General features: G+C 43.0%; 45 protein-coding genes. 28 read left to right on the top strand and 17 right to left on the bottom strand.

From position 1 onward, the window contains the following. Nucleotides 1-107: 107 nt before the first annotated feature. The 6 genes from FC83_RS04210 to FC83_RS04185 all read right to left on the bottom strand — a co-directional run bounded on the left by FC83_RS04210 (nucleotide 108) and on the right by FC83_RS04185 (nucleotide 5258). On the bottom strand, nucleotides 108-1244 hold the full coding sequence (locus tag FC83_RS04210; RefSeq protein ID WP_268744880.1) for an MFS transporter: 1137 nt from the start codon (nucleotides 1242-1244) through the stop codon (nucleotides 108-110). A 535-nt stretch (nucleotides 1245-1779) separates the two neighbouring features. After that, nucleotides 1780-2637, bottom strand: a complete 858-nt coding sequence (locus FC83_RS04205) for a mannose/fructose/sorbose PTS transporter subunit IID (protein WP_057002433.1) — start codon at nucleotides 2635-2637, stop codon at nucleotides 1780-1782. A gap of 18 nt (nucleotides 2638-2655) precedes the next feature. Further along, complete coding sequence (locus tag FC83_RS04200) at nucleotides 2656-3495, bottom strand: PTS mannose/fructose/sorbose transporter subunit IIC (protein WP_035454604.1); 840 nt, start codon at nucleotides 3493-3495, stop codon at nucleotides 2656-2658. A gap of 12 nt (nucleotides 3496-3507) precedes the next feature. Next, on the bottom strand, nucleotides 3508-4002 hold the full coding sequence (locus tag FC83_RS04195) for a PTS sugar transporter subunit IIB (RefSeq protein WP_035454601.1): 495 nt from the start codon (nucleotides 4000-4002) through the stop codon (nucleotides 3508-3510). Continuing rightward, a complete protein-coding gene (locus FC83_RS04190; protein ID WP_035454598.1) occupies nucleotides 4002-4421 on the bottom strand; it encodes a PTS sugar transporter subunit IIA in 420 nt (139 codons plus the stop codon). The genes FC83_RS04195 and FC83_RS04190 overlap by 1 nt, the downstream gene beginning before the upstream one ends. A gap of 33 nt (nucleotides 4422-4454) precedes the next feature. Continuing rightward, entirely contained in the window at nucleotides 4455-5258 is an 804-nt protein-coding gene (locus FC83_RS04185) for an SDR family oxidoreductase (RefSeq protein WP_035454596.1), read from the bottom strand. A gap of 150 nt (nucleotides 5259-5408) precedes the next feature. Between FC83_RS04185 and FC83_RS04180 the strand changes: the two genes are divergently transcribed. Continuing rightward, nucleotides 5409-6383: a sugar-binding transcriptional regulator gene (locus FC83_RS04180; protein WP_035454593.1), complete on the top strand. Its 975-nt coding sequence runs from the start codon at nucleotides 5409-5411 to the stop codon at nucleotides 6381-6383. A 101-nt stretch (nucleotides 6384-6484) separates the two neighbouring features. Continuing rightward, a complete protein-coding gene (locus FC83_RS04175) occupies nucleotides 6485-7720 on the top strand; it encodes a zinc-binding dehydrogenase (RefSeq protein WP_035454590.1) in 1236 nt (411 codons plus the stop codon). A 207-nt stretch (nucleotides 7721-7927) separates the two neighbouring features. Here the strand turns inward: FC83_RS04175 and FC83_RS04170 are convergent, their stop codons facing one another. Genes FC83_RS04170 through FC83_RS04160 form a run of 3 tightly spaced genes read right to left on the bottom strand, consistent with a single transcriptional unit; the run spans nucleotide 7928 to nucleotide 9723 of the window. Further along, nucleotides 7928-8413, bottom strand: a complete 486-nt coding sequence (locus FC83_RS04170) for a nucleoside deaminase (protein WP_057002432.1) — start codon at nucleotides 8411-8413, stop codon at nucleotides 7928-7930. Between the two features lie 16 nt (nucleotides 8414-8429). After that, on the bottom strand, nucleotides 8430-8795 hold the full coding sequence (locus FC83_RS04165) for a DUF6483 family protein (protein ID WP_035454589.1): 366 nt from the start codon (nucleotides 8793-8795) through the stop codon (nucleotides 8430-8432). A gap of 16 nt (nucleotides 8796-8811) precedes the next feature. After that, the gene (locus FC83_RS04160; protein ID WP_052004875.1) at nucleotides 8812-9723 is read right to left on the bottom strand and encodes a LysR family transcriptional regulator; all 912 of its coding nucleotides are present in this window, start codon (nucleotides 9721-9723) and stop codon (nucleotides 8812-8814) included. A 170-nt stretch (nucleotides 9724-9893) separates the two neighbouring features. On the opposite strand from FC83_RS04160, the gene FC83_RS04155 reads away from it, so the two are divergent. The 13 genes from FC83_RS04155 (at nucleotide 9894) to FC83_RS04095 (ending at nucleotide 27153) form a co-directional block, all read left to right on the top strand. After that, nucleotides 9894-11909 (top strand): FAD-dependent oxidoreductase, encoded by a 2016-nt coding sequence (locus FC83_RS04155; protein ID WP_052004874.1) that lies wholly within the window; start codon nucleotides 9894-9896, stop codon nucleotides 11907-11909. Between the two features lie 713 nt (nucleotides 11910-12622). Next, a complete protein-coding gene (locus FC83_RS04150) occupies nucleotides 12623-13639 on the top strand; it encodes a LacI family DNA-binding transcriptional regulator (RefSeq protein ID WP_057002431.1) in 1017 nt (338 codons plus the stop codon). Then, nucleotides 13639-14592, top strand: a complete 954-nt coding sequence (locus FC83_RS04145) for a LacI family DNA-binding transcriptional regulator (protein WP_035454587.1) — start codon at nucleotides 13639-13641, stop codon at nucleotides 14590-14592. The genes FC83_RS04150 and FC83_RS04145 overlap by 1 nt, the downstream gene beginning before the upstream one ends. Before the next feature lie 103 nt (nucleotides 14593-14695). Further along, a complete protein-coding gene (locus FC83_RS04140; RefSeq protein WP_057002430.1) occupies nucleotides 14696-16354 on the top strand; it encodes an alpha-glucosidase in 1659 nt (552 codons plus the stop codon). Between the two features lie 5 nt (nucleotides 16355-16359). After that, the gene (locus FC83_RS04135) at nucleotides 16360-17661 is read left to right on the top strand and encodes an alpha-amylase family glycosyl hydrolase (protein ID WP_057002434.1); all 1302 of its coding nucleotides are present in this window, start codon (nucleotides 16360-16362) and stop codon (nucleotides 17659-17661) included. Between the two features lie 126 nt (nucleotides 17662-17787). Next, the gene (locus FC83_RS04130) at nucleotides 17788-19089 is read left to right on the top strand and encodes an ABC transporter substrate-binding protein (protein ID WP_035454585.1); all 1302 of its coding nucleotides are present in this window, start codon (nucleotides 17788-17790) and stop codon (nucleotides 19087-19089) included. Nucleotides 19090-19124: 35 nt separating this feature from the next. Continuing rightward, nucleotides 19125-19964 carry a carbohydrate ABC transporter permease gene (locus FC83_RS04125; RefSeq protein ID WP_035454583.1) on the top strand — a complete coding sequence of 280 codons (840 nt, stop codon included), beginning with the start codon at nucleotides 19125-19127 and terminating at the stop codon, nucleotides 19962-19964. Beyond that, nucleotides 19964-20776 (top strand): carbohydrate ABC transporter permease, encoded by an 813-nt coding sequence (locus FC83_RS04120; RefSeq protein WP_035454580.1) that lies wholly within the window; start codon nucleotides 19964-19966, stop codon nucleotides 20774-20776. Before FC83_RS04125 ends, FC83_RS04120 begins: the two co-directional genes overlap by 1 nt. Before the next feature lie 18 nt (nucleotides 20777-20794). After that, the gene (locus tag FC83_RS04115; RefSeq protein WP_035454578.1) at nucleotides 20795-21430 is read left to right on the top strand and encodes a hypothetical protein; all 636 of its coding nucleotides are present in this window, start codon (nucleotides 20795-20797) and stop codon (nucleotides 21428-21430) included. A gap of 28 nt (nucleotides 21431-21458) precedes the next feature. Then, nucleotides 21459-22565, top strand: a complete 1107-nt coding sequence (locus FC83_RS04110; protein ID WP_035454576.1) for an ABC transporter ATP-binding protein — start codon at nucleotides 21459-21461, stop codon at nucleotides 22563-22565. Nucleotides 22566-22585: 20 nt separating this feature from the next. Beyond that, on the top strand, nucleotides 22586-24850 hold the full coding sequence (locus tag FC83_RS04105; RefSeq protein WP_057002429.1) for a glycoside hydrolase family 65 protein: 2265 nt from the start codon (nucleotides 22586-22588) through the stop codon (nucleotides 24848-24850). A 2-nt stretch (nucleotides 24851-24852) separates the two neighbouring features. Then, complete coding sequence (pgmB, locus tag FC83_RS04100) at nucleotides 24853-25530, top strand: beta-phosphoglucomutase (RefSeq protein ID WP_082622559.1); 678 nt, start codon at nucleotides 24853-24855, stop codon at nucleotides 25528-25530. A gap of 237 nt (nucleotides 25531-25767) precedes the next feature. Continuing rightward, a complete protein-coding gene (locus tag FC83_RS04095) occupies nucleotides 25768-27153 on the top strand; it encodes a PTS galactitol transporter subunit IIC (RefSeq protein WP_035454573.1) in 1386 nt (461 codons plus the stop codon). A 115-nt stretch (nucleotides 27154-27268) separates the two neighbouring features. Here the strand turns inward: FC83_RS04095 and FC83_RS04090 are convergent, their stop codons facing one another. From FC83_RS04090 to FC83_RS04075, 4 genes are all read right to left on the bottom strand, one after another. Further along, nucleotides 27269-27478, bottom strand: coding sequence for a helix-turn-helix domain-containing protein (locus FC83_RS04090; RefSeq protein WP_035454570.1), 210 nt, complete (start codon nucleotides 27476-27478; stop codon nucleotides 27269-27271). A gap of 8 nt (nucleotides 27479-27486) precedes the next feature. Next, nucleotides 27487-27966, bottom strand: coding sequence for a DUF2975 domain-containing protein (locus FC83_RS04085; RefSeq protein ID WP_035454568.1), 480 nt, complete (start codon nucleotides 27964-27966; stop codon nucleotides 27487-27489). A gap of 41 nt (nucleotides 27967-28007) precedes the next feature. Next, a complete protein-coding gene (locus FC83_RS04080) occupies nucleotides 28008-28487 on the bottom strand; it encodes a DUF2975 domain-containing protein (protein WP_035454565.1) in 480 nt (159 codons plus the stop codon). A gap of 90 nt (nucleotides 28488-28577) precedes the next feature. Then, nucleotides 28578-29570: a LacI family DNA-binding transcriptional regulator gene (locus FC83_RS04075; protein ID WP_035454564.1), complete on the bottom strand. Its 993-nt coding sequence runs from the start codon at nucleotides 29568-29570 to the stop codon at nucleotides 28578-28580. A gap of 179 nt (nucleotides 29571-29749) precedes the next feature. Between FC83_RS04075 and FC83_RS04070 the strand changes: the two genes are divergently transcribed. From FC83_RS04070 to FC83_RS04025, 10 genes are all read left to right on the top strand, one after another. Continuing rightward, complete coding sequence (locus FC83_RS04070; protein WP_035454563.1) at nucleotides 29750-30763, top strand: zinc-binding dehydrogenase; 1014 nt, start codon at nucleotides 29750-29752, stop codon at nucleotides 30761-30763. Nucleotides 30764-30778: 15 nt separating this feature from the next. Then, entirely contained in the window at nucleotides 30779-31549 is a 771-nt protein-coding gene (locus tag FC83_RS04065; protein ID WP_057002427.1) for an SDR family NAD(P)-dependent oxidoreductase, read from the top strand. Nucleotides 31550-31679: 130 nt separating this feature from the next. Continuing rightward, on the top strand, nucleotides 31680-32339 hold the full coding sequence (locus tag FC83_RS04060) for a Vat family streptogramin A O-acetyltransferase (protein WP_057002426.1): 660 nt from the start codon (nucleotides 31680-31682) through the stop codon (nucleotides 32337-32339). 135 nt (nucleotides 32340-32474) lie between these two features. Next, complete coding sequence (locus FC83_RS04055; protein WP_035454562.1) at nucleotides 32475-33482, top strand: LacI family DNA-binding transcriptional regulator; 1008 nt, start codon at nucleotides 32475-32477, stop codon at nucleotides 33480-33482. Between the two features lie 104 nt (nucleotides 33483-33586). Then, the gene (locus FC83_RS04050) at nucleotides 33587-34048 is read left to right on the top strand and encodes a PTS sugar transporter subunit IIB (protein ID WP_035454560.1); all 462 of its coding nucleotides are present in this window, start codon (nucleotides 33587-33589) and stop codon (nucleotides 34046-34048) included. A 17-nt stretch (nucleotides 34049-34065) separates the two neighbouring features. Further along, nucleotides 34066-34875, top strand: a complete 810-nt coding sequence (locus FC83_RS04045) for a PTS mannose/fructose/sorbose/N-acetylgalactosamine transporter subunit IIC (RefSeq protein WP_035454558.1) — start codon at nucleotides 34066-34068, stop codon at nucleotides 34873-34875. Beyond that, nucleotides 34868-35692, top strand: coding sequence for a PTS system mannose/fructose/sorbose family transporter subunit IID (locus FC83_RS04040; RefSeq protein WP_057002425.1), 825 nt, complete (start codon nucleotides 34868-34870; stop codon nucleotides 35690-35692). Before FC83_RS04045 ends, FC83_RS04040 begins: the two co-directional genes overlap by 8 nt. 10 nt (nucleotides 35693-35702) lie before the next feature. Then, nucleotides 35703-36122 (top strand): PTS sugar transporter subunit IIA, encoded by a 420-nt coding sequence (locus tag FC83_RS04035; RefSeq protein ID WP_035454555.1) that lies wholly within the window; start codon nucleotides 35703-35705, stop codon nucleotides 36120-36122. Next, on the top strand, nucleotides 36115-37809 hold the full coding sequence (locus FC83_RS04030) for a glycoside hydrolase family 13 protein (protein ID WP_035454618.1): 1695 nt from the start codon (nucleotides 36115-36117) through the stop codon (nucleotides 37807-37809). The genes FC83_RS04035 and FC83_RS04030 overlap by 8 nt, the downstream gene beginning before the upstream one ends. 186 nt (nucleotides 37810-37995) lie before the next feature. Next, entirely contained in the window at nucleotides 37996-38517 is a 522-nt protein-coding gene (locus tag FC83_RS04025; protein WP_057002424.1) for a GtrA domain-containing protein, read from the top strand. Nucleotides 38518-38602: 85 nt separating this feature from the next. On the opposite strand, the gene FC83_RS04020 is transcribed toward FC83_RS04025, so the two are convergent. From FC83_RS04020 to FC83_RS04005, 4 genes are all read right to left on the bottom strand, one after another. Further along, entirely contained in the window at nucleotides 38603-39070 is a 468-nt protein-coding gene (locus FC83_RS04020) for an RrF2 family transcriptional regulator (protein ID WP_035454553.1), read from the bottom strand. A 54-nt stretch (nucleotides 39071-39124) separates the two neighbouring features. Then, nucleotides 39125-39697, bottom strand: coding sequence for an NAD-dependent epimerase/dehydratase family protein (locus FC83_RS04015; RefSeq protein ID WP_035454550.1), 573 nt, complete (start codon nucleotides 39695-39697; stop codon nucleotides 39125-39127). A gap of 95 nt (nucleotides 39698-39792) precedes the next feature. Then, on the bottom strand, nucleotides 39793-41097 hold the full coding sequence (locus FC83_RS04010) for a sensor histidine kinase (protein WP_035454548.1): 1305 nt from the start codon (nucleotides 41095-41097) through the stop codon (nucleotides 39793-39795). After that, on the bottom strand, nucleotides 41097-41807 hold the full coding sequence (locus tag FC83_RS04005; RefSeq protein ID WP_035454546.1) for a LytR/AlgR family response regulator transcription factor: 711 nt from the start codon (nucleotides 41805-41807) through the stop codon (nucleotides 41097-41099). Before FC83_RS04005 ends, FC83_RS04010 begins: the two co-directional genes overlap by 1 nt. 147 nt (nucleotides 41808-41954) lie before the next feature. Here FC83_RS04005 and FC83_RS04000 point away from each other — a divergent pair, with 147 nt between their 5' ends. The 3 genes from FC83_RS04000 to FC83_RS03990 all read left to right on the top strand — a co-directional run bounded on the left by FC83_RS04000 (nucleotide 41955) and on the right by FC83_RS03990 (nucleotide 47883). Then, complete coding sequence (locus FC83_RS04000) at nucleotides 41955-44354, top strand: beta-glucosidase family protein (RefSeq protein ID WP_152537768.1); 2400 nt, start codon at nucleotides 41955-41957, stop codon at nucleotides 44352-44354. Then, nucleotides 44354-44878, top strand: a complete 525-nt coding sequence (locus FC83_RS03995) for a GtrA domain-containing protein (RefSeq protein WP_035454544.1) — start codon at nucleotides 44354-44356, stop codon at nucleotides 44876-44878. The genes FC83_RS04000 and FC83_RS03995 overlap by 1 nt, the downstream gene beginning before the upstream one ends. 89 nt (nucleotides 44879-44967) lie before the next feature. Next, entirely contained in the window at nucleotides 44968-47883 is a 2916-nt protein-coding gene (locus tag FC83_RS03990) for a glycoside hydrolase family 3 N-terminal domain-containing protein (protein WP_035454612.1), read from the top strand. Nucleotides 47884-48006: the final 123 nt, after the last annotated feature.

Genomic DNA, 48006 nt, shown 5'->3' with positions numbered 1-48006 from the left:
ATCACACCAGAGAAATTTTTGTTTTTCTCTGGTGCTCTCTAAAGGGATAGTATCAAACGCAACTGTAGGTTGTATTTTTGTGTACTATTATTTTTGGCGGTAGTCATTTAAATGTTCTCGTTTTGAGCTGGTGCACTAGCTTTTTGACGCCAGCTGATCCAAATTGTCACCAGCAGTAGGCCAATTAAAAACAAGGTGCCATTCATGAATATAATGGTTAATTGTTTGTGACCCATGATCAAGAAAGCCGCGATAAATGGGGAAATGAAATTTGCTAGATTGGAACAGATTAACAAAAAGGTTGATACGAAGTTAGACTGGGAAATGTCGGCTGCTTGGCTAGCAGCGCCAAATATGGCCGGCACGAATATGCCGAAACTAGCCCCGATTAAAAAGGCACCAATAGCGGCCAACATAATTTGGCTGGTGAAGCCATATAACCAGTAAGCACCCAGCATCAGCGCCGCAGCTAGGACTAAAACTCCGCTATGAAGGTGGTTGAAGAGCTGACCATAAAGTAAGCCAGCAATGATAGTCCCCACGGACATTAAGCCTACTAATAAGCTACCGGTGTTAGCTGAGCCAATGCCATTAGTGATTAAGTAAGTGGGAATTTTTACCGTAGCAATCATGTAAAAAGTCATTAGGCCAAAGAGGAGAAAGCCATACTTGCTCAGATTGCGCCAATTGATTGGATGTTTGGTAGTTGGTGTCGACTCAGGAGATGGGGCAACTGTCAGCTTGATATCTGGGACATTGCGGTGGTAGAAAATCAAAATGATAATCGCCACGGCATAAATTAGGAAGGTCGCCCGCCAATTGAGGATAATTAGTCCCGCAACTAAAATAGACCCAATGGTGGCGCCAATACCTTGAAAGGCATTTTGCCAACCTAATAATTTGTCGCGCTGCTGGCCATGATAAGAAAAGGTGATCAAACTGACCGCCAAGGAATTATAAATACCTAAACCGGCGCCTAATAAAGCTCGAGCGCCAATCAACAGCCAAATATTTGGCGCCACTAAAGACAGCAGGGTTGATACAATCACCAGGGTCAATCCTAGTTCAACGGTTTTTTTAGTCCCTAAATATTTAACGATCCATGTACTCAATACCACAAAAAGAGCCATAGTCAATGAAGGAACAGTGGATACTTGATCGATCAAAGACGAAGCCACATGTTGATACGTGATGGCAATTGCCGGCAGTGCCGGCGATACAATGCCCGTGGTCATTGTGAGCAGCGATAGGGATAAAATGCCTAAAGCTTGCTTCGTATTATTTTCATGGGAAGTTGTTATTTTTGTTTGAATTATGATCGCATCCTAATTAAATTTAAACGCTGAATCCGCTTTGCTGCTTCATTATAATTGGAATATGAAGCTAATGAAACAACATTTTTTCATTATAACGGTATCATATATACATTTCTAAAAGTTATTATTACGCCTATAAATAGGGATTTAAATATATATTTGCTTATTTTAGTATTTAATTAACATGTTGCTTACAAAGAGTTAGTTTTTAAGTTGCATATTAAAGCCCATTGAAAATGAACCATAAAAGCGGTGCGACTTGAGTAAGTCACACCGCATCAGTATCTAAGAATATTAGACGATCCTCAAACCGATTAGCAGTATCAGAGCACCAAAGAACATGTATAAATAGTTGAATTTTCCGGATTTTCTTTTGATTAAAAAACCCATTGTGAAAAGCAAGATGCCAATGATAATAACTAATATATGTTGATCAGCTTGCATGTTTGAAAGCACCTCGCTATCATTTTAACCAGCCAAGGCCATAGCCTAAGATGCCTAAACCGAATAAGCCAAAGATTAAAATAATCGGATTCACTTTTTTGCGTAATAAGTACATAGATAGCAAGGTTAAGCCCAGTGCTAATAGACCAGGACAAAGTTGATCTAAAATATTTTGGAAGGTAGTGACCGTTGTTTTGCCACCAGTTGTTGTCTTGGAAATAATAATTGGCACATCAATAGTTGTCCATTTCGTAACCAAGACGCCCATAATGAACAGGCCAAGAACTGTTGCGCCTTCAGTGATTTTTTGCAGCAAATTGCCAGACATATCCTGAACAAGGGCCAGCCCTCTAGAGAGGCCTAATTTTAAGCCATACCATTTGAATGCCAATCTGACCGTATTAAATGCCACAAAGAAAACGATGGGCCCTAACCAAGAACCGGTTAATGCCAATGAAGCGCCAAGCGCTGCAAGAATAGGTCGTAAGGTCCCCCACATGATTGGATCCCCCACACCTGCTAATGGGCCCATTAGGCCAACTTTAAAGCTGTTGATAGTACCAGCATCAATATTTTCACCAGAAGCTTTGCCTTCTTCAAGTGCCATAGTAACACCTAAAATTGGACCTACCATAGCAGGGGTGGTATTAAAGAAAGTCAGATGTCTTTTTAAAGCAGCTACTTGATCTGTTTTATTTTTGTAAACACGCTTAATTGTTGGAATCATATCTACGCAAAAAGCTAGTGCGTGAATACGTTCATAGTTAAAGGATGCTTGTTGAAAATTCGAAAAAATAAATGTTTCAATAATATCCTTTTTGGTAAGCTGTGTCTTAAATTGATTTTTTTTTGAAGTATCTTTTGTCGATTCTGTCATAGTTATCGTCTCCTCTCACTAGTCATCCAACTCATCTTCTGGCAGATCATCTGAATTAGAGGTATTAGTTGCAGTAGCGACAGTTGGCGGTGTTGGACCGGAATGGTTATTAGAATTTTTAGAAAATTTAGGATTTAATTGAACATAGATAATTGCCATAATCAAACCAACGGCACCCCAAGATAGTAAACTTAGTTTCAAGTAGCCACCCAGAATAAAGCCTAAATAGAAGAACGGCATTAGATATTTGACACTCATCATATTCAACACCATGGCATAACCAACAACAACGATGAACCCACCAGCGATGGCAAGACCACCAGTGACTACTTTTGGCAATGCATCAAGCATTGCTTTGATCCCTGACGGACTAACAAATATAGCAACAATTGTTGTCGGAATAGATACTCGCAAAGCTTGAATGATTAAGGCACTGAAATGTAACCAAATTATTGTTGTAAAGTGCGCTTTTTCAGCTTGACGATCAGCGGCGTGTTGAAAGGCAACCGTTATCGTACGTGCAAAAACGGTTAGAACTTGTCCAGCAGCTGCAACTGGTAATGCAATCGCAATTCCTTTTTGAATATCTTGGTTACCAACAATGACCAAAATTGTTGAAATTGTACTTGCCAAAGCAGAGTCTGGCGATTGTGCTGCGCCCACATTCATCCAACCTAGGGCAATTAGTTCCAAAGTACCGCCAAGAATGATCCCAGTTTTGGGGTCGCCAAGAATTAGGCCCATGACTGAACAGGCAATTAGTGGTCGGTGAGTCTGAAATTCATCAAGGACACTGCCAGCGCCTGTGATAGACGACCAAATAAAAATCAAAATAATTTGAAAAATACTAATCTGCATTGCGTTCACCGCCTATTCTGGGCCAAAAGTTTCATCAATCTTTGTTAGAATATTTGTCGTGGGGTCAGTTTTAACGACCCGCAGATCTAAATTGACATTAAGTTTTGCAAGTTTACGAAAGGCTGCAACGTCTTTTTCATTCAATGAAACGGCTTTTGTAATTTGTTTTTTGCCATCTTTGAATTGCATACCACCGATATTTAATGTTTTTATTGGGACGCCACCTTCAATGAGCGCTAGTGCTTCAGAGGGATTAGTAAATAAATAAAACACAGTTTCATCGTTATATTTTGGATTATTAAAAACAGCAATCGCTTTTTCTACATCCACAATATTTACTTTCATACCAGGCGGTGAAGCCTGCTTTAGCAATTGCTTGCGAATTGGATCATTGAAAACTTCTTGGCTCACTATAATAATTCTGTTGGCATTGGCTTCTTTAGACCAAACTGTGGTGACTTGGCCGTGGATTAACCGATCGTCAATACGCGCTAATTTAATGATCATTAGAAATCATCCTCTTCCTTTTGACTTTCTTGAACAACTTCGCTCAAACATTTTACATATTCATTTGTATTAGCCATTACATGCTTAACTAATTCTGGGACCGTCATTTGACCAGCGCTTAAAGCAACTTCTAAACAAAGTGGCAGCGACATACCAGCGATGACGTCGGCAGCCTTGTGATGCATTACTAGTCCTGCGGCGGCATTGTAAGGGGTACCAGAGAATAAATCTGTCAAAATTAAGGTATCTTCTGCCTTTTGAGGATTAATAGCTGTTTCAATTTTCTTAGTTAATTCTTCTAAGCCTTCACTTGGAGAAAAACTAAGGGGATGAAAATTTTCAACTTTACCAAAAACCATCTCTACCGCCTCTTTAAAAGCCTGAGCTGTATTGGCGTGACCAACTAAAATAATATCCATATGTTTTACCTCGATTCTTTTCGGGCAATAGCGCTATCCTCTTGATTTACCACCAGCAACATTTGTGGTGAGACCAGTGATGTAACTAGCTCGACTGGATAGGAAATACGTAACCAAATCTGCTACCTCTGCAAGTTTGCCACTACGGCCTAGTGGCGTTGTACTCTTGCTCTTATAACCTGCACGAATATCCGCAACGGTTTTATGTCTGGTGTAAGCTAGTGCTTCCTCGTAGGTGGGTGTTCTCAATCCGGTTGCTTCCATAATGCCAGGTGCAACGCCAACAACTCTGATATTGAATTCACCTAGTTCTTTCGCCCATGAACGTGTAAAACCGTTAATTGCTGCTTTAGTCGCAGAATAGGGGCTCTGACCTTGTGAACCTTCCAGGCCGGCTTCAGAAGACATATTGACAATGACACCAGTGCGTTGTTTAACCATTTGTCTGGCAACTGCCTGAGACATAAGAAAGACACTTTGAACGTTCACAGTAAATATTTTTTGAAATTCAGATTGTTTTAATTCGTATTTGCCTTGGGGTTCTTTAGCGTCGACTAACAATCTTGGTAAATTGATGCCGGCATTGTTGACTAACCCGTCAATTCGGCCATGCTGTTCAATCACTTGTGTAACTAATTTAGTGACATCGTTTTCTGAAGTAACGTCCGTTTTTACAAATGTTAAGTTCGAATTATCAATTTGACTGGGGTTCAAATCAGCATCGTAAACGACTACACCTTGATTTAATAATTCTGCTACGATTGCTGCACCGATTCCTGATGAACCACCGGTAACAATAACTACTTTCCCTTGTAAACCTAACCAATTATTTGACATGTGATAACCCTCCATGATTGAGTTCAATTGCTTTAAAATCACAATTGTTAAAATGGCATTTGTTATATGATTCACTTTTGATTATAATGCTATTGGTAGCCATTTCAACATATACATTAACTATTTCACATTTGTGAAAGGAATGATTTCATGATAAAAGTACCGCAGAGATTTGATCAATCATTGATGGTCAAGATTTCAGATATGTATTACATCCAGGGACTAACTCAAAAAGAAATTTCTGAACGGGCGCATATTCACCGAACAGAAATAAGCCGTATATTGAAGGATGCACGGGCAATGGGAATTGTCAATATCTCGATTAATACGGAAACTGAGACAGCAAAAGAATTAGAGGATTATCTTATCCGGAAATTCGGCTTAAAAAAAGCTGTCGTAGTTCCAAACAGTAAGCGAGATGATAATGATTTAAATGCCTTGAGTATCTATGCGTCGCTTTTTATTTCTAAATTAGTTAAAAGCGGTGAACACATTGGCCTGGGCTGGGGATCAACACTTTTTAGTGTCATCAATGCGATGGACAATGACGACAAAAAAGATGATGTGACAGTATTGCCGATCGTGGGCGGCCCAATGGGAAAACTCATTGCTAATTATCATGTTAATCATTTAGCACATGTTTTGGCTGATAAATTTAATGGCACAGGTCTGACACTTGATACGCCAGCTTTTGTTAGCAATGAAGAATTAAAAAAGGAATTAATTGAAAACCCTAATATTCGCGAAATTATTCAGCTTTGGCGCCAACTTGATATTGCTATTTTTGGCATTGGGAGCGCCCTTATTACGGACGCGCCTGAGTGGCAAGCGTTTTATAAAAATACAAATTTTAAGTCTTATTTTAGCGGTAACATGGTAGGAGATATTTTGTCGCATCCTTATGACATTCATGGTGCTATGGCTCCAGGTATTCAGAACAATTTGATTGCCATGCCGTTGGAGCAATTGAAGACAGTGCCTTATGCCATAGGGATTGCTTATGGCACCGAAAAGGTCGATGCAATCTTAGGTGCTTTACGTGGGGGGTGGTTAAACTGCCTGATTACCACAGAAAACACCGCGCACGAATTAGAAAAAGCTACAGGTAATCATTCACAAATGTGAATTAAAAATGATTATCATTGAAAATTCCCCGTTTATCATTTAATCTGTGGTTGTATTAATCATAAAAATATAAATCACATTAGTGAACGGAGGTTTTTCAAATGAAAAGTACAGGCTTACGTATCCATGGCAAAAAAGATCTGAGAATTGACACATTTGATTTACCAGATCTTAAAGACGATGAAATTTTGGCAACAGTAGTTAGTGATACGATGTGTATGTCATCTTGGAAATTAGCGATGGAAGGTGAAGATCATAAGAAGACACCGGATGATCTCGAAAACAATCCAGCAATGGTTGGGCACGAGTTTTCTGGTAAAATTCTAAAAGTTGGTAAAAAGTGGCAAGATAAGTACCATGCTGGCCAAAATTACGTTATTCAGCCTAATTTAGCTAGAGAGGATTCACCGTTTGTCCCAGGGTATTCATATCCTTACATTGGCGGGGATGCGACTAAAATTATCATCCCAAATGAAGTTATGGCAATGAACTGTTTAATTCCCTTTGAAGGTGAGGCCTATTATGAAGGCTCACTTTGTGAACCTGTTAGTTGTGTGATTGCTGCTTTTCGGGCCCAATATCATGTCAACAAACACACCTATCAGCCAACAATGGGGATTAAGGATGGTGGCAATCTGTTAATCGTGGGTGGCACTGGCCCCATGGGCTTATTAGCAGTTGATTATGCGTTACATGGGCCTAAAAAACCTAAGAAGTTAGTTGTGACCGATATGGATCAAGCCAAACTGGATCGAGCCAAGAAGTTATATCCATCTGATGAGGTTGAAGTAGAGTTTCTTAATGTTAAAGGATTAAGTAATGAGGAACAAAAAAATAAGTTGAAAGAATTAGCTGGCAACACTGGATTTGATGATATTTTCTTGATGATTAGTGTGGCACCATTGGTAACTATGGCTGATTCACTTTTAAATCCTGATGGCTGCTTGAATCAATTTGCGGGACCAATGAAGAAAGATTTTTCAGCAGAGATTAATTTTTATAATGTGCATTATAATTTTACACATATTGTGGGTACTTCTGGTGGAGATGCTGAAAATGAAGCCGAAGCTGCGCAATTGATTGCCGATAAAAAATTGGATGTGTCAAAAGTTATCACACATGTCATGGGCTTAGATGCTGCTGGCGAGACAACGATGGACCAGCCTGAAATTGGTGGCGGCAAGAAGTTAGTTTATTCTAGTAAAAAGTTTGATCGCATTGAACTAGCCAAAGTAGATTCGAAGTCTGAACTTGGACAAATTTTAGAAAAGCATGATGGTTTATGGTCCAAAGAAGCTGAAGATTGGATCCTTCAAAATAAGCCTGATTATGAATAATATGTAGTAGTTTCAATGACAAATAAGGGACTTGTAACTGGACATCTATTAGATGCAGTTGCAGGTCCCTTATATTTTTAATCAGTGATATGGTGATATATAGAAGTGTTTGCGTTAGGCACATCCAGTAATCTGATGAATTATCAATAATAGTGCTGTGGAGATGGATCTTCAAAACATAGTTAAAATTCTTAAGTCAGGCCGCTACTAATCCCAATAGCCCGCATGAACTGCAGCAGCTTCCTTCTCTAGTTTTCCAAAGGGACCAACTACCGTAATATCTTTTTGCCCATGCTGAAAAATCTCGCGACTGGGTAAATCAAAAGTTGGATTGATTTCATTACTGCCGGTTAATTGGAGTAAACGACGTTCAGCCATGGCATAAACCACCCGGCCAATATTGGCCCAGTAAATAGCCCCTGAGCACATGACACAAGGCTCAGCCGTGGTATACAAACTGCAATCCCATAAGAAGGCTTTACTATACACATGAGAAGCGCGTTCAGCCAGCATACATTCCGCATGGCCAGTGCATTTGCGTTCAGTAAGTTCGATGTTTTCTTGAGTCATTAAAATGTTGCCCTGGTTATCAGCTAACAGCGCACCAAAGGGAGTATTGCCGTTTTGCCGGGCGGCTTTTGATATTTCAATACATTTTTTTAACAACTCTAGATCTGTTTCTGGTGTGATCATCACTTGAATGCTCCTTTTATGCTTGGCCTTGATAACGCTTTAGTTTTTGCAGGTCAGCGACCAACGCTTTTCTTGAGTAATCCCCCTGAACCAAAGTCGAATCGTCATACTGGCGCAAGGTATCAAACAACCAAACAGCCAGTTTTATAAATTCAATGCCGGGCAGGGCATATTGCAGAGCCCATAGCCGTTTGGCAGCGGTACCATATTCTTTTGCAGTGACTAAACGTTGTAGTTCAGTTTGCTGGGGCAGTTTTTGAGCCTGGTGTTCTGGGAAAACTATTTCGGTGGTGCCGCCACCTTTACCACTGGCGAGAATATAGCCTAAACCATCGGCAAAGGCATGTATTTGGCGCATGATCCAATCACTTTCGTTTTGCAAGTTGGGACCTCACTTTCTAAACGTCTTCTTTTAAATAAGATAACAACAATTCAATCATTGTTTGAATAGGTGCAGTGACTTCGGTTTTATAAGAAATACCTTTTTCAATTGCTAACATAGTTTCTGGCACTTTGTAGATATTCACGTTTTTGGCTGTCAACAAGTTATTATCAATTAAAGCTTCCATGGTGGTAAATGTCAGGCCTAATTGGTGGCTGACAATCCGAGTGGCTAGATCCATGTCTGGCACTACAGCAATAGTTTTAAGCGTTAATTGCTGAGCTGTGATGAAATGGGTGACTTGCTGTTGAAACTTAGAATCTGAGCGGGTCATAATAATCTCTTGATTGTTTAATAATTGTGGATTTGTTAAGGGTGTTATAACACCGCAAAGTTGAGGGTCATAGCAATCAACTTGTTTAGAAATGATTAAATAAACAGGGCTAGCAGCTAGGGATTGGAAAGTTATACTTTTCTTTTCAATCCCCATCCCATAAAAAATATCCAGCTCATCATTATCCAGTAGATAAGCTGCTTTAGAAGTTGGTGTTTCAATAAACTGTACTTGTAAATCAGGATATAGTTGATGGAACTCAGGCAAAATAGTGGGTAAGAAATATCTGCCTAGGGGATGATTTGTACCTAAGCGGATAATGCCCGTTTTGAACTTGGCGATGTTTGCCATTTCTCTTTCTAAATGGACATAGTTTTTATCCTGTTCAATTAGATATGCCAATAAACGTTGACCAGCGTAGGTTAAAACCGTACTGTCTTTGTTGCGTTGCAACAGCGGCGTACCAAATTTAATTTCATACTTGTGAATGGTTTGGCTAACGTAAGGCTGGGTAACGTATAATTCGTCAGCGGCCCTTGAAATAGAATGAGTTTTATTAATAGAAGTTAGAAAGTCTTTGAGATTCTTATTCATCAATCTATCACGTTCCTTTACATTCACTCTAGCGAACTAGTAATGCGGAAGATATAAGGGAATCCCCCTATAATGATTTGCTTATATAAATCTTTTGAAAGAGTAATTTCCCTTATTTCGTTAATCAATGCACAATGTACTTGTACATTAAAACGAGAAGAGGGGTTCAAATGGTTTTCGTTACGAAAGATATTCAAAAACGCGACGTTTCCAGATTATTTACGCCAACAAGTATTGGCAAACTACAGTTAAAAAATAGAACTGTTATGGCGCCGTTAGGCTTAGTCGGCTATGCGGATGCCCGGGGCGGTTTTAACAAAAATATTCAAGAACTATACATTCGCCGAGCTAAGGGCGGTATGGGTATGATCACAGTTGGTTTAGTGGCAGTGGATTATCAGGATTTCTTTGATTTATCACTACCTTGCCCCATTTATGACCCTATCGATTTCACCAAGACCTCTAAAGAAATGTTGGAACAAATTCATAACTACGGTACTAAAGCAATTTGCATGATCTCAGCGGGTATGGGGCGCTCTGCCTTCCCGGGGGTGTCCAAACAAATGTGGGCGCCTTCGCCACAGGAGAATCGATTTGATCCTAAGGTCATGCATCGGGCCATGACGGTTGCAGAAATTCAAAAGACCATTGAAGACTATGCCAAGGGCGCTAAAATCTGTAAAGATGCTGGGTTTGATGGCGTTGAAATTCATGCGGTGCACGAGGGTTACTTGTTGGATCAGTTCACCATGTCCTTCTTTAATCATCGTGATGATAACTACGGTGGTAGTCTAGAAAATCGGCTACGTTTTCCAATTGAAATTGTTAAGGCCATTAAGGCTGCTTGTGGTGCTGATTTTCCAGTTACCTTACGCTACTCTTTGAAGAGTTTTATTCGGCATCTGCGGGAAGGCGGATTGCCTGGTGAACATTTTGCTGAACAAGGTCGAGATGTAGCGGAAGGCTTAGAAGTTGCCAAATTATTTGAAGCAGCTGGCTATGATATGTTAAATGTTGATGCTGGGACATATGATGCTTGGTTCTGGAATCATCCCCCGATGTATTTTGAAAAAAAGGGTATTTATAACGAATTTGGCGCCAAAGTTAAATCTGCCGTTAGCATTCCGGTGGCTGTTGCTGGACGTATGGATGATCCAGAAGCCATCAATGCGGCTTTTGATCAAGATATCGATCTGGTCGAATTTGGCCGGCCTTTGTTGGCTGATCCTGATTTAGTCAATAAGATTAAAGCGGATGCTTGGGAAGATGTTCGGCCTTGTATTTCTTGCCACGATGGCTGTTTAGACCGCTTGGCCAAGGGTATGCCGTATTCTTGTACCGTTAATCCGGAGACTGGACATGAAGCCGAGTACAAATTAACGGCGCCTTTAGCCAAGAAAAATATTCTAGTGATTGGTGGTGGCCCTGCCGGTTTGGAGTCTGCGTATATTTGTGGGACTAGAGGGCACCAGGTGACGTTACTGGAAGCTCAGGACAAACTAGGTGGTGCCATCTTACCCGGCAGCGTCCCTAGCTTCAAAAAAGATGATTATCAATTATTGGTTTGGTTTGAACGACAATTGGCACATATGTCGAATGTAACTATCCAATTGAATCATGCGGCCACTAAACGTGATTTTAATGACCCCAAGTTTGATACGATCATTGTGGCGACTGGGGCGACGCCAATTATGCCAGATTTTGGCAGCGACCAAATGCTCAAAGCAGAAGATGTGCTGATGGGTAAAGCGAAAGTTGGGGAGAAGGTAACCATCATTGGTGGTGGCCTGGTAGGTTGTGAGACAGCACTTTGGCTGCAACGGCAAGGCAAGCAGACAACTGTTGTGGAGATGTCTGATGATATTTGTGGCGGTCCTGCCCACACGCCATTTGCCAATTATCAAATGATTTCAGAACTGCTACCTTACAATGGTGTTGATGTTCAAACTTCAACCAAAGTTGAGCGGGTTACCGGAACCCAAGTTGTTGCTAGTGATGCACAAGGTAATACAAAAACGATTGCCGGAGATGCGGTAATTTGTGCCATTGGCTATAAACCTAAAGATCCGTTCTTGCAGTTATTGCAAACAACGGATAAAGAGACGTATCTAATTGGGGATGCTAAACGCACCGGTAAGATTATGACAGCAATTTGGGACGCCTATTATATTGCCAAAGATATCTAAATAGAAGATTTGAACGGATTAACTATCCCTTCGGAAAGCACCAGAGAAAAGTGGAAATTTCTCTGGTGTGATCTGGAGGGATTTTTGACATCTAGAAAAAGAGGATATGTTTTACAGACAATGCTGTGAGCATTAGTTGAATTCGAAAAGGGTCGAACCACGATTTTGGTTAAGCCAAAATTAACAGCCCCCTTATCTTGATGATCCGCAGAAAGTTTTAGTATACTAAAACTACGCCGTGGCAAGCGGGGAGCTACCAAACTACCACGGCTAGTGGTTAACGAGATGGCGTGCCACCCTTCAACATTTTGAACAACGGGGGTGGTTACTATGCTCAATTCGGGAAGACTTGGAGGTTTAAACTGATGTTACTTTTTGCATTGGCGGTGTATGCTTTTAGCATAGCTTGCGTTAATTTTGCTAAGGTATACGCAATAAAAAAAGCTAACCACAAAGGTTAGCTTAATCCAATAGTCATTTCGGAACCACGATTGAAGTCGTTAGGGTCTTTAGCCAGGGCCTAACGGCTTCTTTTCAACGGCTTCATTGTACTAAATTCAAAAAGATAATTCAATTGCTGGACTTAGCAAGACAGGCTTAGTCAAATTAAATCAACGAACGGTATATCAATGGCCACTTTTACGAAACCGCTTGCACGACTTTGCGATTTAGCTTATGATAAATTGAATAAGTCAAAAAGAAGGAGGAATTCCATGGCAACCTTAAAGGACGTCGCTAAGCTGGCCCAAGTTTCCCCAGCAACGGTTTCGCGGGTATTGAATAAAAATTCGGTCATTACAGCTAAGACTCGGCATCGGGTGGAAAAAGCGATGAAACAGTTGAATTATGTCCCTAACACCAACGCCCGTAATCTGGCCACCAGCAATGCCCGGACCATTGGGGTGATCCTCCCCGCCAGCCAACAAATGGTGTATTCCAATCCCTTTTTCGTGGAGCTACTCCGGGGCATTAATCATGTCACCAGTGACAACGACTTACTGACCGCCGTGGCCACCGGGGAAAGTGTCACTGATTTGGTGCGGTCTATCACCATGATGACCGCCCAGAATAAAATTGAAAAATTTATTCTATTATATTCTCAAAAGAATGACCCAATTTTGGATTTTCTGGCCCAATCTAATGCTAAATATGTCCTCTTGGGGAAACCAGCTAAGGATAGTTGGAATGTATGCTATGTGGATAACGACAATATTTTAGCCGGTAGTGATGTGACCAGTTATTTGGTTAAAAAAGGCCACCGTCACATCGGTTTTTTGTACGATGATTTTTCCCAAGTGGTCCAAGGTGACCGTTATTTAGGTTATCAGCGAGCCGTGATTCAAGAGGGCCTCAATGAATATCATCTGGGCCTCAGTGAACCTGCTGACGCCATCGGGCCACCTTTACGGACCTTCTTAAAAAAGCATCCCCAAATCACGGCGATGATTGCCACTGACGACTTATTGGCTTTACAAGTCCAACGCCAATTAGCTCAACTGCACTTGCCCCAGGCGATGTCCTTGGTGGGTTTTAACAACTCCATTTTTGCCAAAGTCGCCCAACCTCAATTAACCTCAGTGGAAGTTTTTCCCGTGGCTTTGGGGGAAGCGGTGGCTAAGATGATCGTCAATTTATCCCAACAACAAAACGCACCTAATAATATGATTACACCGCATCAAATCATTGAGCGGGATTCTGTGGTTGATTTAACAATAGGGGAGGCTAATTGATGGCAACATTAGAAGATATTGCCAAGGTTGCCCACGTGTCAAAAATGACCGTATCACGGGCAATCAATCATCCGGAATTGGTTCGCGATGAACTGAAAACTAGTATTTTTAGTGCCATGCATGAATTGAATTATCGGCCCAATGTGGCGGCTAAAGCTTTGGTAAATAATAAAACACAAGTTATTAAGTTTTTTGTGCTGGAAGATATTGATATCACGGAACCCTACTATATGAAACTACTGGTGGGCATTGCGGAATACTTAGCCAAATATCAATATTCCCTGCAGTTGATGACCGATCAGCATCTGGATATTGGGGCCAGTGATGGTTATATTATCACGGGGATGCGGGATGAAGATTATGATTGGATCAAACGGTTGGAGTTACCCGTGGTTTTATTCGGAGAAAATCGCTGGCGCCTTGACTTCGTGGATACCAATAACGAAATGGGCACCCAAATGGCGACCCGCTATGCCTTAGAACAAGGTTATGACCGGGTAGTTTTTATTGGGATTGATGTGAAGGAACCCTTTGAATATTCCCGAGAAAATGGCTATATTCAAGTGATGCAGGAAAATCAACGCATGCCAGAAATTCATCGGTTTGCTAACCATAGTCACCTGGCCATGGACTTCATTGAAGCCACTTGGTCACGGATCACGCCTAACACTTGTTTCATCTGCGCCAGCGATCGCCTGGCTTTTGGGATTCAAAAGGGGATTTTACAAATGAGTCCCGAAATTGCCACGGATTATGGGGTGATTGGTTTTGATGGGGTTTTCTTGGATCAAGTCGCCACCCCCCAGCTCACCACGGTGGAACAACCTATGTATGAACTCGGGGAAGCCTGCGCAGAACTGTTATTGCGCAAAATCAAAGATAACTACTATCCCTTAGAAGAGCGCTTGTTACAACCGAAGTTAAAAATTGGTGGTTCCACCCGAAAAAAATAGGTAAATCTTGTTAGCGGTAACAGCAATCTTTCGATTGAACTGGACCGCTATTTTCTTTACAGTTAAGGCAAAAGTAACTGAAAGCGTTTGCGGAGGTGGTAACATGGCCAGGGATTGGCAGGACCAGCAAGTGATTTATCAAATTTATCCTAAGAGTTTCAAAGACACCAATCACGATGGCATTGGCGACTTACCAGGTATTATTGAAAAATTACCTTATCTTAAAGACCTAGGCATCACCACGATTTGGCTGAATCCAATTTTTGGCTCACCTCAAGTGGATAACGGCTATGATGTCTCAAATTATTTTGCCATTGATCCTAGCCTGGGGACCATGGCCGATTTTGAAGCCCTGGTGGCACAGGTACATCAATTAGGGATGCATCTTATTTTAGATTTTGTCCTCAACCATACCTCAGATCAACATCCCTGGTTCAAAGATGCCTTGAATAATCCCGATAGTTTATTCCGGGATTACTATATTTGGCAAGCTGGCTTTAAACAACACGAACCCAATAACTGGGGTTCCTTTTTCGGAGGCAGTGTGTGGCAACAAGAAAGCCCTACGGGTCAGTATTATTTCCACTTATTTGACAAGCATATGCCAGATTTAAATTGGCGTAATCCTGAGGTCGTTCACGCCATGATCCAAGTGGCGGCTTTTTGGGTCAATAAGGGCATTGATGGCTTAAGGTTGGACGCCTTTATTCATATTGCCAAAGCCGATTTTCACCAAAATTATCCGGCAACGAGTCCCACCCCCCATTTAGCCACGGAATTTTATGCCAATTTACCCGGGGTTCACGATAATTTACGGGTATTTGTCACGGCGTTAAAACAACTGAATCCGGATTTATATATTCTTGGAGAAGCCGCCTCGGCCAATCCGGATTTACTGGCGGCTTATACTCGTCCCGGGGAATGCGATAGTGCCGTCACCTTTCGCACGATTGTGGATCAACCTCGACAAACTGACGTAAAACTGCCCTCAACCTTTCAGCTGAAAAAACTAGATTTGCCGGGGATGAAGCGGGAATTTGCGGAAATTCAAGCCAAAGTTGCCGCACCACCGGCCCTTTACTGGAGCAATCATGATATGGCCCGCTTGGCCCAGCGTTATGTGGATCCAACTGACTTTGCCAATAGTTACTGTACTTTGGCGCTGATGATGTACCTGCAGCGGGGCACGCCGATCATTTATTATGGGGAAGAGTTAGGCCAACAAGGCGAACGTTTCCAAAATTGGGCCGATTTTGAAGATGCTGGTCAAGTGGCTCCCTTTGCGGCCCAGGGCAAGGCATTGGGTTATCGGGGCACTGAAATTTTAGAGTTATTAAATCAAACTCATAAGATGACCGCCCGGGGTCCCATGGCCTGGACGAACGACCAATATCGCGGCTTTTCAGACGTCCGACCGTGGAAGTGGGGTGAAAAAGATTCTACGAAAGTGACGACTAAAGTCCAACGAACGCAGATTTTAGCTTGTTACCGTCAAATCATCAAGTTCAAGCAACAAGCCGTTTTTGCCCAGGGGACCCAAGCCTTCTTGATTACCCCAGCAGCTGTTTATGGTTATTTACGAACATTTAAGCAAACCCAAGTGGCGGTGGTTTGTAATTATAGTGATACTGATCAGCAGGTTAATTTTCCCCAAGAAATTGCGGGCAACTTGTATCAAATTGGTGCGGCGAATTGTCAGCCCCAGGGTGTGACTTTGGCGCCTTATAGCAGCGTTGTTTTGAAATTTAAAGAGGATAGGTGAATAAAATGGCAGTTGATACCACGATTACGTTAAGAAACGATATTGTTTATTCGATTTTTGTCCGGAACCACACCCCTGAAGGCACGATCAAAGCCGCTATGGCGGATTTACCGCGGATACGGGCTTTGGGAACGACGATTGTTTGGCTCATGCCCATTCAACCCACTGGCACAGTCCAGCGCAAAGGCACCTTGGGCTCCCCTTACGCCATTCAAGATTATCGGCAAATTGACCCCGCCCAAGGAACCTTTGGGGATTTAGAAGCCTTTGTGGCCCAAAGTCATGAATTGGGGATGCGGGTGATTTTAGACGTGGTCTATAACCATACGGCCCCCGATTCAGTCTTAGCTAAAACCCATCCAGAATGGTTTTATAAAAACGAGCAAGGCCAAATGGGCAATCGCACTGCTGACTGGTCAGATGTGGTGGATTTAGATTACAGTCAACCTGCGCTTTGGGACTATCAAATCGAAACGTTGCAACTATGGGCTGGCTATGTGGATGGCTTTAGATGTGACGTGGCCCCCATGGTACCGCTGGCTTTTTGGCTGAAGGCCCGAGCTGACGTGGCCACGGTTGATCCAGACAAGCATTACATTTGGTTGGCTGAGACCAATCATCCTGAATTTATTAAAATAGTCCGGGATATGGGTTACGAAGAATCCTCAGATGCGGAGATCTATCAAGCCTTTGACATGACCTATGAATATGATGTGATCGAGGCCTTTAAAGCGACCTTAAAGGGTGAACTGACCCTGGCTGAATATGCCCGCTTATTAAATCGCATGGATGTGACTTATCCGAAGAATTATGTAAAAATGCGCTTTTTGGAAAATCATGACAATGAACGGGCCGCCAGCTACATGCAAGACATCGATACCCGGCGCAATGCCTTGGCTTTCAAGTATTTTGAAAAGGGCAGTATGCTGCTCTACGCCGGGGAGGAATTTGAAGCCACCCATTTACCATCCCTGTTTGATCGGGACATCATTGCTCTACAACCAGATCAAGCTAAAACTGATTTATCCGATTTCATCCAGCGGTTCAGTGCCCTGAAGCAAGACCCCATTATGGCTGAAGGGAAGTATCAGGTCACCGACTTAAATGGCAGTGTGCTACAGGTCACTTATGAAACGGCGAGCCAACAACGGGTAGGTCTCTTTGCGCTACAGCCCTTTAAGGGGGATTTGATTGTGGCAATAGATTCTGGGGAATACACGGAACTAATCACCGACCGGGTGGCCAACGTGGTAGACGGCATCATTGCCTTTACCGGAGAACCTTTAATTTTAGAACGGCAGTTGTAATTTTTGACGATTGATAAAAAGATTTCTGTTACCGGTAACATCAGCCTTATGGATTGTGCAATCGCTTTCATCAGTCCATAATAAAAATTGTAATTCAAAAAGAATTTATTGAGGAGGCTATCTAAAATGAAGATAGGTTGGAAGAAAATTGCGGTCATGGCTATGGCAGCTTTGGCGACAACAACAGCATTAGCAGCATGTAGCAGTGGGAGTTCCAGTTCTAGTTCATCAAATGGTAAGACGACAATTTCGATATTGCAGGGGAAAGTTGAAGTTAACAAGCAACTGAAACAAATTGCTACCGAATATGAAAAGACTCATCCGAATGTGAAAATCACCGTTTCTTCTATCGGTGGGGGGACAGAATATAATCCTGTTTTGAAGACCCGGATTTCTTCGGGGAATGCCCCAACTATCTTTAGTCTGGCCGGTCCGGCAGATGCCAAACAATTCTCCGCCCAAGCCGCTGACTTATCCAAGACAAAGGTTGCAAAGGCCGCTTTACCAGGAACAGCCTCAGCCGTTCAAATTGGCAGCAAAACCCTGGGGATTCCATTTAACATTGAAGGTTATGGCTTTGTTTACAATAAAGAAGTTTTCCAAAAAGCCGGCATCGACCCAACCAGTATCAAGACCTATGACGACTTAGTCAATGCTGTGAACACATTGAATGATAAGAAATCTGAATTAGGCATTAAAGGCGTCTTTGCCTTACCTGGTAAAGAGACTTGGGTCTTATCTGATCACTTAGCCAACCTTTATATTGGTCAAGAATTCAATGGTAATGCTAAAAAGATGTATGATTCTAAATCCATGAAATTTACAGCCAATGAAGAAATGAAACAAATGATCGATTTGCAAAACAAGTTCTCTATCAAACCAGTGATGCAAATGGATTACAGCCAACAAGTCAACCAATACTTCTCTCAAGGTAAAGCTGCTATGATTCAACAAGGGGACTGGATTTACCCAACGGTTGAACAAATTGATAAAAACTTTGCCAAGAACCAAATCGGCATGATTCCAATTCCAGTTAAAGGCCAAGAAGACAAATTACCAGTGGGCACTTCTTTATACTGGGCAGTTAATAAAAAGAAATCTACCAAGGAACAAAAAGCCGCCACTGATTTCTTAGCTTGGCTCTATACTTCTGATGCCGGCAAGAAAGATGTTGTCAACAAGTTACACTTTGTGCCAGCTTACAAGGGCTATGATAACTTCAAGATGGCCGATCCATTGTCGCAAGTTGTTTTTGATTATTCCCAAAGAAAAGCCACAACTGGTTGGGCCTTCCCAGCATATACCGGGACTTCTTGGGATCCAAATACATTCCAACCAAACTTACAACGCTATTTAGCCGGTAAACAAAGTTGGGATAAGACCGTTAAAAACTCGATTGATGGGTGGAAGACCCAACAAAACAAGTAATAAGCTAGTTTGGCACCTTCAGAGGGGGAATTACGATGAAAAATCGCAGTTTATCATTTTGGCTTTTCGTCACGCCGACCCTCGTTGCCCTGGCACTGGTGGTCTTCATCCCCGCGTTAATGGGAATCTTTTACTCATTCACCAACTGGGATGGCTTGACTTATACCACGATGCTAGGATTTAAAAATTACATTACAGTATTTCAAGACGGCGGCTTTTTAGCCGCTTTGTGGTTTACTGTGAAATTTGTCGTTGTGACTGTAATTTTACTCAACGTGATTGGCCTGTCATTAGCATTATTAGTAACCCGTAAATTTAAGGGCAATAATTTATTAAGAACTGTTTTCTTCATGCCCAACTTAATTGGTGGTTTAATTCTAGGTTTTATCTGGCAATTTATTTTCACACAAGTCTTTGATGCCCTGGGCTTTTCTGGGTGGTTGACCAATCAAACCACTGGTTTTTGGGGCTTGGTCATCGTGACTTTGTGGCAGATGAGTGGGTACATCATGATCATCTATATCGCGTACCTGCAAAATATTCCCACCGAAGTCATTGAAGCCGCGGAAATCGACGGCGCCAGTCCCTGGCAGCGTTTTTGGAATATCACGTTTCCAATGATTGCTCCAGCTTTTACCGTGAGCATGTTCTTGACACTGTCCAATGGCTTCAAGCTTTACGATCCTAACTTGTCCTTGACCAATGGGGGGCCTTACAAGTCCACGGAAATGTTGGCCATGAACATTGTCAATACGGCCTATTCTGAAAATGATTTTGCCAGAGCCGAAGCCAAAGCCTTGGTATTCTTTGTCATCGTGGGTGCGATTTCCCTATTGCAGGTTTACTACACAAGAAAACGGGAGGTTGATTTGTAATGAAAAAGACAAGCAAATTAGTCATTGCACTGGTCAGCTTCTTGTTAGGCTTGCTTTGGATTTTCCCATTTTATCTGATCTTAACCAACTCGTTTAAAACACCTAAAGGCATATTTGCTTCTGTTTTGAGCTTACCCAGTCCGGCTACTGGCGATAACTATGTGAATTCTTTTAAGGCCTTAGATTTTCTCCGGTCTTTGGGGAATTCCTTGATTATCACGGTGGTTGGGGTTGTCTTGATTATTGTGTTTTCTGCCATGGCAGCTTATGCCTTGCAACGGAATCACAGCAAGATTTCCGGCGGGATTTTAATGTTATTTGTCTCTGCCATGTTGATTCCTTTCCAAACCGTCATGATTCCTTTGACGGCCAATTTTGGTCGGGTCCACATGCTGAATATGTGGGGTTTGATTTTTATGTATATCGGCTTCCAGTCCAGCTTATCCATCTTCTTATATCAAGGGACCATTGCCTCGATTCCAGTATCCATGGATGAATCAGCGGAGTTAGAAGGGGCTAATCGCCTGCAGACATTTTTCAAAATCATCTTTCCCATGCTGACACCGATCACCACCACTGTGGGTATTTTGAATATCATCGCCCTTTGGAATGATTATCTATTACCATCCCTCGTCTTACCGCAAAATCAATATACGATTCCATTACAAATGTTCTTCTTCTTTGGACAATATACCAAACAGTGGCATTTGGCACTGGCTGGCTTGGCATTATCCATTCTGCCAGTCATCATCTTTTACGCCTTTGCCCAACGTTACATCATTAAAGGCGTCACCGATGGCGCTGTGAAATAAACATAGGAGGGGTAAGGGATGCTCAATCTACAATCAAAATTCGGTCAAAAACTCATGGCTGTGGGCAACTGGCTCACCAGTCTAATTTCCATTAACCTGGTGTGGTTTGCCATTACATTGCCCTTTTGGATCATGCTGATTTTTTGGCTGGCATTGCCCCAGGGGCTGATCGCCACTATGGTGTTGGTCTTGTTGTGGTTAAGTGGGGCCTGTTTTCTCATCCCGGCCACCACGGCTGTCTTTTCAAGTGTGCACACTTGGTTGCAGACGGCTAACAACACTTACTTCAAAACCAGTTGGCATCAGTATTTGACCGCGTTACGGCAATGGCCGTTGAATTTAGGCGCCGCCTTACTGGGCGTGGCTTGGCTGCAAACTTTTGTCCTGGTCAAAGCTAACCCACTCTTGGGGGCTGCCTTGATGGCCCTGGGGATATTAGGCGTGATGGCCTATCTCAGCGTGGTCTTCGGGCAAATATTGGCCGTGGCACCACTGCAACTATGGTTGGCCCAACCCCTACGTTTTATCGGGGCCACTTTAGGTGTGATTTTGATGTTAGGTCTGAATATTCAAATTCACTTACTCTTCTTATTTTTATTATGCAGTATGTCTTTGAGTGCTTGGTTCGCCAATAAATTGATCAAGCACTGCTAGAAAAAAGCTTTTGAAGGAGCGGGTTAAGATGACTGAAATTTCATTGGAACATATATATAAAAGATATCCCGGCAATGATAGTGATTCTGTCATTGACTTTAACTTAGAGATTGCCGATGGGGAATTCGTGGTCTTTGTAGGGCCTTCTGGTTGTGGCAAGTCCACCACCCTGCGGATGATTGCTGGTCTGGAGGATATTACCAAGGGGGACTTGAAGATGGGCGGCAAGCTCATGAACAAAGTCCATCCTAAAGATCGTAACATTGCCATGGTTTTTCAAAACTATGCTTTATATCCTCAAATGTCGGTATTTGACAATATGGCCTTTGGGTTAAAGATTCGGAAAATGCCTAAAGCTGATATTCAAAAACGGGTCAACGATGCGGCGGAAATTCTCGGGTTAACCGAGTACCTGCAACGTAAACCCGGCGCCCTTTCCGGGGGACAACGGCAACGGGTCGCCTTAGGGCGGGCCATTGTGCGGGATGCCCAGTTATTCCTCTTAGATGAACCTTTGTCTAACCTGGATGCTAAGTTACGGGTGCAAATGCGGACCGAAATTGCCCAATTACACCAGCGCTTAGCCACCAACATGATTTATGTGACTCATGACCAAATCGAAGCTATGACCATGGCTGATCGCATCGTCATTATGAATAAAGGTCGCATTCAACAAGTGGGGACGCCCGATGATTTATACAACAAGCCCGTTAATAAATTCGTTGCCGGCTTTATGGGTTCCCCTGCCATGAACTTCTTTGATGCCCATTTACATGACGGCACTGTCTCTAACGGCAAAGGTCTGAGCGTGAAAGTGCCAGAAGGTCGGTTGAAAACTTTATTAGATAAGGGTTATAACGACAAAGACCTCATTGTAGGGATTCGGCCAGAGGATATTCATACCGAAGAAGTAGCTTTAGAAGCCATGGCCGATGCGGTGGTTCAAGCTGATGTAGAGGTTTCAGAATTCCTAGGAACTGATTCAATGCTTTATTCCAAGACCGGTGAAACGGAATTCGTTGCACAAGTCAATGCCAGAGACTATCATAAACCTGGAGAGCATGTGGAAATGGCTTTTGAAATGAGTAAGGCTCATTTCTTTGATAAGGATTCTGAAGCGGTCATTTCCAACTAAAATATCAGGAGGCTGATTTTGTGAAACGTATTTTTGAAATAGATCCGTGGCATATTACAACCGACAAATTTAGTATTGAAAATCGACGGCTTCAAGAATCAATGACCAGTCTAGGCAATGAATATATGGGCATGCGGGGCTTCTTTGAAGAAGACTACAGCGGCGATTCTTTACCAGGTATTTATATCGGGGGTGTTTGGTTTCCAGATAAAACCCGGGTTGGCTGGTGGAAAAATGGCTACCCAGAATATTTTGGCAAAGTGATCAATGCCCTTAATTTCATTAAAATTAATACCCTGATCAATGGCCATCACTTGGATTTAGCTAAGGATACCATTACAGATTTCAAATTAGATCTGGATATGAAACAGGGATTATTGACTCGTAGTTTTATATTAGTCCGGGGTGATTTGCGCATTGGCTTTAAATTCCAACGTTTCTTGAGCTTGGCGCAAAAAGAGTTATCCGCCCAACAAGTGACAGTGACCAATTTAAGTGCCAAATCCGTGGTGTTGGAATTACAGGCCAGTTTAGATGCAGATGTGGTCAATGAGGATTCTAACTATGGGGATCATTTTTGGAATGTGACCCAGCAAGTGGCCCATGAAACCACCGGCTATATGGCCACGGAAACTATCCCCAACAATTTCGGTACTCCCCGTTTTACCTTAGGGGTGGGGATGACCAACCAGGTCCAAGGCTTACACGCTGAAGCAGCCAAAACTAGTGATTTGGAAGTAACCAATGACTTCAATGGCCAATTGGCACCCAATGCCACAGTTGTTTTGGATAAGAAAGTGATCGTCACCACGTCTAGGGACTATGAGACTGATCAATTGCAAAGTAAAACTGAGGCCTTATTAGCTAAAGTCTCCGGTGCCAGTTTTGCGCAATTGTTGGCCGCCCATGCTCAGGCTTGGGCGCAGCGGTGGCAAATTTCCGACATTCAAATTCAAGGGGATGCCGAAGCCCAACAAGGGATTCGCTTCAATTTATTCCAATTATTTTCCACTTATTACGGAGAAGATAAACGCTTAAATATTGGACCGAAAGGCTTTACCGGTGAAAAATACGGGGGTGCCACCTATTGGGATACAGAGGCCTTTGCCTTGCCCGTTTATTTAGGGATCAGTGATCCTAAAGTTGCCCGGCATTTATTAGAGTATCGTCATCAGCAATTACCTGGGGCGGTGCATAATGCCCAGCAACAAGGCTTAAAGGGCGCACTGTATCCCATGGTGACCTTTAATGGCATTGAGAACCATAATGAATGGGAAATCACCTTTGAAGAGATTCACCGTAATGGGACCATTGCCTATGCCATTTATAACTATACCCGCTATACCGGCGACGATAGTTACTTGAAGACCCAAGGCATTGATGTTTTGGTGGGCATTGCTAGATTTTGGGCCGATCGGGTCCATTATTCTAAACGGCGCCAAAAGTATGTGATCCATGGGGTCACTGGACCCAATGAATATGAGAATAATGTGAACAATAACTGGTACACCAACCTGTTGGCCCAATGGACTTTGAAATATACTTTGGCGACCTTGCCGAAAGTCAGTTCAGACAAAGCCGCCCAGTTACAGGTGAGCTCAGAAGAAGCCCAGCATTGGCAGGATATTATTGCTAATATCTACCTAGGGGTAGATGAGGAAACTGGTGTGTTTATTCAAAATGATGACTTTTTTGATAAGGATATTCGCCCAGCTTCAAGCTTGAAACCTGAAGAACGGCCCATTAACCAGCACTGGTCTTGGGATAAAGTGTTGCGTTCGCCGTTTATCAAGCAGGCTGATGTGCTCCAGGGGATTTGGTACTTTATCGATGATTTTGATATGGCCACCAAGAAACGCAATTTTGATTTTTATGAACCTCTGACCGTCCATGAATCCAGCTTGTCGCCATCTGTTCACGCGATTTTAGCGGCGGATTTAAACGAAGATGACAAAGCGGTTGAAATGTATGCCCGCACCGCCCGGTTGGACCTGGACAACTATAATAACGACACCGAAGATGGGTTGCATATTACCAGTATGACCGGGGCCTGGTTAGCGATTGTGCAAGGTTTTGCAGGGATGCGGATTCGTGATGGCAAGTTGCATTTTAAACCATTTCTACCAAAACAATGGACGGCTTATCAGTTTAGAGTGTTATTTAGAGGCCGTTTGATCGAGGTTAATGTTGATGCCACTGGCACCACGTTGAAGTTACGCCAAGGGGAGCCACTAACTGTTGATTTAGCAGGGGATTCCCTTAATTTAACCCGGGAGGATCGATGACCATGAAGTTTACAGATGTAAAAGGTTTTGCCTTTGATTTAGATGGGGTCATTACAGATACCGCTCGTTTTCACGGCCAGGCCTGGCGCCAAACTGCCGATAAGGTCGGCACACCTTGGACCCAAGACCTAGCTGATAGCCTGCGGGGCATCAGCCGGATGGCATCTTTAGAGTTGATCTTAAAAGCTGGAGGTCATGAAAATGATTATTCCCAAGCTGAAAAAGAGAAATTAGCCCAACAAAAAAATGACCGTTACCAAGCTTTGATCGCCACTTTGACCCCCGATGATATTTTGCCAGGTATTTCGGATTTTTTGGCAGAATTACAGCGGGAACATTACAAAATGGCAATTGCCTCAGCCTCTAAAAATGCCCCCTTAATTTTAGATAAATTGGGGTTAGCTAATAAGTTTGTGGGCGTGGTGGATCCTAACACATTGCATCATGGCAAACCTGATCCGGAGATTTTTGTGAAATCCGCCGAATTATTAGGGTTGCCTGTGGCCCAAGTGGCTGGCGTGGAAGATGCCGTTGCCGGGATCGCAGCGATAAATGGTGCCGGGGAATTTTCCATTGGCATCGGGGATGCTGACTTACTAAGTGCCGCTGATGTGGTATTCAGAGATACCAGTCGTCTGACGCTGGAAAATATCAAATTTAAAGCGCAATTGAAAGATTAGTTTCATTGACCGTTGACTTGGCAATTGCTGGGTCAGCGGTTTTTTTCTACGGTTAGGCTAAAGAAAGCTACTATATTATGAGCTTTCTTTTTTATTTTGTTTGTGAAATCGCTTGCAAATTTGTTCGAGAAAGCGCTATACTTCAGTTGAAATTTCTTTTAAGGGATTATCATTTCTTATATAGAAATATTTTGCCATTATCTTCAGCACTACAATTTAGTTTTGGGAGGTTATTTTATGGGTGTCATTAGTTACATAATGTCTTTAGGTGCCAGTGTCATGATGCCAATTATCTTTATTGTTTTTGGCTTGCTGTTAGGGATGGGGCCTGGGAAGTCGATTAAATCTGGCTTATCTGTTGGTGTGGGGTTTGTTGGTTTAAGTGTGATTACCAAACTGTTAGCAGATAACTTGGGACCAGCTGTTAATGCCATGGTTAAGATCTATAAGTTGCATCTTTATACATTGGATATAGGTTGGCCAGCCGCTTCCACAGTTGCCTTTGGGACTCAGGTTGGTGCGATTATCATTCCCTTGGGATTGGCAATTAATATCTTGATGTTGCTGACTAAAACCACACAAACTTTGAACATTGATTTATGGAATTACTGGCATTTTGCGTTTATTGGTTCATTAGTTTCCATCGCTACGAACAGCTTTTTATGGGGTGCCTTTGCCGTAATTATCACCATTATTGTCACATTGGTGGGTGCCGATCGGTCACAAAAGAAAGTTGAAGCTTTTTATGGCCCTGATCTAAAAGGGATTTCGCTACCCCAGGCGTTTTGTGTTAGTTTCATTCCTTTTGCCATTGGCGTCAACTGGTTGATTGAACGTATTCCTGGATTGAATAAAATTGATTTTGATGCGGATAAGCTAAAGAAAAAATTTGGTATTTTGGGCGACCCGATTTTATTGGGTGTTATCATTGGTATCTTATTAGGTTTTCTAGCTCGCTATCCTGTTTCCAAGGTTTTACAACTCGGAATTATTTTAAGTGCCGTGATGGTATTGATTCCCAGAATTACCAGTTTGTTTATTGAAGGCTTGAATCCGATTTCGAAACGTTCTCAAGAACTAATCAAAAAACGGTTTTCTGGTCGAACCTTCAGTATTGGAATGACCCCCGCCTTAGTCATTGGGCATCCAACGACGTTAGTTGTGTCGTTATTGTTGGTACCAACAATTCTGTTTCTATCCGTGGTTGTACCAGGGAATGAATTTTTACCCTTGGCAAGTTTATCCGGATTGATTTACATTTTCCCATTGGTTTTGCCTTACACAAAGGGGAATGTTTTACGCTCGTTTATCGTGGGTTTAGTCAGTCTAGTGTTGGGTGTTCTTTCAGCAACGACCTTAGCAACTATTTTTACCAAAGCAGTCCACATGGTGCAAGCCAATTTAATTCCAGCAGGGACCCATTCAGTTGCTAGCATTGATTTTGCTGCTAGTCCCTTAGCCTGGATCGTCTATCAATTTAGTGTGAATTTAAACATCATCGGACCAATTATTGTTAGTCTTGTGACATTGGCATTGATGCTTTATAACCGGCAAAAAATTGCCAAGGATAATCTTAATGATCCAAAGCACAGTGAAGTGACTGCTTCAGCTGCCAAGCATTAATGTAATACGAACAAACTAAATCAAGCCACCAACTCAGGTACGACAAAGTTGGTGGCTTGATTTAGTTTGAAGATTATGAAAAGAACATATATCGCCTGAGTTTTAAAGTTATCAATTATTCAGTGTCGTTAAATTCTAAAATATCGCCAGGTTGGCACTCCAGAGCACGACAAATTTTATCAAGAGTGGAGAAGCGGATAGCTTTAGCTTTACCAGTTTTGAGAATAGAAATATTAGCCATGGTGATACCAACTTGGGTTGATAATTCAGTGACGGACATTTTACGCTTAGCTAGCATCACATCTAGATTTACAATAATTGCCATGATGACCCTCACACTGTGTATTGATTTTCAAGGTTGATGGCCGTTGCTTTCTTTAGAAGTTTTTCCAAGATAGCCGCAAAAACCGAGATGGTAAAAGGAACGAGGACTACTGCACCGCCGATTAAAATCAGGCCCGGGGCATCTTCGTAGTCAGCCACGCGATAAATTAAGGGGAGAAATGCCAAGTAGCAAATTCCCATGGCAAAGATGACGTGTTTGATCGTGGCAATTGCTTGAAGGGCTTTACCGGAGAACACATCATTACGGTCCACCAATTGCAGGATATGAAAGGCATGAAATTCAGCCACGTAAAAGAACAGGGCTGAGCCGTACAGCCCCACCATAAATAGCGGCCGTTCTAAACCAATATGGGGATATTCCCGGATAAGTGCGCCGGGAATTCGGGGAAAGGCGAATAGGCAAAATAATAAAACAACCACGCCAAGTGCAACTAAAGCAATTTTTAAAAACAACGTTTGAATTTTCATGGACCAAACCAACTCCTGACTAGTTGACGATTAATTAACGGCTAGATAATACGTTGATTTTCCAGCTTCATGGTTATCGCTTGTTTGAAAAGATTTTTTAAAATAGCGGCCACAACGGCACAAATAAAGGGCACCAGTGCTACTGCTAAAACCATGAGGGGCATTTTCGGAGCGTTGGTGATACGGGCAATGTGATAAACCATTGGTAATAACAGTAAGTAACAACAGCCCATGCCACTGGTAAGGTATTTGATTGCTGTCAGCGCTTTGAGAGTTTGACCGGAAAAAACAGCGTGCTGGTCAATTAGGCTTAAAATGCGCCAAGCATAAACTGCCGCAGTGTAAAAACAAAGGGCAGAACCATATAAACTACCGCTAAAGACAAAACGTTCCCAAGTAATACTGGGATAAGCTTGATGAACAACACTTGGGATATGGGGAAAGATAAAGATTGCGAATAATAAGACAATGATACTAACGCCAATCAAGACACTTTTTAAGAACAACGTGCGGATTTTCATTGCTTGTTCAGACTCCCGCCTATTTTTAAAGCAATCATAGCATGATATTTATTGTTTATCAATAAATATAGTTTGTTAATCGATAAATATTTATAGAGAATGTCCCTTGATTCGTTGCGCGGGAATGGTAATGGTATTCGAGTTGACTGAAGGCTGTTTTTGCATCGTGGCCAGTAAGGCTTTGGCGGCACTTTGCCCCATTTTAAAGGGGTCTTGTTGAATCAAATCGATGCCATTATTGACAAATTGGGCCCAATTCCAGTCGTCAAAACTAATTAAGCCAACCTGATCTGGAAAAGTAATGTTCAGCTGACGCAAACTAGCCAAGGCTTTGAATAATAAGGGACCCATCAAAGACACGATTACTGTTTTTTCAGTCACCTCAGGCAACAACTGCTGAAGCTGAGCGGTCAGCCAGCTATCAGGATGATTGGCCACATTAAGCGTGGTTATATTGTTGGTCAGTGCGGAAAACCCGGCGATTCGCGGAATCTGAGCCGAAGTAGGAACAGCTAAGTCGCTGATTAAAATAAAGCGCTGATAGCCCGCCTGCAACAACTCCGCAGCAGTCTGCTGGCTGGCTTGCAAATTATTCGTTGTTACTTTGCGAATAGTCTGGGGCTGGTTTTGTAAATAACGATCCACCGTTACAAAGGGGATGTCAGCGGCCGTGATAAATTGATAATTGTTAAAATCATTTTGACTGGGTTGAATAATTAAACCGTCAATTTGTTGTTCCAACAGGCGATCAATACCCTTGGTTTCTTCTGTGGCCGAGTTGTTGGCGTTTAGCAACAACACACTATAATTTTGAGGTTGCAAGATATCATAAATGCCACTAAATAAACGTGAGGAAAAAACATTCGAAATATCGCCGACCACCACGCCGATTAAGTTGGAGCGTTTGGTCCGCATCCCCCGGGCGGAAGCAGAAGGGTGATAATTGAGTTTTTGAATCACATTTTCGATTTTTGATTTGGTTGCCGGGCTCATTTTGCCATAGTTTTGATTGATAAAACGGGAAACCGTGGTGACTGAAACCCCAGCAGCTTTCGCCACGTCGGCAATCGTTACATTTTCCATTAAAAAAACCTCTTATAATCATTGTTTATATTAAATTGAGTTTAAAGCAATTTGAAAGCAATTACAATTCAACGGGCACTATGGTAATCGTAGTGATTGACAAATCGCGTCAGCTGATTTATATTTTAGGTGTATCGATACACCTAAAATGGTAAGCGGTTACAATTGGGAGGTTCATTATGAAAGCAATTGTTATTTCTGGTAAAGGCAAAATAGCACTTAAAGATGTCCCTGAAGTGGCTCCTACAGATAAGCAAGTGACTATTAGTCCTAAATTTATCGGCATCTGTGGTTCTGATCTACATTATTTGGCCGATGGCTCAGTGGGCCAATCGGTTATTCGCGAACCATTAATTCCTGGCCATGAAGTTAGTGGTATTTTGGACGAAGCGGTTGTCGTTAATGACCAAACAATACCCAAAGGTGCCAAAATCACGGTGCATCCGGCCACATTTGGGGAACCTCAGGTAAATTTACCGGATCAACCGGAGATTTGGCCCAATGGTCGTTATTTAGGGTCGGCTCAGTATTTGCCCCATACCCAAGGCGGCATGGTGACTAAAATGGCAGTACGGCCGGATCAAATTCGGCTTGTCCCAGATAATGTGTCCCTAGAAACGGCTGCCTTAGCGGAGCCCTTAGCTGTGGGATTGCATGCCATTACCTTGGCCGGTGGTGTCAAGGCTAAGAAAGTCTTAGTTTCCGGTGCCGGGCCCATTGGGTTACTAGCTGCCGGTGGGGCATTGACCTTGGGCGCCAGTAGCGTGACGGTGTCTGATGTGTTAGACGCGCCTTTGCAACGGGCCAAGGATTTAGGGGCAACTGACGTGATCAATGTTAGCCAAGCCAAGTTACCAGCTAATACGTATGATGTTATTTTGGAATGTTCTGGGGCTGCCCCAGCGATTAGTGCCGCTTTTAAGGCCGCCGCTTTAGGTGGCACCATTATTCAAGTGGGTATGATGCTGGACCAAAATATAGCCGTTAACATGTCATCAATTAATGGCAAAGAATTGACTTACAAGGGCAGTTTCCGCTTTAAAGACGAAATTGATCAAGCTTTACAGATTCTTTCCCAAAATGCGGCCATCAAAAATGTGGTGACTCAGGTATTCAAGGCTGCCGATTATGCAGAGGCATTTGCAGTGGCCAAGGACAGTAATCAATCGGCCAAAGTACTTATTGAAATGTAAAGGAAGTTGAAAACAATGATATTTAATCGTGATAGTTTTTCATTGAAAAATAAAGTAGCTTTAATTACTGGGGGAGCCAAGGGCTTGGGCAAATATTATGCCATCGCCCTATCGATTTATGGGGCGGATATTTTTGTGGTCAGTCGCAAGCGCGATGGCTGGGCTGAGGTGCAAACAGCAGTTGAAGCCAATGGCCAACAAATTGCTTTTTTACAACAGGACATCACTGAACCTGGTGCAGCGGACAAGATCGTGGCCGCGGTGATCAAGCAATTTGGCCATTTAGATATTTTGGTGAACAATGCCGGGATGCAGCTACGGAATGACGTCCTGGACTTCAAAGACGAAGATTGGCTGAAAGTCATTGATTTGAATTTAAATGCCAGCTATTTCTTAGCCCATGCCGCGGCTAAAGTCATGGCCAAACAAAAGTCCGGGAAAATCATCAACATTGGTTCCATGCAATCCTATCGGGCGGGTAAATTTATCTTTCCTTATGCTGCCAGCAAGCACGGCATTCTGGGCTTGACTAGAGCTTATGCCGATGCGCTAGCCCCTTATCACATTCAAGTGAACGGGTTAGCACCAGGCTATATCAGCACGGACATGACCAAACCCCTGCAAGAAGATCCCGTGCGGGGACCGGAAATAAAAGGGCATATTCCTTCTGGGGAGTGGGGCGTCCCTGAAGAATTAATGGGTCCCATGGTCTTTTTGGCCAGCTCAGCGTCTGATTATGTTACCGGGGTGATGCTCCCCGTAGATGGTGGCTATTTGTTACGTTAGATGGTATTTAAGAATTGTTTGCGATCTTGGTTGATGGCAGATAATTCTTTTTTTTTAGTTTTGAAAAGGATTGCAAAACCAACCACGCCATACAATAATAGACACATAGCATACACAAGGAGTTGACGAAATGACGATTGGACCAGATCCAAAGGCAATTTATCCTAATCCTAGTATCAAAGAAGTAGTTTACATCAAAAATGTGATCACCCGCCCGAATATTTTGGTGGGGGACTATACCTATTATGATGACCCTGACCACCCCGAGGAGTTTGAACAACATGTGACCCATCATTACGAATTCTTGGGAGATAAATTGATTATTGGCAAATTCTGTGCCATCGCCAAGGGCATTGAGTTTATCATGAATGGCGCCAATCATGTGCAAAAAGGGGCCACCACTTATCCCTTTAATATCTTAGCCAATGGCTGGGAAAAATTTACCCCGCAATTAACCGATTTACCCTTAAAGGGCGACACCGTTGTGGGCAATGACGTTTGGTTTGGGCAAAACGTCACCGTGCTACCAGGGGTGACCATTGGCGATGGGGCTATTATTGGGGCCAATAGTTTGGTTGCTAAAGACGTACCAGCTTATGCCATCGTTGGGGGTAATCCGGCTAGCGTCATTAAGATGCGCTTTCCACTGGCAATTCGGACGGCGCTTTCGGCGTTTGCCTGGTGGAATCAAGACATTAACTGGATCAGCACTCATATTTCCGAGCTGACGGTGGAACGCCTGACGCTGAATAAAATTAACGACTGGCAACGTTCAAGCAAACACGCTTAACGACATTCAAAAAACATGCGGGTAGCATTTAGCTCGTTGAAATGAATTATTGATATCGATACCAAAAAGTATTTGAATTTTTTTAAACCCGTGCTATAATGATGTCAGCGATTACATAAAGCGAGGTGGTAAATTTTGGTAACGATATCAGAAGTGGCTCAATTGGCCGGGGTTTCGGTCACAACAGTTTCCAGGGTGATCAATGATTATCCCCATGTTTCTAAAGCCAAAAAAGATAAAGTGTTTTGGGCCATGGATAAATTGGGTTACGTGCCCATGCAAGCCGCCCGGCAGATGCGGGGCTCAGGTTCTCAGACCATCGGCGTAGTTGTGCCAGAAATCATCAACCCGTTTTTCTCTTATTTGATTAATGCCATTGAACGGACCGTTGATAAACTGCATTATAAAACCTTGATCATTCAAACCTTTGGCCGTAAACAAAATGAATTAACCGCCTTAGATTATTTAAAACGTCATCAGGTGGATGGTATTATCCTATGTGCCTTGGAAAATGATTGGGATATTATCAAAGGCTATCAAAAATATGGTCAAATTGCGGTTTGTAACGAGTATGTGGATGAAGATACCATTCCCATGGTGATTGGGGATCAATTTAACGGTCTGCGTCAAGGCACCGAATACCTTATCAGCAAGGGTAAGACAAAAATTGCCTACTGTACCGGCCGGGACAGTTTGCTACTACAACAACGGGGCAAAAATTTTGATAGCGATCGTTACCTAGGATTCACCACGGCTTTACAAGCCCATGACTTGAGCTTTAATCCCGCCTGGTTATTCACCAATGCCCACAGTATTGAAGATGGCCAAGCTATTTTAAAACAACTCAGTCAAATGGCCCAAAAACCGGATGCCATTATTACTGGCAGCGACGAAGTGGCCACGGGGATCGTGAGTTTAGCCAAAAGTTTGAACATTCAGATTCCCCAGGATTTAAGTGTCCTGGGCGTAGACGATCAGCCCCTGGCGAAGTTTTTAAGTTATCCCTTGACCACGATTCGCCAACCCATCACGCAGATGGGCCAACAAGTCGCTGAAGTATTGATTGATAATATTAAAGGGACCACGGAACCAGCACAAAAAATTAAATTGGATTTACAAATTGTGCCGCGAGAATCGGCATAATTTTTCAAAGTATTTTTGGTATCGATATCAAAAATACCAAAAATTAAGACATAAACACTGATATATATGAATTGAAATCAATTTCAAAATGGAGGAATTATATTATGACAGTAGTTTTAGCAAGAATCGACCAACGTTTAATTCATGGGTTAATCGTCAACCAATGGGCCCAAAGTTTACAAGTCAAACGCTTTATGGTTGTGGATGATGAGATCAGTCAAAATGAAACCATTAAGGCCAGCATGCGCATGTCCAAACCTGCAGGGACTGGGATGTCCATCATTGATACTCAAAAAGCCATCACTAATTTCAATGCCGGCAAGTATGACGCCCAACGGGTTTTGATCCTGGTTAAGGAACCGGCAACCCTCCTGAAGTTAATTGAAGGTGGCGTTCAAATTCCTAAAGTTGACTTGGGGATCATCTTTAATGAAGATGGTCGCAAACCTGTGACGAAGTTTGTTGCTTTAGATGACACTGAAAAAGCTGACTTAGAGACGATCAAGTCTAAGGGCATCCCAGTGGTTATTCAATATGTACCGACAGATCCTGAAGAAAACTATTAAAGTAAAGGTGAAAAATTATGTCTGGGATTCAAATTTTACAAGATATCTTAATCATTCTTTTGGCCGGGTACATGACGGTTGACCAAAATGGTCTGGTAATTATGTCCTGGTTCCCAGTTATTGTGGGGACCATCACGGGGTTGATCATGGGGGATCTGCATACAGCGTTAGTCATTGGTGGGACTTTCCAATTAATGATGCTGGGGGTTGCAGCCCTTGGTGGCGCTTCGGCACCAAACTATGGGTTGGCAACGATCGTCGGCGCCTTTGTCGCTATTAGAACAGGTGCTGGGATCAATGCCGCCATTGCCGTGGGATTGCCCGTTGGGTTGATTGCCATTCAATTAGAAGTCTTAGCACGGATCATTTGTAACTTCTTGGCACATAAAATGCAAACAGATACCAACGCCCATAAGTTTTCAAAAATGCGGCGTGAAGCTTGGTTAGGGCCACTATTGTTTAGTTTGCAAACGGCAGTGCCAACTGCTTTGGTTGTCTTAGTCGGACCACAAGTTGTTAAGTTTATTTTGACGGTTATCCCTAAATGGGTCACCAATGGCCTGACCATTGCCGGGGGTATGCTCCCAGTCGTGGGGATTGCCATGTTGATGCACTACATGCCAGTTAAGAAATTCTTACCTTATATCATCGTCGGTTTTGTTTTGGCAGCCTATTTGAAAGTACCTGTTCTTGGGATTGCCTTAATCGGGTTTGCCGGCGCCTATTGGTACTTCACTTCAGAATCTCGCAAGGCAGACACAACCGCCGCTACAGCAAATAATGCAACCGCAGATAACGATGAAGATGAGGATGATTATGATGAGTGATCAAATACAAAAACAAAATAATCCGGACATTACTAAAAAAGATTTAAGACGGGCTGGGGTCCGTTATAATTTTATGGCTGTGAATCTATTCAATTACGAATCCCAGATGGGGCCCGCTGTTGCTTGGGCATTGGCACCAATTTTACGGAAGATTTATAAAAATGATGATGACTATCAAGCAGCTTTGGATAATCATTTTAATTACTTTAATTCAACGACGGTCATGTCCAGTATGATCCTTGGGGCGACAACTGCAATGGAAGCCAAAGATGGGATTAAATCCAAGGACGCCGTGCAATCCTTGAAAACCAGTCTAATGGGCCCCTTAGCCGGTGTTGGGGACACTTTAGTTTGGGTATTGTGGCCAACCATTATCGGTTCTATTTCCGGGTATATGGCCCTTCAAGGTAATCCGCTGGGGGCAATTGTTTGGCTGATCGCCAATATTGTTTTCTGGTTTGTCAAAGTAAAAATGTTTGAAGTGGGCTATACGTCAGGCACTAAATTAGTGACTACCCTGGGCAGCAAAATGACTTTATTTACCGAAGCCGCTTCTATCATGGGCTTAAGTGTTGTGGGCGCATTAGTGGCAACTGTGGTCAAGGTACAGACACCGTTAAAGTTTCAGTTTGGTAAAGTTGGGTTAGCGTTACAGTCCGGCGTTTTAGATAAAATCATGCCGGCTTTATTACCAGCCCTATTGACCTTATTGGTTTACAAATTACTAGATAACAAGAAATGGACCCCAACGCGGATCATCTTGTTAGTCATTGTGATTGCTTTAGCAGGCTCATTCTTCGGCGTATTCAAGGCATAGGAGACATAAAATGGAACGAAAAATTATTTTAGCATCGCATCACCGTATGGCCCAAGGGCTCAAAGATACTTTGCAGTTTATTACCGGGGATGCCACAAAAGATGAAATTATTGAAATGTCCGCTTATTTGGACAATGAACCAATTGAAACTAAAGTACAAAAGTTGATGGCAACCTTTGACGCAGACACAGAAGTGATTATTCTGACCGATATGATGGCGGGTAGTGTGAACCAAAAGTTTTTTGTCTATCGGACACGGCCCCATACTCAAATTATCAGTGGGATGAATTTACCACTGGCGTTAGCTTTTGCCATGGAACCAAAAACGGCTTATATCAGTTCCAATCGCGTTAAGGCGATTATTGAACAAGCAAAAGATGCAATTGTATATATCAATGATTTACAGGTGGAAGATGACGATGATGAATAAAGAAATACCTTGGTGGAAAAAAAGTGTTGTTTATCAGATCTATCCCAAGAGCTTTTATGATGCCAACGGGGATGGTATTGGTGATTTAAAGGGCATTACGGAAAAATTGGATTATTTGGTCAAGCTAGGGGTAGACGTGCTCTGGCTCAATCCAATTTATAAATCACCACAAGTTGACAATGGCTACGACATTGCTAATTATCGGGAAGTTGAACCAGAACTTGGCACCATGGCAGAATTTGATGAACTTTTAAAGACCGCTCATGACAAGGGTTTGAAGATTATTTTGGATTTAGTCGTGAACCACACCTCAGATCAACATCCCTGGTTCCAACAAGCCAAACAGTCTAAAGATAATCCCTATCATGATTATTATATTTGGAAGGATCCCGTTGATGGCCATGAACCTAATAATTGGGGCTCTAGTTTTGGGGGCTCCACTTGGACCTATGAGGATAGTGTGGCCCAATATTATTTACATTTGTTTGCCAAACAACAACCAGATTTAAACTGGGAAAATCCTAAGGTGCGCCAAGAGGTCTATGATCTAATGCGTTTTTGGTTAGACAAGGGTATTGATGGCTTTAGAATGGATGTCATTTCTTTGATTTCTAAAGATCCTGCCTATCCTGATGGTCCGGTCATTCAAAATAAAGATTATGGCAGCTACTATGCTGGGGCGGCCAATGGGCCGAAAGTGCATCAGTACTTACATGAAATGAATCGGGAAGTCTTAAAAAATTATGATATTATGACTGTCGGCGAAACGCCCCATACCAGTGCTGATGAAGGTGTCTTGTATGCCAAAGCCCAGCGGGAAGAATTAAACATGGTGTTTAATTTTGATCATATGCATTTAGACTATGGGGATTACGGCAAGTTTTCTGAAAAACGCTTCAAGCTGGTGGACTTAAAAGAAGTTTTGACCCGCTGGCAGGAAAAAATGTATGCCAATGATGGCTGGAACAGTCTTTACTGGAGCAATCATGATCAGGCTAGACCGGTGACCCGCTTTGGGGATGAACGGCCTGAATATCGAGTTAAATCCGCCAAGATGTTGGGGCTGGTTTTACATTTATTGCAAGGGACACCTTATGTTTATGAAGGTGAAGAAATTGGCATGACCAATGCCGCCTTTAAATCCATCGACGATTATCAGGATATTGAAACCAAAAATATTTATCGGGAATTCACCCAAGAACATCATTTTGATGAAGCTAGTACCATGCGGGCTATTTACTTAAAGTCCAGAGATAATGCTCGGACACCGATACCTTGGAATGACGGTAAAAACGCTGGTTTTACCACGGGCCAACCCTGGTTCAAGTTAAATCCCAATTATCAAACGGTGAACATTGAAAAGGCTTTGGCTGATCCTGATTCCGTTTTTTACTTCTACCAACAGCTGATCAAATTGCGCCATGACTATGATATTGTCACCACTGGCAAATATGAATTACTCGATGCTGATAATCCGGATGTTTATAGTTATCTCCGTGTAGGGTCTGACCAAAAATTATTGGTCATTGCGAATTTCACAGACAAAACTATTGATTACCAAATTCCGAAGTCAGTGGCTTATCAAACGTCTAAATTGTTACTTGCTAATGGGCAACATGATGCATCGATTCAAGATAAACAGGTTAAGCTTGAACCATATGCCGGTTTAGTTTACAGTTTGAAATAATTTTTTTTAAGGGATGTCAGTGGCTAAATGCCAGTAACATCCCTTTTTGCTAAAAAAATATGAAACCGCTTTATTTTTTTGAGCATAAACCCCCAAACATCAGACTTAGTGTGGCATAATAGACTGGTAAGTCGAATCGGATGACCGGTCACGTCATGAGGGTTCGCACAGAGTGGAGTGAGTTTCATGGAACGTAAACAATTGCAACAAAACCGGCTAGTCTCAGTGATCAAGCACTATAAGGTGCAACATCCCAGCATGTATGAATTTATTTTATTCAATATCATGGGGAATGTGGCAACGGTGACCAATTTCATTGTATTATGGCTGGGAACAGGGCTACTGTTCAAAGGTTTAAGCAGCATTTCGCTGCATTGGTTTATTTTTAACTATGGCCTTACCCAAGGTGGGCTAGGTGGTTTCTTGAGTTTCTTACTGGCTTATATGGCCGCGCAAATTGTGAATTTCATTGTCCAACGGAAAGTCGTCTTTGGGGCTGATGTGGAAATTGGCAAAGTGATGCCTTGGTACATTGGCACTGTCATCTTTGTGGGTTTATTGTCCATTTGGCTACCGCCTTATGTGATTGCCTTGGTTAGTCCTTTTGCCGGTAGTTTTGCCCCTACCTTGGCTAACGTGTTCAACATTTGCCTACAAGTTGCCATCAATTATCCCATGATGAAGTTTAAAATTATGAAAAAAGTATAAATTCCAATAAAAAGTATCTGAAAAAAGAAGGGCCCTGCAATTATTAGCTGAAAAATCTAATAATAACAGGGTCCTTCTTTTTTGGTTAAGGCACGATGCGTTGCCGCCAATCGATACTGCCCTTTGACCAGCTATCGGTCTGTAGGAGTTGATCTAGCTTAACTTGGGCTAGTGCTTGTCCAAAGGCGATGCCACCTTTTTCAAGGGCTTGTGCGACGATTAATTCACTTTGTTTCGTGTGGGCGGTGTCCGGAAAAATACTTTGAGCGACTCGCGTTGACGTGTAATTGATCAACGGCGCATCGATGGCTTGCATGACATCTAGCAAGGATATTTTTTCAGGTGTCCGCTTTAAAATAAAGCCCCCATCCTTACTGGCTGTCGATTCAATTAAATCAGCGACCACCAATTTTCGCAGAGTTTTCTTTAAAGATGAGTCGGAAACCTGCATGACCTCACTTAACTGACTGCTTTTTAGGGGGCGGTGATCAAATTGTGTGGCTAAAATGAGTAAAACGAAAATGCCTTGTTCAAAGTTTTTGCTAACGTGCATATAACGCAACTCCTTCAATCAATTGTTGTTACCTTAATGCCTGATTTAGTCTGGCTAAACTTGTACCATTTTATGAATCAGTTCGTCGGCCACATCATTGACCTGCACTGGCTTTAAGTTTTTTGAAAATAAGCCCGCCAACTTTAAAAATGGGACCATTTTGGTCAGCTTATCCTGGCGACCGTTACCATAAATAAGGGTGGGTTCAACGGAGGCAAGTCGAATCGGGCTCTTTTGTAAGTCTAGAATAATCTGGGCTTTCATTTTCGTGAAGGACTTGGCGCCTAATTTACCACCGATAAAGCCCATGGCCTTCACCTGATAAGTTTCGGCAATTTGTTGCATGACCTGAGCCGGTTTTTCATTGCGCGCAACAAGCTTTTGAGGATCGTCATCAGGGGCACCGACAAAATCAAGGATGTAATCAATTTTATTCGGCAAAGCCTGGACCACCTCATCATAGTTAGTGACATCGGCACGAATATTATGAATGTTAGAATTTTGCAGTTGATTCTTACCACTACGGGAAACGATATAAAATACCGCTGTCTTGTCTTTTTTTAACCATTTTTCGGTGACGGTACGGCCAACATAGCCATTGCCGCCTAACATCACGACTGTTGTCATAAAAATACCTCCTGGGTAAATATAAATTCTTTAACTATAGAAATTATATATCCATGGATAAAAAAAGTAAACGGATATTTTTAAACTAGGGGTTTTTATGAAGCCGGTAACGGTAATAAAACCTTAACGGTAAACCAATTGTCCTCCAAATTCACCACGGCGGTACCGTTATATTTCTGGGCGATGTAACGGATGCTTTTTAAGCCATAACCATGGTATTTTTCATCGCTTTTGGTGGTCATGGGCAGGCCATCTTCAAAGGTCAGGGGGGTTTCGCAATAGTTGGTTAAGTTGAAAACTATAAAATTGGCTTTTTGATCGATCTGCAGCTTAATCAAGCGTTTGTCAACATCCCCATTGGTCAAAACTGATTCGATGGCATTATCTAAAGCATTGCCCAGCAAACTGCAGAGGTCCATGGTTGCCATGAAGTTGACGACCTTGCCGTTGACCAAACAGCTTAGAGAGATTTTCTTTTGTAAACAATACCGGTTTTTCTCCGTGAGAATGGTGTCCACCACGGGATTGCCGGTCTTTACAGCGGCCTGATAAGCCATCAGGTCTTTTTTAAGTTCGGTGACGTAGGCTTTACGTTTGGTGGCTTGGGATTCGGCTTCGATAATGGTTAGTTGATGTTTTAAGTCGTGAAATTTTTGATGGATCAAAGCACTGCTTTCTTCATAAGCTTTATATTGAGCATGCTGGAATTGGACCACGTTGTTGATGGCCCGCAACTCATGCCGGAGGTGACTATTATAACGGCTGTTTTCTTCGATGTATAAAATTAATAGGCCGCAGAGATTCACCAGGGTGCGAAAGGTGAAAATGGCTTGGACCACCCCCAGGGTAAAGACAGTATTAGAGAGCACAAAGCCTAAATTACTCACGGCAAAAATAATCACTGCTGAGATGGCTGCCAGCGTAGTTTCCCGTTTTGTTGTCCGCTGTTGGGTCAATTGATGGCGTTGGCCAGAACCGATTTTCAGGTAAATAGCACTTAAACTAACATAACAGATCAACATAAACGGTAGTTCAAAGGTGGTGATCTTGGCAATGTCGATAAAAAAGTAACAGTACAGTTGCCAAGAAATAGCGGCTAGAAACTCCGCAAAAATGAACCCTTTACAAAGATTATAGCAACAGGTCAATAAAGGGAGATTCAACGTGACAAATAAGGTGGCATACATCCAGGCTACGTTTAAGATCATCCCCAACACCCAATACTGCAAGCCCCAAGTGCCCACCCAAAGCTGTAAGGCGACTTGGCCCACACCCATGAGCAGAAGGTTTAAGCCATAATGCTTTTTACGACTATTTTGAAACTGATAAACAATTAGGGCAACGGCCAGCCATTCGGCCAGAGCTGTATACAATCTGGGAATATCCGGCAACAGGGACATCAGCTTTGCCCCCCATCGGCCAAATAATTGGTCAAAGCCACCATGAAAGCTTTTTTCCGGGGACGGCTAATGGTCAAATCAGACTGACCCAAATGTAAAGTATGGCCATCGATACCTTGGACATGCTTCATGTTGACCAAATAGCAGTTATTACAGCGAAAGAAGTGGGACTCGGCTAGTTCTGTTTCCAAATTTTTTAAGGCCCCCAGGGTGCTGTAAACGTCATCATGGACGTGGAAATATAAGGCATGGCCCTCGGATTCCACATAGCTTAAATCGTCTAAAGCAATCTTACGCCAACCGGTCTTATTTTTAATCACGTAAGTCTGGGGTTGTTGTTGCTGTAATTGTTGTACCAGCTTTTTAAAATGAGCTTGAAAACTAAAGCCGGTTAAGGGTTTCAGTAAGAAGTCGCTGGCGTTCACCGCATAACCTTCGATGGCAAACTGAACATAGTTGGTGAGGAAAACGATTAGCACGTTAGGATCCTGCTGGCGAATCTTTTTAGCAGCTGACATGCCATCTAATAAGGGCATTTGGATATCAAAATAAATCACGTCAAAATCATTATGAAACTGATCCACGATAGTTAGGCCATCTTCAAATTCACTGATCGTTATGGAAAGGTCGTTCGTGGTGGCAAAGTTTTCGATTAGTTGTCGTAATTTAGTACGTTGGCTCAAATCGTCTTCGACGATTGCAATTTTCATGATTCAAGTTGCCTCCCTAGTTGGTAAATAGATTGAATCTTGGGCGTTTGACAGGTTGTGTCGAAAAGTGGGCAAGTTATGCTGGATTCGTTTGGTAGCGCATACATTATTGCTATAGTTATTATATCAAACGAAAGGGTGAGGTGCATGCTGCGCAATCAGAAGCTAATCGATCAATTAACATTACCCCAAAAGGCCAGTTTAATGTCTGGTCAAAGTACCTGGGAATCTTTTGAAATCCCAGGGCTAGTGCCGAAAATATTTTTCTCTGATGGCCCCCACGGCATTCGCAAACAAGCTGGGGCCGGCGATCATCTGGGTTTGAATGCCAGCTTACCGGCGACCTGTTTTCCCACGGCAGCGACGTTGGCTAATAGCTGGGATGAGGCCTTGATCGAATCTGTTGGGGTTGGTCTGGGCGCCCAAGCGGCTGCTTTAGATGTGCAAGTTGTCCTGGGACCGGGGTTAAATATCAAACGGAATCCAAAATGTGGCCGTAACTTTGAATATTTCAGTGAAGATCCTTACTTAGCCGGGAAAATGGCAGCTGCCAGTATCCGCGGCATTCAAGCCAACGGCACTATGGCTTGTCCCAAGCATTTTGCCGTGAATAATCAGGAGAACCGGCGCATGGCCCTTAACGCCTGTGTGGATGAACGCACGCTTAGGGAAATTTACACCACCAATTTTGAAATTGCCGTGAAAGCCGGTCAACCTCAAGCCATTATGTCAGCCTATAACCTTGTGAACGGCCATTATGCCAACGAAAATAGCCACTTATTGCAAGATATTTTAAGAACCGAGTGGCAATTTCCAGGCTTTGTGGTGTCTGATTGGGGTGGAGACAATGACCATGTGGCCGGTGTGGCTGAAGGTAGTAACTTAGCCATGCCAACGCTGGGCGTTAATGGGGCTGAAGAATTGATTGCCGCCGTTGACACTGGGGCCTTATCGGAAGCCGATTTGGATCAGCGGGTGGATGAATTCTTGCAGGTGATTTTAAACCAACACCAAGTTAGCCAACAGCAAACCATTGACTGGGACAAGGCCCACCAACTGGCTAAAACTGCGGCAGTTGAAAGCATCGTATTGTTGCAAAATCAAGGGGCTATTTTACCTCTGGCCAGTGAGGTACCTGTGGCCTTGATTGGCGACTTTGCCAAGACCCCTCGCTATCAAGGGGCTGGTTCTTCGGTGGTGAATACCAAGCAATTAGAAAGCACTCTGGATGTAATCAATGACTATCCCATCAACGTGGTGGGTTACGCCCAGGGTTATCAAAGAAATGCCGCCAGTCAAGCCGATTTAGAAGCTGAAGCCATGGAATTGACCAAGGGCAGTGAAGTTGTGCTGTTGTACCTTGGTTTAGATGAAATATCTGAGAGTGAAGGGGTGGATCGAACCACTTTAGCCTTACCTGCTAATCAAATCCATTTGCTCCAGCGTTTGTTGACCACCGGCAAGCCCATTGTGGCAGTTTTATCCGCCGGTTCGGTGATCACCTGTCCGGAATTTAAGCAAGTAGCCGGTTTGGTGCATGGCTATTTGGGGGGCGAAGCTGGTGCTAGCGCCATGTTAGAGGTGCTTTGTGGCCGGCATAACCCCAGCGGGCATTTGGCCGAGACCTATCCTGTGGCCTATCAGGATGTGTTGTTCGGGGCAGAATTCCCAACGGCTCAAGAACAGGCTTATTACAAAGAGGCCATCTTTGTGGGGTATCGTTATTATGAGACAGCTCAAATCCCGGTGCAGTTTCCCTTTGGCTATGGGTTGAGTTACACCGAATTTACCTATGAAGATCTTCCGGTCACTGAACAAGGTGTTGAAGTAACGGTTACAAATAGTGGGAAAATAGCTGGTGGGGATGTGGTGCAATTATACGTGGGCAAACCCACCAGCAACGTCATTCGCCCTGCTAAAGAATTGAAGGGGTTCCAAAAAGTCTATCTAGAAGCTGGTCAACAACGCAGGATTCACATCCCCTTTGATGAGTATACATTCCGATTTTACGATACCGCCATCCAAAGCTGGCAAGTTGAAGCAGGGACTTATCAAATGATGGTGGGGCACAATGTCCACGAGATAGCGGTAACCAGCACTTATGACTTGAAGACTGGGGTGTCGCCTACAAAACCCCCAGCAAGCTTAGCCAATTATTATGACCATCATTTTGACGCCTTAACCACGGCGGACTTTACAGCGCTATACGGTACACCCTTGCCGGAAAATACCGAGGTGACTCAGCTATCTGCCAACAACATCATGTCAGATATGCAATTTGCCAAAAGTGGGTTAGCCCGCTTAAGTCAGCGGTTATTAGCCTACTTGCTAAAACGCCATGCGAAAAAAGGCCAACCAGATTTGAATTTATTATTTATTTACAATATGCCTTTTCGGGCTATGACCAAGATGACCAACGGTGCTGTGGATACAGCCATGCTGGCTCAATTATTAAACATCGTCAATGGCCACTTTTTCACCAGTATTCCCGGCTTGTGGCGGGCGTATCGGGCCAATAAACGGCGGCAAAGAAAGGCGGTGACCTAATGGCTAAGGGCGGTTTTAAAAATAGCAAAGTCATCACCGCGATTCGTAATTACAAGCAGAAGCATCCGGATGTTTACGAATTTATTTTATTTAATATTATGAGCAACGTGGCCACGGTGACCAATTTTATCGTCCTGTGGTTGGGCACCGGGCTGTTTTTCAAAGGCCTAAGTGCCATCAATTTTCACTGGTTCATTTTTAACTATCCTAAAGGCCAAGGCGGTCTAGGGGGCTTCTTGAGCTTTTTATTGGCTTATGTCTGTGCGCAAATTGTCAATTTCATCGTGCAACGTAAAATTGTGTTTGGGGCAACGATTCAAATTGGGAAAGTATTGCCCTGGTATATCGGCACGGTGGTGTTTGCCGGCTTGATTTCTGTCTGGCTGCCACCCTACATTATTGGCCAAATTTCGCCCTATGTGGGCGGCTTTGCGGCCACGATTGCCAATGTGATCAACATTGTCTTACAAGTGGTCATCAATTATCCCATGATGAAATTCAAAATTATGAAGAAAGTCCAGTGAACCTGTTACTTTGAGTGGGTTCAACGAATAGGTGCTGACAGCTAAAATGTAAGCGTTATCCAAAAGGGTTACGGAGAAAGGAAATGACTATGAAGAAGTCTAAAAAGATATGGGTTCCTGCAATTATCATCGTGGTGATCGTGGCCGGCATTTTGTATGCCTGGCGTAAGTTAAATCAAGATTCAGTGTTAAATATGGCCGATGTTTATGCGACTTTAAGCAAAGTGGCGGGTTACTTTATCCCATTGGGTATTCTAATTGTTATCATTATCGCGGCACTGATTATCTTTAGAAAACGAACTTGGCGCTTTAAATTCTGGTTGAAATGGGAGTCCCTGTTGGTCTTATTGGTGGCCATCATGGTGACCTTAAACGTCATTTTATTTGGGCCTATGGCCAGTTTATTAAACTTAAACTACGCCAAACTCGATACTATTCAAGCAGCAACTTTAAAAGATCATCAGCAACTGACCCGAAATATTGCGGAAGAAGGCACGGTATTATTGAAAAATGAAGCCGGCTTTCTGCCTTTGAAAGCCAACACCAAAAAGTTAAACGTCTTTGGCTGGGCCTCTACCAACCCAGTGTACGGCGGTACTGGCTCCGGCAATGTGGATACCAGCAATGCCACTAGTGTCCTTATTAGCTTGAAGGATTCTGGTTTTCAATTGAATAACGATTTAAGTCAATTCTACACGAAGTATCGCAAGGATCGGCCTAAAGTTGAAATGTGGCAGCAAGATTGGACCTTGGTGGAACCGGCTAAAAAAGACTATTCCAATAAATTAGTTTCTGATGCCAAAAACTTTTCCGACACTGCTTTGATCGTGATTTCCCGAGTGGGCGGTGAAGGGGCCGATTTGCCGACGGATATGACGGCTAAGAATGTCACCTATAAAGGCAACAAGGGCGACTACAAAAAGGGTCAACATTTCTTACAATTATCTAAGAGCGAAAAAGAAATGGTTCAACTGGTTACCAGTAATTTCAAAGATGTTGTGGTTTTAGTCAACTCCGCTAATCCCATGGAATTAGGTTGGCTCAATCAATACGATAACATTCGCAGTGCGTTATGGATGTCTGGGCCTGGGGCCGTTGGCTTTTCCGCGTTAGGCGATATTTTAACCGGGAAGGTCAATCCATCTGGTCGCTTAGTGGACACGTATGTCTATGATTTAAAGAAAACGCCAACTTGGCATAATTTTGGCGATTTCAAGTATCAAGATAGCAAGTATACCCGGGTAGATTATGCCGAAAATATTTATGTGGGTTATAAATTCTATGAAACCTACTATCAAAATAATGAAGCTGGTTATCGGGATGCAGTGCAATATGCCCTAGGTTATGGGTTGAGTTATACCAATTTCACCCAAGAAATGAGTGACCTGCGTCAGGGGGCCAATGGGAAAGTTGAGTTTGATGTGACGGTGACTAATACCGGCCAAAAAGCTGGGAAGGATGTGGTCCAAACTTATTTCCAACCGCCTTATGAAAATGGTGGGGTGGAAAAAGCTGCGACTAATCTCTTGACCTTTACCAAGACGAAAACTTTGGCTCCCGGGGCCAGCCAAAAGCTGACTATCAGTTTTAATCAGGAACAATTAGCCGCCTATGACGAAGCTAAGGGTGGAGCGTATGTATTAGCCAGTGGGGATTATGGGATTTCCTTGAATAATAATGCCCATGAAATCGCCACTAGTAAAACTTTGAATGTGCCGACAACCATCACCTATGATCAACAACATAAACGGCTGTCGGATAAAATCGTGGCTAAGAATCAATTCGCGAATTTCACCCGGGGCGAAGTGACTTATTTAAGTCGGCAAGACAACTTTGCCAACTTAAATGCTGCCACAGCAGCGCCAGAAAAACGGGCCCTAACAGCTTTAGAAAAGAATGGCTTAACCAACGATAAAACTTACAAGATTAAAAATAATAGTCAAGACAAAATGCCTAAGACCGATGCGAACAACAACTTAGCCCTGCAAGATCTCCGCAATAAAAAATACAATGATCCCAAGTGGGACAAGTTGTTAGACCAAATGACCATCAAAGATATGAGTAACCTGATTACTTACGGCGGGTATCAAACTGTAGCTGCCAAATCTGTCGCCAAGGGCCACACTTACGATTTTGATGGACCTGCAGGTATTAGTAGTTTCTTCGTGGATACCAAGGGCACCGCTTTTCCAACAGCAACCATGATTGCCGCCACTTGGAACCAAGCCCTGGCTAAACAACGGGGTCAAGCCGTGGGCCAAGAGGCAAATCAACTGGGGATTTCTGGCTGGTACGGACCAGCTATGAATATCCACCGCAGTGCCTTTGCCGGTCGGAACTTTGAATATTACTCTGAAGATGGCACTTTGTCCGGAATGATGGCTGCCCAAGAAACCATTGGTGCCAAGAGTCAAGGCGTGTACGCTTACCTGAAACATTTTGCCTTAAATGATCAAGAGACCAACCGGGGCAACATGTTACTAACTTGGAGTACGGAACAAGCAATCCGAGAAATTTATCTCAAACCTTTTGAGTTAGCGGTTAAAGAAGGTGGCGCCACTGCTGTCATGTCGGCCTTCAACTACGTGGGTAATCAATGGGCCGGTGGCAGTACCCCATTATTAAAGAACGTCCTGCGCAGCGAATGGGGCTTTAATGGCTTAGTTCTCACGGATTACTTTAGTGGGTTGGGTTATATGGATGCCGATAAGGCCGTGCGTAACGGGAATGACATGATGCTATCCACCACTGGTGAAAGTGGGGCCGGCTTAAACGATACGAAGAGTGCCACTGCGGTCAAGGCCATGCGCAGTTCCGCTCACAATATTTTATACACGGTGGTTAACAGTCGCACTTACGCTAAAAGTAATGCTGCCAGTGCCACAGAAAACTTACCTTGGCAAAAAACAGTGACGACCATCAATATCATTGCCGGTCTAGTGCTGTTGGCGATTCAAGGGCTGGTGATCTGGTTATACCGGCGTAAAAATAAAAAATCAGCTTAAGCATTAGCTGATAATTAACAAAACAAAGAGGTCGCCCTGGCAATTTTGCCCAGGCGGCCTCTTTTTAAAAGTGCGCCCGGCATGGGCGATAACTTGGTGGTGAAAGTCCACTATAGGCCGTAG

This window comes from Agrilactobacillus composti DSM 18527 = JCM 14202 (assembly GCF_001436375.1).
In the GTDB taxonomy this organism is placed as follows: domain Bacteria; phylum Bacillota; class Bacilli; order Lactobacillales; family Lactobacillaceae; genus Agrilactobacillus; species Agrilactobacillus composti.
Note: the sequence above shows the minus strand (reverse complement) of the source record. Positions and strands in the feature narration are given on the sequence as shown.

Excerpts from the sequence above, each read along its gene's own strand:
- FC83_RS04075 (WP_035454564.1), bottom strand. The coding sequence starts at position 29,570 with ATGGAAAATGTAACGATTGCCGACGTGGCGAAAGCTGCTGGGGTTTCA.
- FC83_RS04120 (WP_035454580.1), top strand. The coding sequence starts at position 19,964 with ATGAAAAAGACAAGCAAATTAGTCATTGCACTGGTCAGCTTCTTGTTA.
- FC83_RS04085 (WP_035454568.1), bottom strand. The coding sequence starts at position 27,966 with ATGAAAATTCAAACGTTGTTTTTAAAAATTGCTTTAGTTGCACTTGGC.
- FC83_RS04095 (WP_035454573.1), top strand. The coding sequence starts at position 25,768 with ATGGGTGTCATTAGTTACATAATGTCTTTAGGTGCCAGTGTCATGATG.
- FC83_RS04110 (WP_035454576.1), top strand. The coding sequence starts at position 21,459 with ATGACTGAAATTTCATTGGAACATATATATAAAAGATATCCCGGCAAT.
- FC83_RS04030 (WP_035454618.1), top strand. The coding sequence starts at position 36,115 with ATGAATAAAGAAATACCTTGGTGGAAAAAAAGTGTTGTTTATCAGATC.
- FC83_RS04015 (WP_035454550.1), bottom strand. The coding sequence starts at position 39,697 with ATGACAACAGTCGTGATGTTAGGCGGCAATGGCTATGTTGGCCGTACC.
- FC83_RS04145 (WP_035454587.1), top strand. The coding sequence starts at position 13,639 with ATGGCAACATTAGAAGATATTGCCAAGGTTGCCCACGTGTCAAAAATG.
- FC83_RS04020 (WP_035454553.1), bottom strand. The coding sequence starts at position 39,070 with ATGCACGTTAGCAAAAACTTTGAACAAGGCATTTTCGTTTTACTCATT.
- FC83_RS04160 (WP_052004875.1), bottom strand. The coding sequence starts at position 9,723 with ATGAATAAGAATCTCAAAGACTTTCTAACTTCTATTAATAAAACTCAT.
- FC83_RS04150 (WP_057002431.1), top strand. The coding sequence starts at position 12,623 with ATGGCAACCTTAAAGGACGTCGCTAAGCTGGCCCAAGTTTCCCCAGCA.
- FC83_RS04195 (WP_035454601.1), bottom strand. The coding sequence starts at position 4,002 with ATGATCATTAAATTAGCGCGTATTGACGATCGGTTAATCCACGGCCAA.
- pgmB (WP_082622559.1), top strand. The coding sequence starts at position 24,853 with ATGAAGTTTACAGATGTAAAAGGTTTTGCCTTTGATTTAGATGGGGTC.
- FC83_RS03990 (WP_035454612.1), top strand. The coding sequence starts at position 44,968 with ATGAAGAAGTCTAAAAAGATATGGGTTCCTGCAATTATCATCGTGGTG.
- FC83_RS04200 (WP_035454604.1), bottom strand. The coding sequence starts at position 3,495 with ATGCAGATTAGTATTTTTCAAATTATTTTGATTTTTATTTGGTCGTCT.
- FC83_RS04060 (WP_057002426.1), top strand. The coding sequence starts at position 31,680 with ATGACGATTGGACCAGATCCAAAGGCAATTTATCCTAATCCTAGTATC.
- FC83_RS04045 (WP_035454558.1), top strand. The coding sequence starts at position 34,066 with ATGTCTGGGATTCAAATTTTACAAGATATCTTAATCATTCTTTTGGCC.
- FC83_RS04005 (WP_035454546.1), bottom strand. The coding sequence starts at position 41,807 with ATGAAAATTGCAATCGTCGAAGACGATTTGAGCCAACGTACTAAATTA.
- FC83_RS04025 (WP_057002424.1), top strand. The coding sequence starts at position 37,996 with ATGGAACGTAAACAATTGCAACAAAACCGGCTAGTCTCAGTGATCAAG.
- FC83_RS04080 (WP_035454565.1), bottom strand. The coding sequence starts at position 28,487 with ATGAAAATCCGCACGTTGTTCTTAAAAAGTGTCTTGATTGGCGTTAGT.
- FC83_RS04135 (WP_057002434.1), top strand. The coding sequence starts at position 16,360 with ATGGCAGTTGATACCACGATTACGTTAAGAAACGATATTGTTTATTCG.
- FC83_RS04000 (WP_152537768.1), top strand. The coding sequence starts at position 41,955 with ATGCTGCGCAATCAGAAGCTAATCGATCAATTAACATTACCCCAAAAG.
- FC83_RS04040 (WP_057002425.1), top strand. The coding sequence starts at position 34,868 with ATGAGTGATCAAATACAAAAACAAAATAATCCGGACATTACTAAAAAA.
- FC83_RS04190 (WP_035454598.1), bottom strand. The coding sequence starts at position 4,421 with ATGGATATTATTTTAGTTGGTCACGCCAATACAGCTCAGGCTTTTAAA.
- FC83_RS04035 (WP_035454555.1), top strand. The coding sequence starts at position 35,703 with ATGGAACGAAAAATTATTTTAGCATCGCATCACCGTATGGCCCAAGGG.
- FC83_RS04170 (WP_057002432.1), bottom strand. The coding sequence starts at position 8,413 with ATGATCACACCAGAAACAGATCTAGAGTTGTTAAAAAAATGTATTGAA.
- FC83_RS04070 (WP_035454563.1), top strand. The coding sequence starts at position 29,750 with ATGAAAGCAATTGTTATTTCTGGTAAAGGCAAAATAGCACTTAAAGAT.
- FC83_RS04130 (WP_035454585.1), top strand. The coding sequence starts at position 17,788 with ATGAAGATAGGTTGGAAGAAAATTGCGGTCATGGCTATGGCAGCTTTG.
- FC83_RS04115 (WP_035454578.1), top strand. The coding sequence starts at position 20,795 with ATGCTCAATCTACAATCAAAATTCGGTCAAAAACTCATGGCTGTGGGC.
- FC83_RS04010 (WP_035454548.1), bottom strand. The coding sequence starts at position 41,097 with ATGTCCCTGTTGCCGGATATTCCCAGATTGTATACAGCTCTGGCCGAA.
- FC83_RS04090 (WP_035454570.1), bottom strand. The coding sequence starts at position 27,478 with ATGGCAATTATTGTAAATCTAGATGTGATGCTAGCTAAGCGTAAAATG.
- FC83_RS04185 (WP_035454596.1), bottom strand. The coding sequence starts at position 5,258 with ATGTCAAATAATTGGTTAGGTTTACAAGGGAAAGTAGTTATTGTTACC.
- FC83_RS04155 (WP_052004874.1), top strand. The coding sequence starts at position 9,894 with ATGGTTTTCGTTACGAAAGATATTCAAAAACGCGACGTTTCCAGATTA.
- FC83_RS04205 (WP_057002433.1), bottom strand. The coding sequence starts at position 2,637 with ATGACAGAATCGACAAAAGATACTTCAAAAAAAAATCAATTTAAGACA.
- FC83_RS04125 (WP_035454583.1), top strand. The coding sequence starts at position 19,125 with ATGAAAAATCGCAGTTTATCATTTTGGCTTTTCGTCACGCCGACCCTC.
- FC83_RS04065 (WP_057002427.1), top strand. The coding sequence starts at position 30,779 with ATGATATTTAATCGTGATAGTTTTTCATTGAAAAATAAAGTAGCTTTA.
- FC83_RS04175 (WP_035454590.1), top strand. The coding sequence starts at position 6,485 with ATGAAAAGTACAGGCTTACGTATCCATGGCAAAAAAGATCTGAGAATT.
- FC83_RS04180 (WP_035454593.1), top strand. The coding sequence starts at position 5,409 with ATGATAAAAGTACCGCAGAGATTTGATCAATCATTGATGGTCAAGATT.
- FC83_RS04050 (WP_035454560.1), top strand. The coding sequence starts at position 33,587 with ATGACAGTAGTTTTAGCAAGAATCGACCAACGTTTAATTCATGGGTTA.
- FC83_RS04140 (WP_057002430.1), top strand. The coding sequence starts at position 14,696 with ATGGCCAGGGATTGGCAGGACCAGCAAGTGATTTATCAAATTTATCCT.
- FC83_RS03995 (WP_035454544.1), top strand. The coding sequence starts at position 44,354 with ATGGCTAAGGGCGGTTTTAAAAATAGCAAAGTCATCACCGCGATTCGT.